Annotated in this window: 52 protein-coding genes and 2 pseudogenes (1 of these 54 only partly in view); 20 read left to right on the forward strand and 34 right to left on the reverse strand. The window is 68.9% G+C overall.

The features are described 5' to 3' along the window. Positions 1-18: 18 nt before the first annotated feature. Positions 19-696, reverse strand: a complete 678-nt coding sequence (locus AAFO60_RS19895) for a metallophosphoesterase (protein ID WP_347957986.1) — start codon at positions 694-696, stop codon at positions 19-21. A 238-nt stretch (positions 697-934) separates the two neighbouring features. On the opposite strand from AAFO60_RS19895, the gene AAFO60_RS19900 reads away from it, so the two are divergent. Further along, complete coding sequence (locus tag AAFO60_RS19900; RefSeq protein ID WP_006896189.1) at positions 935-2158, forward strand: IS110 family transposase; 1224 nt, start codon at positions 935-937, stop codon at positions 2156-2158. A 38-nt stretch (positions 2159-2196) separates the two neighbouring features. Here the strand turns inward: AAFO60_RS19900 and AAFO60_RS19905 are convergent, their stop codons facing one another. After that, positions 2197-5238, reverse strand: a complete 3042-nt coding sequence (locus AAFO60_RS19905; RefSeq protein WP_006896188.1) for an RND family transporter — start codon at positions 5236-5238, stop codon at positions 2197-2199. 86 nt (positions 5239-5324) lie between these two features. After that, entirely contained in the window at positions 5325-5951 is a 627-nt protein-coding gene (locus AAFO60_RS19910; protein ID WP_006896187.1) for a TetR/AcrR family transcriptional regulator, read from the reverse strand. A gap of 114 nt (positions 5952-6065) precedes the next feature. Here AAFO60_RS19910 and AAFO60_RS19915 point away from each other — a divergent pair, with 114 nt between their 5' ends. Next, positions 6066-6542: a PaaI family thioesterase gene (locus AAFO60_RS19915; protein WP_006896186.1), complete on the forward strand. Its 477-nt coding sequence runs from the start codon at positions 6066-6068 to the stop codon at positions 6540-6542. Here the strand turns inward: AAFO60_RS19915 and AAFO60_RS19920 are convergent. After that, positions 6539-6709 (reverse strand): annotated as a pseudogene (locus AAFO60_RS19920) (IS481 family transposase); the annotation flags it as partial. The gene AAFO60_RS19915 and the pseudogene AAFO60_RS19920 overlap by 4 nt on opposite strands. A gap of 27 nt (positions 6710-6736) precedes the next feature. After that, positions 6737-7986: pseudogene (locus AAFO60_RS19925) on the reverse strand (IS3 family transposase). Here AAFO60_RS19925 and AAFO60_RS19930 point away from each other — a divergent pair. Continuing rightward, a complete protein-coding gene (locus AAFO60_RS19930) occupies positions 7928-8902 on the forward strand; it encodes a hypothetical protein (protein ID WP_347958038.1) in 975 nt (324 codons plus the stop codon). The pseudogene AAFO60_RS19925 and the gene AAFO60_RS19930 overlap by 59 nt on opposite strands. Positions 8903-9361: 459 nt before the next feature. On the opposite strand, the gene AAFO60_RS19935 is transcribed toward AAFO60_RS19930, so the two are convergent. Further along, on the reverse strand, positions 9362-10045 hold the full coding sequence (locus AAFO60_RS19935; protein WP_347957987.1) for a VC0807 family protein: 684 nt from the start codon (positions 10043-10045) through the stop codon (positions 9362-9364). Next, the gene (locus tag AAFO60_RS19940; protein WP_347957988.1) at positions 10042-10674 is read right to left on the reverse strand and encodes a TetR/AcrR family transcriptional regulator; all 633 of its coding nucleotides are present in this window, start codon (positions 10672-10674) and stop codon (positions 10042-10044) included. Before AAFO60_RS19940 ends, AAFO60_RS19935 begins: the two co-directional genes overlap by 4 nt. A 309-nt stretch (positions 10675-10983) precedes the next feature. On the opposite strand from AAFO60_RS19940, the gene AAFO60_RS19945 reads away from it, so the two are divergent. Further along, positions 10984-11430 carry a hemerythrin domain-containing protein gene (locus AAFO60_RS19945; RefSeq protein WP_347957989.1) on the forward strand — a complete coding sequence of 149 codons (447 nt, stop codon included), beginning with the start codon at positions 10984-10986 and terminating at the stop codon, positions 11428-11430. Between the two features lie 39 nt (positions 11431-11469). Then, positions 11470-12993 (forward strand): protein adenylyltransferase SelO, encoded by a 1524-nt coding sequence (locus AAFO60_RS19950; protein ID WP_347957990.1) that lies wholly within the window; start codon positions 11470-11472, stop codon positions 12991-12993. Here the strand turns inward: AAFO60_RS19950 and AAFO60_RS19955 are convergent, their stop codons facing one another. From AAFO60_RS19955 to AAFO60_RS19965, 3 genes are read right to left on the reverse strand one after another with little or no spacing between them, the layout of a single operon-like run. Then, on the reverse strand, positions 12994-13185 hold the full coding sequence (locus AAFO60_RS19955) for a zinc-binding dehydrogenase (RefSeq protein WP_347958031.1): 192 nt from the start codon (positions 13183-13185) through the stop codon (positions 12994-12996). It abuts the gene before it with no gap. Beyond that, complete coding sequence (locus AAFO60_RS19960) at positions 13186-13989, reverse strand: NADPH:quinone reductase (protein WP_347957991.1); 804 nt, start codon at positions 13987-13989, stop codon at positions 13186-13188. A gap of 6 nt (positions 13990-13995) precedes the next feature. Beyond that, a complete protein-coding gene (locus tag AAFO60_RS19965; protein ID WP_347957992.1) occupies positions 13996-14460 on the reverse strand; it encodes a pyridoxamine 5'-phosphate oxidase family protein in 465 nt (154 codons plus the stop codon). Positions 14461-14685: 225 nt separating this feature from the next. Between AAFO60_RS19965 and AAFO60_RS19970 the strand changes: the two genes are divergently transcribed. After that, on the forward strand, positions 14686-17487 hold the full coding sequence (locus AAFO60_RS19970; protein ID WP_347957993.1) for an aconitate hydratase: 2802 nt from the start codon (positions 14686-14688) through the stop codon (positions 17485-17487). Between the two features lie 58 nt (positions 17488-17545). Here the strand turns inward: AAFO60_RS19970 and AAFO60_RS19975 are convergent, their stop codons facing one another. The 7 genes from AAFO60_RS19975 to AAFO60_RS20005 form a co-directional block, all read right to left on the reverse strand. Further along, positions 17546-18409, reverse strand: coding sequence for a universal stress protein (locus tag AAFO60_RS19975; protein ID WP_347957994.1), 864 nt, complete (start codon positions 18407-18409; stop codon positions 17546-17548). A gap of 16 nt (positions 18410-18425) precedes the next feature. Beyond that, positions 18426-19235, reverse strand: a complete 810-nt coding sequence (locus AAFO60_RS19980; protein ID WP_347957995.1) for a slipin family protein — start codon at positions 19233-19235, stop codon at positions 18426-18428. 98 nt (positions 19236-19333) lie between these two features. Beyond that, positions 19334-20338 carry a zinc-binding alcohol dehydrogenase family protein gene (locus AAFO60_RS19985; RefSeq protein ID WP_347957996.1) on the reverse strand — a complete coding sequence of 335 codons (1005 nt, stop codon included), beginning with the start codon at positions 20336-20338 and terminating at the stop codon, positions 19334-19336. 7 nt (positions 20339-20345) lie between these two features. Further along, positions 20346-21281, reverse strand: a complete 936-nt coding sequence (locus tag AAFO60_RS19990) for a universal stress protein (RefSeq protein WP_347957997.1) — start codon at positions 21279-21281, stop codon at positions 20346-20348. A 126-nt stretch (positions 21282-21407) separates the two neighbouring features. Further along, positions 21408-23120 (reverse strand): flavin monoamine oxidase family protein, encoded by a 1713-nt coding sequence (locus tag AAFO60_RS19995; RefSeq protein ID WP_347957998.1) that lies wholly within the window; start codon positions 23118-23120, stop codon positions 21408-21410. Beyond that, positions 23117-23980, reverse strand: a complete 864-nt coding sequence (locus AAFO60_RS20000) for a nitrilase-related carbon-nitrogen hydrolase (RefSeq protein WP_347957999.1) — start codon at positions 23978-23980, stop codon at positions 23117-23119. Before AAFO60_RS20000 ends, AAFO60_RS19995 begins: the two co-directional genes overlap by 4 nt. A 27-nt stretch (positions 23981-24007) precedes the next feature. Next, positions 24008-24478 carry a hypothetical protein gene (locus AAFO60_RS20005; protein WP_347958000.1) on the reverse strand — a complete coding sequence of 157 codons (471 nt, stop codon included), beginning with the start codon at positions 24476-24478 and terminating at the stop codon, positions 24008-24010. A 196-nt stretch (positions 24479-24674) separates the two neighbouring features. On the opposite strand from AAFO60_RS20005, the gene speB reads away from it, so the two are divergent. The 3 genes from speB (at position 24675) to AAFO60_RS20020 (ending at position 27624) form a co-directional block, all read left to right on the forward strand. Beyond that, the gene (gene speB / locus AAFO60_RS20010; protein WP_347958001.1) at positions 24675-25646 is read left to right on the forward strand and encodes an agmatinase; all 972 of its coding nucleotides are present in this window, start codon (positions 24675-24677) and stop codon (positions 25644-25646) included. Between the two features lie 633 nt (positions 25647-26279). After that, on the forward strand, positions 26280-26942 hold the full coding sequence (gene bluB, locus AAFO60_RS20015; protein WP_432211731.1) for a 5,6-dimethylbenzimidazole synthase: 663 nt from the start codon (positions 26280-26282) through the stop codon (positions 26940-26942). Between the two features lie 118 nt (positions 26943-27060). Next, a complete protein-coding gene (locus tag AAFO60_RS20020; RefSeq protein WP_347958002.1) occupies positions 27061-27624 on the forward strand; it encodes a peroxidase-related enzyme in 564 nt (187 codons plus the stop codon). A gap of 14 nt (positions 27625-27638) precedes the next feature. On the opposite strand, the gene AAFO60_RS20025 is transcribed toward AAFO60_RS20020, so the two are convergent. The 6 genes from AAFO60_RS20025 to AAFO60_RS20050 form a co-directional block, all read right to left on the reverse strand. After that, entirely contained in the window at positions 27639-28376 is a 738-nt protein-coding gene (locus tag AAFO60_RS20025; protein ID WP_347958003.1) for a lysophospholipid acyltransferase family protein, read from the reverse strand. Positions 28377-28428: 52 nt separating this feature from the next. Then, a complete protein-coding gene (locus AAFO60_RS20030; protein ID WP_347958033.1) occupies positions 28429-29361 on the reverse strand; it encodes a glycine betaine ABC transporter substrate-binding protein in 933 nt (310 codons plus the stop codon). Between the two features lie 68 nt (positions 29362-29429). Continuing rightward, positions 29430-30197: an ABC transporter permease gene (locus tag AAFO60_RS20035; protein WP_347958004.1), complete on the reverse strand. Its 768-nt coding sequence runs from the start codon at positions 30195-30197 to the stop codon at positions 29430-29432. Next, complete coding sequence (locus tag AAFO60_RS20040) at positions 30194-31426, reverse strand: ATP-binding cassette domain-containing protein (protein ID WP_347958005.1); 1233 nt, start codon at positions 31424-31426, stop codon at positions 30194-30196. Before AAFO60_RS20040 ends, AAFO60_RS20035 begins: the two co-directional genes overlap by 4 nt. Then, positions 31423-32070, reverse strand: coding sequence for an ABC transporter permease (locus tag AAFO60_RS20045; RefSeq protein WP_347958034.1), 648 nt, complete (start codon positions 32068-32070; stop codon positions 31423-31425). Before AAFO60_RS20045 ends, AAFO60_RS20040 begins: the two co-directional genes overlap by 4 nt. A 136-nt stretch (positions 32071-32206) precedes the next feature. Then, a complete protein-coding gene (locus tag AAFO60_RS20050) occupies positions 32207-33124 on the reverse strand; it encodes a MarR family transcriptional regulator (RefSeq protein ID WP_347958006.1) in 918 nt (305 codons plus the stop codon). Between the two features lie 126 nt (positions 33125-33250). Here AAFO60_RS20050 and AAFO60_RS20055 point away from each other — a divergent pair, with 126 nt between their 5' ends. Continuing rightward, complete coding sequence (locus AAFO60_RS20055; RefSeq protein WP_347958007.1) at positions 33251-34036, forward strand: SDR family oxidoreductase; 786 nt, start codon at positions 33251-33253, stop codon at positions 34034-34036. Positions 34037-34081: 45 nt separating this feature from the next. After that, a complete protein-coding gene (locus tag AAFO60_RS20060) occupies positions 34082-34612 on the forward strand; it encodes a nuclear transport factor 2 family protein (RefSeq protein ID WP_347958008.1) in 531 nt (176 codons plus the stop codon). Here AAFO60_RS20060 and AAFO60_RS20065 read toward each other — a convergent pair. Further along, positions 34588-36969, reverse strand: coding sequence for an excinuclease ABC subunit UvrA (locus AAFO60_RS20065; protein WP_347958009.1), 2382 nt, complete (start codon positions 36967-36969; stop codon positions 34588-34590). The genes AAFO60_RS20060 and AAFO60_RS20065 overlap by 25 nt on opposite strands. Between AAFO60_RS20065 and AAFO60_RS20070 the strand changes: the two genes are divergently transcribed. Beyond that, positions 36968-37879 carry a CPBP family intramembrane glutamic endopeptidase gene (locus tag AAFO60_RS20070; RefSeq protein WP_347958010.1) on the forward strand — a complete coding sequence of 304 codons (912 nt, stop codon included), beginning with the start codon at positions 36968-36970 and terminating at the stop codon, positions 37877-37879. The genes AAFO60_RS20065 and AAFO60_RS20070 overlap by 2 nt on opposite strands. A gap of 6 nt (positions 37880-37885) precedes the next feature. Here AAFO60_RS20070 and AAFO60_RS20075 read toward each other — a convergent pair whose 3' ends face one another. After that, complete coding sequence (locus AAFO60_RS20075) at positions 37886-38644, reverse strand: phosphatase PAP2 family protein (protein ID WP_347958011.1); 759 nt, start codon at positions 38642-38644, stop codon at positions 37886-37888. A gap of 183 nt (positions 38645-38827) precedes the next feature. Here AAFO60_RS20075 and AAFO60_RS20080 point away from each other — a divergent pair, with 183 nt between their 5' ends. The 4 genes from AAFO60_RS20080 (at position 38828) to AAFO60_RS20095 (ending at position 41694) form a co-directional block, all read left to right on the forward strand. Next, the gene (locus AAFO60_RS20080; RefSeq protein ID WP_347958012.1) at positions 38828-39871 is read left to right on the forward strand and encodes a phosphotriesterase family protein; all 1044 of its coding nucleotides are present in this window, start codon (positions 38828-38830) and stop codon (positions 39869-39871) included. Between the two features lie 9 nt (positions 39872-39880). Further along, on the forward strand, positions 39881-40330 hold the full coding sequence (locus AAFO60_RS20085; RefSeq protein WP_347958013.1) for a Fur family transcriptional regulator: 450 nt from the start codon (positions 39881-39883) through the stop codon (positions 40328-40330). 62 nt (positions 40331-40392) lie between these two features. Beyond that, on the forward strand, positions 40393-41427 hold the full coding sequence (locus AAFO60_RS20090; RefSeq protein WP_347958014.1) for an LLM class F420-dependent oxidoreductase: 1035 nt from the start codon (positions 40393-40395) through the stop codon (positions 41425-41427). 123 nt (positions 41428-41550) lie between these two features. After that, on the forward strand, positions 41551-41694 hold the full coding sequence (locus AAFO60_RS20095) for a hypothetical protein (RefSeq protein ID WP_347958015.1): 144 nt from the start codon (positions 41551-41553) through the stop codon (positions 41692-41694). Positions 41695-41821: 127 nt separating this feature from the next. Here the strand turns inward: AAFO60_RS20095 and AAFO60_RS20100 are convergent, their stop codons facing one another. From AAFO60_RS20100 to AAFO60_RS20110, 3 genes are read right to left on the reverse strand one after another with little or no spacing between them, the layout of a single operon-like run. Then, positions 41822-42103 (reverse strand): hypothetical protein, encoded by a 282-nt coding sequence (locus tag AAFO60_RS20100; RefSeq protein WP_347958016.1) that lies wholly within the window; start codon positions 42101-42103, stop codon positions 41822-41824. Between the two features lies 1 nt (position 42104). Next, complete coding sequence (locus tag AAFO60_RS20105) at positions 42105-42905, reverse strand: adenylate/guanylate cyclase domain-containing protein (RefSeq protein ID WP_347958017.1); 801 nt, start codon at positions 42903-42905, stop codon at positions 42105-42107. Between the two features lie 51 nt (positions 42906-42956). After that, positions 42957-43238, reverse strand: coding sequence for a hypothetical protein (locus tag AAFO60_RS20110; RefSeq protein ID WP_347958035.1), 282 nt, complete (start codon positions 43236-43238; stop codon positions 42957-42959). 181 nt (positions 43239-43419) lie between these two features. Here AAFO60_RS20110 and AAFO60_RS20115 point away from each other — a divergent pair, with 181 nt between their 5' ends. Next, a complete protein-coding gene (locus AAFO60_RS20115) occupies positions 43420-43764 on the forward strand; it encodes an RNA polymerase-binding protein RbpA (protein ID WP_347958018.1) in 345 nt (114 codons plus the stop codon). Positions 43765-43856: 92 nt separating this feature from the next. Here AAFO60_RS20115 and AAFO60_RS20120 read toward each other — a convergent pair whose 3' ends face one another. The 5 genes from AAFO60_RS20120 to cobN form a co-directional block, all read right to left on the reverse strand. After that, a complete protein-coding gene (locus AAFO60_RS20120) occupies positions 43857-44654 on the reverse strand; it encodes a polyprenol monophosphomannose synthase (RefSeq protein WP_347958019.1) in 798 nt (265 codons plus the stop codon). Further along, complete coding sequence (lnt, locus tag AAFO60_RS20125; RefSeq protein ID WP_347958036.1) at positions 44635-46212, reverse strand: apolipoprotein N-acyltransferase; 1578 nt, start codon at positions 46210-46212, stop codon at positions 44635-44637. The genes AAFO60_RS20120 and lnt overlap by 20 nt, the downstream gene beginning before the upstream one ends. A gap of 86 nt (positions 46213-46298) precedes the next feature. After that, positions 46299-47912 carry an amidohydrolase gene (locus tag AAFO60_RS20130; protein ID WP_347958020.1) on the reverse strand — a complete coding sequence of 538 codons (1614 nt, stop codon included), beginning with the start codon at positions 47910-47912 and terminating at the stop codon, positions 46299-46301. Positions 47913-47983: 71 nt separating this feature from the next. Beyond that, a complete protein-coding gene (locus AAFO60_RS20135) occupies positions 47984-48544 on the reverse strand; it encodes an FxsA family protein (protein ID WP_347958021.1) in 561 nt (186 codons plus the stop codon). A gap of 640 nt (positions 48545-49184) precedes the next feature. Continuing rightward, positions 49185-52820, reverse strand: coding sequence for a cobaltochelatase subunit CobN (cobN, locus tag AAFO60_RS20140; protein WP_347958022.1), 3636 nt, complete (start codon positions 52818-52820; stop codon positions 49185-49187). Between the two features lie 198 nt (positions 52821-53018). On the opposite strand from cobN, the gene cobG reads away from it, so the two are divergent. Genes cobG through AAFO60_RS20155 form a run of 3 tightly spaced genes read left to right on the forward strand, consistent with a single transcriptional unit; the run spans position 53019 to position 56350 of the window. Next, a complete protein-coding gene (cobG, locus tag AAFO60_RS20145; RefSeq protein WP_347958023.1) occupies positions 53019-54197 on the forward strand; it encodes a precorrin-3B synthase in 1179 nt (392 codons plus the stop codon). 12 nt (positions 54198-54209) lie between these two features. After that, complete coding sequence (locus tag AAFO60_RS20150; protein ID WP_347958024.1) at positions 54210-54833, forward strand: precorrin-8X methylmutase; 624 nt, start codon at positions 54210-54212, stop codon at positions 54831-54833. Between the two features lie 29 nt (positions 54834-54862). Next, positions 54863-56350 (forward strand): precorrin-2 C(20)-methyltransferase, encoded by a 1488-nt coding sequence (locus AAFO60_RS20155; protein WP_424327330.1) that lies wholly within the window; start codon positions 54863-54865, stop codon positions 56348-56350. Positions 56351-56440: 90 nt separating this feature from the next. On the opposite strand, the gene AAFO60_RS20160 is transcribed toward AAFO60_RS20155, so the two are convergent. Then, positions 56441-56448: the end of a cobalt-precorrin-6A reductase gene (locus AAFO60_RS20160; RefSeq protein WP_347958026.1), read on the reverse strand. 727 nt of this gene lie beyond the right edge of the window; 8 of the gene's 735 nt are visible here — the last part of the coding sequence; the start codon falls outside the window, past its right edge — the gene reads right to left on this strand; its stop codon occupies positions 56441-56443.

A 56448-nucleotide genomic window follows, 5' to 3' on the forward strand; every position in this document is an offset into this window, starting at 1 on the left:
TCGTACAAGTCGACCGCGTTACGCCGGAACTCCTCGTCGTAGTGCTTCCTGGCCATGGACTACATCATCTCGCTTCCCCAGCATCAGGCTGGAATCAGCGTGTCCAACATCCAGGGGGAAGGCCCGATCGACGTCGTGGGCTGCTGCCTCCCGGACGTGGTTGGGTTGATGCGCCAGTAGCAGGGTGAATCGATCGTCGGGTCGACCGGCGACCGCGGCGTCAAGGTCGGGTTCGTACGGGGCGGAATTGCTGAGGTCATGCACTCCAGCGACATCGATGGTGGCTGCCCCGCGTCGGATCTCCACGCTTGAGTTGTTGATGGTGGTGATACCCAGCGAACGCCACTCGTCCATCCAGGCGCCGACGTCGTCGGAGATCTGTTCGTGGTTGCCTGAGACACCGAAGACACCCAACGGCGCTCGCAGATCAGCGAGTGGCTGCAGGTCTGATCCGACATGCTCGATGGTTTCGTCTGACAGGTCACCGACGATCGCGATGAGGTCGGGGCGCTCGGCGTTGACCATGTCGACGATCGTGCGTGTGAACGCCTCCCCGCGGGCGGGTCCCAGGTGCAAATCGCTGACGACGGCCACGCGTAGACCGTCGAACTCGGCGGGCAGCCGTTTCAACGTCACCGACTCCTGATTGACCCGCACCGACGCGGCCTCACCCACGCCGTAGAGCGTGGTGCCCACCGCCACAATCACCTTTACGTTGGAGTACGTCCGGGGCGGTCGCCTCGGACGTTCGTCCGCGGTTCGGGGCGTGGCTCGACAATCACCTGTTGTCGCTGGTGGCTTGGCGTGGAAGGTCACCCCGGACCGTGACGGGTCGTTTCGGCCGCTGATTGAGATGTGTTCGCGAACTTGTCGCTGTGTAAAGGTGTGCCGGCGAAACCCACCCTGACGAGCCAACCGCACACGGAAGGACAGTATGGACGAAAAGATCTGGGTAGGAATTGATGTCGGTCGGCATGCGCATCACGCCGCCGCGGTCGATGAGGCGGGAACGGTGCTGTGGTCTCGGCGGCTTCCCAACGATCAACCGGCGATCGAAGCGCTCATGGACCGGGTCGCCGACATGAAATTCGTGGTGTGGGCGATCGACATGACCGCACCGGAATCGGCGCTGCTGAGGGGTGTGCTGGCTGCGCGGCGCCAGCAGATCCGCTACGTGCCCGGCCGGGTCGTGCACAGCATGACCGGTGCGTTCGCGGGTGAGGGCAAGACCGATGCCCGCGATGCGGTCGTGATCGCCCAGACAGCCCGCCTACGTGGCGATCTCGCCACCGTCTCGGCGCCCGACGACGTCGCGATCGAACTCGACCTGCTGACCGGACATCGCAACGACCTCGTCGCTGAACGTACGCGAGGCATCAACCGCCTGCGCGGCCTGCTGACCCGCATCTTCCCTGCACTAGAACGGTGTTTCGACTACTCGACACTGACCGGTCTAACGTTCCTCACCCGCTTCGCCACGCCATCTGCGATCGCTGCGGTCTCTGACGACGAGATCTACGACCACCTGCGCAGTCACGGCGTCCGCCGACCCACGATCCCGAAGATGATCGACAAAGCCCGTGCCGCGGCGGCCGCGCAGACCGTCACCCTGCCTGGCGAGGCGACCACAGCCCTACTGGTGCAACACGCGGCTACCTCGTTGGTCATGCTGACCCGTCAGATCGCCGACCTGGATAAGCAGATCACCGAGGTGTTCCGCCGCCACCGTCACGCACGGATTCTCGAATCCGTGCCAGGCATCGGCACCCGAAGCGGCGCTGAGCTCGTCGCGATCACCGGCGGCGACCTCACTTCGTTCGGCTCGCCCGCCAGACTCGCCGCCTACGCCGGCCTTGCTCCGGTACCGCACGACTCCGGTAACCGCCGGGGAGCCTTGCGTAGACCCCAGCGTTACCACAGAGGACTTCGCAAGGTGTTCTACATGGCCGCACTCAACAGCTCGCAACGCGACGGCCCGTCCCGCGAGTTCTACCAGCGCAAACGACGCGAGAAGCGTTCCCACGTCCACGCTCTCATCGCTCTCGCTAGACGTCTGGTTGACGTGGTCTGGGCACTGATCCGCGACGGTAGGGTGTGGTTGCCGCGGCCGACCGTCGAGCGGGTGTCAGTCGATGAGGTGGGCGCGATGGCTGGATGACTGGCGGGGCCGGTCAGATCTCGGCACGTGCGTGCGTACTAGCGGGACACTGGATGCGTGTCGGTTCGGGTACTCGGCCACCAGCTTGCTCTGCCGACAAGTGTGGCGATGGTCGGCACAACGATGGTGCGGACGATGAAGGTGTCGAGCAGCAGGCCGATGCCGATGATGAGTCCGACCTGGGTCATGATCGAGATGGATCCGGCCATGAGTCCGAACATGCTGGCAGCGAAGATGAGGCCGGCCGAGGTGATGACTGATCCGGTGTTGGTGACGGTTCTCAGGACGCCGATGCGGATGTTGTTTTGGGATTCTTCGCGTAGGCGAGAGATAAGAAGCATGTTGTAGTCGGCGCCGACCGCGACGAGGACTATGAAGGCCAGTAGTGGTACGGGCCAGGCGATATCGGTTTTGAGGATGTGTTGAAAGATCAGGACACCGATACCCAGTGCCGCGGTGTAGTTGAGTATGACGGTGCCCAGAAGGTATAGCGGCGCGATGAGTGCTCGGAGTAGGAGTATCAGGATCAGGCCGACGATGGTGAGGGTGGCCAACGCTAGGAGTCGGAAGTCTTCGGTGAGTAGACGTTGCAGATCGGCGTTGATGGCGGGGAACCCGGCTATCGCGATGTTGGAGTCCTGCAGGGTTGTGTTCGGTCTGGCGGCGAGTGCGACATCGGTGATTGTGTCGGCCAGTTGCATGGCCTCGGTGCTGTAGGGGTCGAAGCTGGTTTGTATTGCGTAGCGCACGGTATGGCCGTCGGGCGAGACGAACTGGCGAGCGACGTCGACGAAACGGCGGTCTGCGTTGGCCTGAGGTGGGAGGTAGAAGCCGGTTGCTGAGTTTGTTCCGGCGGTCTCGCGGGCGGAGGTTTGTAGTTGTGTGGCTAGCGCGGCCATCCCGGCGAGTTGTTGAAGGTTGCTGTCGATCAGCGCGGATACACCGGCGGCGAGTTGGCGTGATCCCGCCGCGAGTTGACTGATACCTGTTTGCAGTTGGGTGAGCTTGCCGGGAAGGTCTTGGCTGCTGATGCTTCCCAGCGTGGAGCCCAGTGAGTTGACGGTGGAAGTGAGTTGGTCGGTGACTGTTGAGATCGGTGTATCCAGCTGCGCGAGTTGTGTTGACAGCGTGGCGATCTGGTCGAGGGTCCCGTTGCTCAGTAGGGCGTCGAGATTGCGGGTCTGCGCGCGCAGAGCTGCGCACTGCGGGACTTGGGTGCACCAGGGCGCATTATCGAGGATGGGCAGGATCGAGGTCACTGTTGCCAGGGCTGCAGATGTTTGGCGGGTGAGCGCGGCCAGCTGTGGGGCATTCTGAGAAGCGCGATCGAGCGCTGGTGCAGATGCGGCGAGTTGGCGGAGTATCGGCTGGTACTGCTGAATTTGCTGCCCTGCTGTGCTTGCCTGATCGAGGATGCCGGCCAGGGGGGCCAAGTTGGTGCGTACCTGGGTGTCGAGCTGAGTAAGCCCGTCGGCGAGTTGGAATGCGCCGGTACGGAGCTGTTCGAGGTCACCTCGGCGGTTCTGGCCATCGTCGACCGCACCCGCCAGCCGGTCCCCGATCTGACCGTTCTGCCAGGACAGCTCGGCTTGCTCGAGCTTGTCCCCGGTGGGACGGGTAACACCGATGACTCGAGTCACTCCGGGGATCTGGGATACACGTGAGGCCATTTGCTCAAGATCGGCCAGCCCGCTGGCAGTACGGAGATCGATCGGTGCATCTACAACGAGGAACTCAGTGATAGTGACGTCTTGAGGGAAATGACGGTCGAGCAACGCGTAGCCTTCGTTGCTGTCGGTTGTCGCGGGCTGCCCCTCACGATCGTCGAAGGTGATCTGGATGCCCATCGCGAAGACGCTAAGCACGATTAGCCCGACCAGGGTTAGTGCCAGCAGAGGCACAGGACGCCGCACGACGAGCACGGCGACGCGATTCCAGTACTTTCGGGTCAGATCTCGTCTGGGTGCGCCCCAGCCGAATCGCGCCGCCCACAGCAACACCGGTGGTAGCAGGGTGACCGTGGCGAGGAATCCGATGAGGATGGCGATCGCGCATGCCGGACCCAAGGTGGAGAACACGCTCAGCTGACCAAACACCATCGCCAAAAAGGCCAGCGCCACCGTGGCAGCTGAAGCCAGGATGACCCGTCCGATAGTTGCTGTCGCGTCCACGAGCGCAACCTCAGTGGTAGCGTCCTGGCGTAGCCGTTCGTGATAGCGACTGATGAAAAAGACTGAGTAGTCGACCCCGGCTCCGAGCAGGATGACGGTCATGAACGCGACGGTGAACTGCGATACCGGCATACCGAGTTCGCCGAGTGCGGACAAGACCCCGCGGCCCACGCCGAGGCTGACACCGATCACCAACAACGGCACCAGCGCGGTGAACAGCGATCGGTAAACGATCAACAGAATGATCGCGATAAGCGCCACCGTCGCCACAGTGATCACGACTAAATCGCTTTCAGCACTGACGATCTGGTCACTGAAAGTGGCCGTCGGCCCGGTGACATGGACAGTGGTGTCCGTACCGTCAAACACGCGCTGCGCGGTTTGGCGCACGGTCTCCACAGCATGCGTGGCCGTTGGCCCTCCCAAAGTTCCGGTGACCCCGACAGGCAAGTACCAGGCTTGCCCGTCCTCACTCAAGGCCTGGCCGGCCGTCGTCGGATCGGAGAGCAAATCCCGCACTGACTGCACATCGTCGAAATTTTCGCGCAACTGCAGAACGAGCATGTCGTAGCGTTCCCGCGCCACGTCGGTGAACCCGTTCGGGTTCTCCATGGTCACGAAAACAGTGGTCTTGGCGCCCTTCTCACCGAACGCACCACCCATCTGATCGAGTGCTTGAAACGATGGAACCCCAGCAGGGATCGGATCAACAGACTGCTGCCGCACCACCGTCTCCAGCTGGGGAAACAGTATCGCCAAGACGATACCCACAGCCACCCACGCCCCGATGACGAGGAATCTGTGCGCCAAGGTGAACCGTGCCAACCGCCCCAATGTCGTGCTGTACTCGCTGCGTTCCGCCAACCGGCGCGCCGCCAAGCGCCCACCACTTGGACGTTGGACCACCATACGCAGCACCTCACCCTCGACCCAGCCCGTCTACGAAACCGACGGTATCGTTACGGTACTAGCAGTACCATAGATGGGGGAGGAGGTCAGGAGGTTTGGTGTCGCCGGTGGGCCATGAGGAAATCGTCGACAAGCTGTTCGAGATCGCCAACGGTCATCGACCGAATGCCCGTGAGCTTGGCAAAGACAAGGGGGCCCGCCAGTTGAGTGACTGCCATGGTCAAATCGAGGTCGCCGAGCTCCGCCGTGGCCACGTCACTCGTCAAAACTCGATCGAATGGTTCTCGATACTGCTCGACGACTCGACGACGCAGTGGCGCGAGCGCGTTCTGATCCCCGTCGGATTGCCCGGATTGCCGGGGCTGCTCGGGAAGCATTGCCAACCATGCCAGCGTCGTCAACTGCAGCGGTGCCTGCTCAATAAGCTCAGCCTGCCGCTGCATCAGCTTCAGCAGGTCATCACGGATCGACGTCGTCGTCTCGGGGGTCTCGGCCTGAGGCAACAATCGCTCGAAGGCAGCCGCCACCAGATCTGTGGAGCTCTCGAAGTGACGATACAAGGTGGTGCGAGCAACACGAGACAGTCGAGTGACCGCCTCCACGGTAACGGCTTCGACCCCGCCACTGTTCAGCAAGGTCACCGCAGCATCCAACAAACGCTGACGCGACCGAACCCGCCTCGGGTCAACATCGTCGGAATCGATGGTTTCCACCTGGCCACTCCCTATATAGCCAAAATCACGAACCCCTGACTGCACAACAATACCGTCGGTAACAGAGCGAAACTGCCAGTGGCGGTACCGATTGAAGGCTCAGAAAGGTCACTTATGAGGGGCGACAAACCACTACCAGCACACGCACCATGGTGCATGGGATGCGGCGAAGACAACCCCAATGGCCTGCACCTCGAGGTACACCTGCACGGCGACCACGTCTACGCCGACCTGCAATTCGACGAGCGCCACTCAGGAGCCCCGGGACTCGCCCACGGCGGAGCCATCTCAGCGGCATGCGATGACATCATGGGTTTCACCCTGTGGATCGCCGAGACACCCGCAGTCACCCGAACCCTCACCGTGGAGTATCGACGCCCGGTCCCACTGCACACCCCCGTGCACATCACCGCCTCCCTCGTCGACGAAACCGACCGCGCGCTCTTCATCGAAGCCAACGGTACTGTCGGCGACACAACCTATTTCGCCGCAGAAGCGGTCTTCGTAAAGGTCGACTTGAGTCATTTTCTTCGTCACGGAGACTGGGGCGCCACAGCAGACCTCATCACCAGATTCTTTCAGGCCGACTAGCTGTACTGACCCGACAGGTTGGGTACGCGGTCGGCGGGTGAGTTGCCTCGGAGTGCGGTGTGGCCGCGTTCGTGATTGTAGATGCGAAGGAACTCGGGGAAGGCCGCGACGCGTTCGGTTTCACTGAGGTAGGGACGGGCGTAGGCCCATTCCTCCTGCAGGGTCTGTCAAGACCCGGGTTTGTTGGAGACCGATCATTTGTTCTGTAGTGCAGGTTCTGTCTCAGCAGCAGCGGCGTGCTGCTGCCAGTAGTGGTCTTCGACCTCGGCCGGCGGCCGGTGATCGAGTTCGCCGTGCAGGCGCGTGGTGTTGTACCAGTGGACCCACTCGGCAGTCGCGATCTCGACGGCGTTCGTCGACGCCCACGGGCCCTTCCGGTAGATCAACTCGTGCTTGTACAGTGAGTTCAAGGCTTCGGCCATCGCGTTGTCATACGAGTCGCCGCGCGAGCCGACCGAGGCGACGGCGCCGGCCTCGGCAAGGGCCTGGGTGTAGCGGATCGCCCGGTACTGGACGCCCCGGTCGGAATGGTGAATCAAGCCGGTGATGTCCTGGCCGGCCCGGCGACGCAGCCACAGGCCCATCGCCAATGCGTCGATCGCCAGGTCGGCGAACATGCGGGTCGAGGTCTGCCAGCCGACGATCATCCGCGAGAACACGTCCAACACGAACGCGACGTAGACCCAACCGACCTCGGTTCGAACGTAGGTGATGTCGGCAACCCATAGCTGATTCGGCGCAGTCGCGCAGAACGCGCGGTCGACTAGATCAGCAGGGCGTTCGGTCTCGGGTGCCGGTTTCGTGGTACGCGGGAACTTACCTCGCACGACGCCACGTATCCCCAGGTCACGGCACAGTCGTTCGACTGTGCACTTGGCGACGGTGATCCCTCGGCGGGCGAGGGCGGCGCGGATCTTGCGGCGGCCGTAGATGCCGCCGGAGTCTTCGTAGACGTCCATGATCTGCTCTTTCAGATACTCGTCGCGGACCGCTCGAGCCGACGGGGCGCGGCCGCGGGCGGCGTAGTAGGTCGATGGCGCGATCGCGCATCCTGCCTCGGTGAGGGCGGCGGTGATCGCCTCGACTGGCCATCGATGACGGTGCTGGTCGATGAAGTCGACGATCAGCGGTGTGGCCGGTCGAGCTCGGCGGCGAAGAAAGCTGACGCGGTCTTCAATATCTCGTTCGCCCGCCGCAACTCGGAGACTTCCTTCTCCAACTGGCGGATCCGTTCGATATCCGAGACCGTCTCCACACCCGGTGCCGCGGCCTGTCCTTCCTCGACGCGGCGAACCCAGTTGCGCAGGGTTTCAGGGTTGATGTCGAGTTGTTTGGCGATCCGCGCCAACGCTCCTGGCGCGGTCTCGGGGTCCTTACGGGCGTCGATGGCCATGCGCGTGGCACGGTCCCGCAATTCCTTCGAGTACTTCGATGGGCGAGGCATGAAACAAGTGTCCCTTCCGGTCAAACCTGTCTCCATCAAACCCGGGACGATTCAGTCCTCGAGTGGTGAGATCTACGACGTCACCGTCGTCGATGATCGAGACGCCGTGGTGGCCGGCATCGAATCTCGCGACTACATGGGCGGGATCGTCCTCGGTGCGCAGCCCGAGGTGCTCACCGCATCGGCCAATGGTGCGGTCAATGAGGTTGTCGCGCAACTGGCGACCCCATTGGAGTCGGCGCTCGCTCAACAGTCTGGGGTCCCACCGGGCGGTGAACCCACAGTGACCCTCACCGACGTTGCACCGTTCTCCGACGAAGACCCCAATGGCGCGCTGCTGAACTCGGCGTTCTTCCCGATGCTCTTCGGCGGCATCATCGGCGGCGTCCTCATCTCGACTGTCATCGTCGGAGCGAGGCGACGCATCCTCGCAGTGACGACGTACGCCATCGTCGGCGGAATCGTCCTCGCCAGCATCCTGCAACTCTGGTTCGGGTCGATCCAGGGCAACTACTTACTCAACGTCGGCGCCTTCGCCGTGGCCATCGCCGCTATCGCCGCACCGATGATCGGCTGCGTTGCGCTGATCGGCCGCGCTGGTACTGCAATCGGCCCGGTCGTGATGATGCTGTTCGCCAACCCCATCTCGGGAAGCGCGTTGCCGTCACAGTTCCTCCCCGGAGCATGGGGCGAAATCGGACAGTGGTTCCCACCCGGTGCATCGGCGACGCTGGTCCGTGAACTGTCGTACTTCCCCCAGGCCGACACGACGTCATCGTGGCTGGTACTCGCCGGGTGGATCGTCGGTGGCGTGATCCTCACCGCCGTGGGACACCGCCGATCGGTCAGCGCCCCGCCCAAACCAACTGCCAGCGATGACGGCTACACGAAACCGGTCCCTGCCCTTTCGTCCTGAGGGCAGGTTTCGGAGCCTGCCTCAGCTGGTTTGGACTCGAGACAAAGTGATACGAGTGGTTACCAGTACTGTTAGCGCAGGTGATCAGTTGACACCTTCACCACCGCCGTCGTTGTGAACTGCCATCGCATTTGGCGAGTTGTCATCCGCGGATGCCCGGATTCCCATCAAGTTGGCGACTGTTGAAACTTTGAGTGTCGCGCTAACTGAAGGCCGTGAACGTTGACTGCGGAAATCGTCGCAGCGAGCCGTGGGGCCGACTGACGGCTCTCTCGCACGGTACGCCTCGGCGTTCTATGCGCATTTCCTCCTATGCGCATTTCCTCGCAGGACTCGAATCGTCACTGTGACGAATAGGTGCCGGTGGTGCTTTCGCCCATGGATGCGCAGGGATCGCTCGGTTGCAAGTCGATCCGCCGCCGCGTTCCTCATCTGGTCATCGTCCTGCGTGCCGCAAATTCAGGCCCCGAGCTGAACGTGACGTTTGGCCCAGGCTTTGGTGCCTTGAGTGACGGCGACGAGCATGGTGACCATGAGAGCGATGCCGAGCACTGGGACCAGGTCCAGAGGAATCGTGTAGGCGAGGACCACACGTACTGCGGAATCGATGATGAACGCCATCCCCCACCCAAAGGTCATGAGACGCATTGCTCGTCGAAAAGCCGCGTCGTCGGCCCAGCCTCGGTGCCAGGCCTGCGCCGTCTCCCGCGGAAGGAGTGGCAGCGTGATCGTGAACAGGAACGGTCGGGCGACGAACAGCGTCCCGAGGATCCAGAGTCCGGCGACGGCGGTGAGGTAGCTCTCGCGGGCCGCGAGGATGCGCGGATCCCCCGTGAGCAGGCCGATCAGGGTGCCCGCGACGAGCATGCTGAGAGTGAAGGCTCCGGTCAGTTCGACACGGCGGCGTCGAATCAGACCGAGGGCAAGGCGGATGATCGGGATGGCGCCGCCGAGAATGAGGGCCCACCACTGACCAACGCCGACGGCGCGCAGACCGTAGAACACAACCAAAGGCAACGCTATGTCGAGGATGATCTGGAGCAGAAACTGCTTGGGTTCAGGTGATTCCCTCGCGCGGTTCGATTCCGAAATGTCATCGCGTACGTGGGGCCCCTCGGCGTGAGGTGCGGGTTGCGCTGTCACGATCGGCTCCTTCCCTTGTTCTGATGGGTGGTCGCACGTTGGGCCAGGGCGATGAGTTCGCGTCTGTAGGTGGCGAAGTCAAACGCAGGGTCGGCTACTACGAGGCGTGCAGCAGAATCGATGGCGGCACGCAGGACGAGAGCCACGCTGTGGGCATCGAAGTCGCCGAACTCGCCGTCTCTCTGACCGGTGCGCAGCAGGTCTGCAAGGTGGTCGGTTACTGGATCGGCGGGCGCCGGGTCGTCCCGGTTCGGACGTAGGCCTGCCATCACCTCCATCGAGGCTCGCACTTGGCGCGGGTGGTCGGCAATGAAGCCGAGATTCGCTTCTAGGTAGCCGCGAAGTGCTTCCGCTGAGTTGTCACTCGCCTCGATGCGTCGGGCGATTCGTTCGCCTGCCGTTGTGTACAGGTCGGTGACGATCGTGGTCAGCAGCGCATTCTTGTCGGGAAAGTGATAGGTCACCACTCCTTTGCTCACGCCCGCGCGGCGCGCGATCTCACCCACCGACGCGCCGGCGAACCCGAGCTCACACAGCGCATCGACCGCACAGTCGATGATCTGCGCACGGCGCGCCGACCCTGACTGATTCGGCTGGCCTCGTCGAGTGACCGGAGGGGGTACTTTCACGGAACCAAAGTAGCACGCTCGTACTAATATCGCACGATCGTACGAAACTTGCCCTTTGATGGCCCGTCGCGGCAGAGTCCATGGCCACTGCGACCGCGACAGGTCGCTGAGGCCGAAGATCCGACACGGCGGTACAGTCCCGCGCATCCTCAAGGTCACCCTTTCCGATCCAGCGTTCGAGGAGTGCGGCCCTCGACGGCGCGGCTAGGCTTGGCAGTGCACGTGAAGCATCTACCGAGATCGAATCTCGGTGTGCCGCATTGCGCCAGAGAAAGGGCTCGCATGTGCCAGTACTGCGGATGCCGCGACATGCCGTTGTTGCGCGATTACACGGCCGAGCACGAATCTGCGGTGAATCTCGCCGACGACGCGGTGCGGGCTCTCGACGCCGGTGACACCGCTCGCGCGACGGAGCTGGCGACCGAGCTCGCACAGCAATTGCGATCGCACTGGCGCGGCGAGGAGGACGGGCTCTTCGCCCAGCTGCTCGCCGGCGGTGATGAGTTCGCGGCCTACATCGACCCGTTGATCGCCGAACATCGCCTGCTCGACGAGTTCCTGTGCACGATGGACCTGGCCACGCCGGCCGACGAACAACGTTTCCGGCACGAGGTCTTCGACCTGTACGCACACATCGCCAAGGAAGAGGATTCGCTGTTCCCGGCGTCGTTGACGACCCTCGACGGGCCGCAGTGGGACGCGGCGATGAGCGCCTGGAGAACGGCCCACCCGGGACGCGAACTGCTCGGCTCCTGACCGATCCGGCCCCGCGGCGATCTGGCTACGCTGGGACTCGTGTCCACCGCAGCGAACTCCCCCGCACCGACCTCCACGGCACCGGTCTCCACGGCCATCGGCCCTCTCGAGAGCACCTTCGCGGACGCCCTGGATCCGTTGACCGTGCCGTGGCAGGCGGCCGAGGCGCCGGACCCGACGCTGCTGGTCCTCAACGAGTCCTTGGCGCAATCGCTGGGCCTGGGCGTGGCGGCGCTGCGCGGCGACGACGGGGTCGCGATCCTCTCCGGTGCCGTGCGCCCCGCCGACGCGAATCCGGTGGCGACCGCCTACGCCGGTCACCAGTTCGGCGGATACGCCCCGCTCCTGGGCGACGGCCGTGCGCTGCTGCTCGGCGAACTGATCGACGCGGACGAGCGGCGCGTCGATCTGCAGCTGAAGGGATCGGGCCCGACGCCGTTCTCGCGCGGCGGCGACGGCTTCGCGGTGGTCGGCCCGATGCTGCGCGAGTACCTCGTCAGCGAGGCCATGCATGCGTTGGGCATCCCCACCACGCGGTCACTGTCGGTTGTGGCGACCGGCCGCGACGTCCACCGCAACGGCGCCGAACCGGGCGCTGTACTCGCTCGCGTGGCGTCCAGCCACCTGCGGGTGGGAACCTTCGAGCTCGCCGCGCGCCAGACCGATCTGCTCGCGCCGCTGGCCGACTACGCGATCGAGCGCCACTACCCCGGACTCTCCGAGTTGCCGGAGAGCGGCGACGAGAACCGATACCTGGGCTTCCTGGCGGCCGTCGTCGAACGGCAGGCGGCGCTTGTCGCGCAGTGGATGCACGTCGGCTTCGTGCACGGCGTGATGAACACCGACAACACCACCATCTCCGGGGAGACGATCGACTACGGCCCCTGCGCCTTCATCGACGTCTACGACCCGGACACGGTGTTCAGCTCCATCGACCACGGCGGCCGCTACCGATTCGGCAACCAGCCCGCAGTCCTGAAATGGAACCTCGCCCGGTTCGCCGAGACGCTCCTGCCGCTGCTGTCCCCGACGCCCGACGAGGCGATCACCGCGGCCACGACGGCGCTGGCCGCCTTCGACGAGCACTACGACCGGCACTTCGTCGCCGGGATGGCAGGCAAGCTGGGCCTGGCCGACGCCGCCGTCGACCGCACTCTCGTCGACGATCTCCTGGCACTGATGCGAGCACACCGTGCCGACTGGACCGGCACCTTCCGAGCCCTGGCCGACGAACTGCGCGGCGACCCGGCGCCGCTGGACGGCCTGCTGCCGCGCGAAGCCGGCGCGCCCTGGCTGGCGCGCTGGCGGCAGGCTCTGGCCACCGGCGGTGGAGCCGAGCCGCAGATCGCCGACGCGATGGACCGGGTGAACCCCGTCTACGTCCCCCGCAACCACCTGGTCGACGCGGCGCTGCGCGCAGCCACCGACGGCGATCTCGCTCCGCTGGAACGACTCCTGGACGCCGTCACGCACCCGTTTCGGCGACGAGCCGACTCGAGTGATCTCGAGGCGCCGGCGCCCGAGTCGTTCAGCAGCGGATTCCGCACCTTCTGCGGGACCTGATCAGGGCGTGAGGATGAGGCGGCCGGCCACCCCGCCGGCCCCGAGGCGTCGGTGCGCGTCGGCCGCCTGCGACAGGGGCATGGTGTCGGCGATCCGCGCGGTCAGGGTCCCGTCGGCCAGCCGCTGATTGAGCGCGACGGCGGCGTCGGCGAGATCGGTGACGGCGGCATTGCTGATCGCGAAGCCGACCAGCTACACGTCGCGGGTGTACGCGGCGCTCACCGGCAGCGGGACGCGGGTCTGCGGTCCGGCCGCCGTCAACAGCAACCGACCCCCGTCCGCCAGCACCTCGAGTGCGGCATCGAAGTCGTGATGGCCGGAGGTGTCCCAATGCAGGTCGACCCCGCCGGGCGCGGCGGCGCGGAGCTGCTCGGTCGCCGCCGGATCGCGATAGTCGACGACGAACGCGGCGCCGGCGGCCCGGACCCGGTCGAGGTCTGCGCCGCCCGCGGAGGCGATGACGCGCGCACCGGCGGCGACGGCCAGGCTCACCGCGGCCCGACCGACGTTGCCCGCGCCGCCGCCGATGAACACCGTCTGCCCCATCCGTACGCCGCCGTGGCGGAACAGCCCCAGCCACGCCGTCGCGGCCATGTGCGCGACACCGACCGCCTGCACCGGATCCACCCCGTCGGGAAGGTGATAGAGGCGCTCGGCCGGGACCGCCGCGTACTGGGCGAACGAGCCCTGCCGCCCGCCGTGCCCCAGACTGTTCGACCACACGCGGTCACCGACCGAGAACCCGGCGGCGCCGGGCCCGGCGGCGACGACCGTCCCGACCAGGTCGCGCCCGATGACGAACGGGAAGGGCGTCGACGTCCGGTAGCCGCCCGAGCGGACGAACGTGTCGACCGGATTCACCGTGACCACCTCGACGGCGACCAACACGTCGGTCGGGCCGGTCTGCGGGACCGGCAGCCGGCCGAAACGGATCTCGTCGGCCGAGCCCAGCCGGTCGACGTAGGCTGCGTCCATCGTCTCCGGGATCTCAGCCATCGCAGGTCACGACCCCGTCTGAACGCCGTAGGTGCGCGCCCACGACTCGCGCAGAGCCGCCTCGTCGGCGTGACCGAAGGTGTAGGCGGCCGAGTCGACGGGCAGCACGCGGTCGACGGTGACCAGGATCGCCTCGATCGCGGGATAGCCGGGCCCCTGCGTGGCGATCAGCCAGTCGTGAATCCACTCGAAGACCGCGCTGCCGGGCTCGTGGAACTCGGCGGTGCCCTTGAAGCGGTAGCCGCGGCGGGCGAGGAAGTCGACGATGTTGATCTCCAGGCGAGGATCGCGACGGAGGTTGGCGACCGTGCCGGGCGAGGCCTGATTCAAGAACACCAGGTGGTCGTCGTCGTAGACGCGCAACGTCCCCTTGGGCGACAGGTTCGGCGACCCGTCGTCGCACACGGTGGCCACGAAGCCCAGCTTCGCGCGCTCGACGACCGCCCGCATGTCCGCGTCGATGACTCCCATGGCAACGCACCTCCCGGTCCGACGGATGCTCTGTCGGCGAGTGTATGCCTGCGGCGTGCCCGGACCGCGCCGTCGCAGGTGCGCGGCCGGGCGCCGACGAGCGTTTGTGCCGGTACCGCACCCGATTCGCGTGATCCCGCGTAGCGTCGAAGGCAGTCGTGATTATGACGCGGCACTCTCAGCCAGTTCGGTGCCGCGCCTCCAACACCGGAAGGCGGAGATCGCATGACTTCGAACAGCTTCAGCACCCGAGACCGGCTCGACGTCGGCGGCCGGTCGTACGAGATCCACCGGATCGACCGGATCGAAGGGTCGGCGCGACTGCCCTACAGCCTCAAAGTGCTGCTGGAGAACCTGCTGCGCAACGAGGACGGCACGATCGTGACGCGCGCACAGATCGAAGCACTCCGGGACTGGGAGCCGACCGCCGAGCACAATCCGGAGATCCAGTACTCCCCCGCCCGCGTGCTGATGCAGGACTTCACCGGCGTCCCGTGCGTGGTCGACCTGGTCGCGATGCGCGATGCGATGACCGATCTGGGCGGCGACCCGTCGAAGATCAACCCGCAGATCCCCGCCGAACTCGTCATCGACCACTCGGTGATCGCCGAGACCTTCGGCAGCGCCTCGGCGTTCGGCATCAACGCCGAGCTCGAGTTCGAGCGCAACAAGGAGCGCTACCAGCTGCTGCGCTGGGGGCAGCAGGCCTTCGACGACTTCCTGGTGGTTCCGCCCGACACCGGCATCTGTCACCAGGTCAACCTGGAGTATCTCTCGCGCGTGGTCTTCACCCGCGACCGCGACGGCGTCACGCAGGCCTACCCGGACACGCTCGTGGGCACCGACTCGCACACGCCGATGGTCAACGGGCTCGGCGTGCTCGGCTGGGGCGTCGGCGGCATCGAGGCCGAGGCCGCCATGCTCGGTCAACCGGTGAGCATGCTGGTCCCCCAGGTCGTCGGCGTCCGGCTCAGCGGTGAACTGCGCGAAGGCACGACCGCCACCGATCTGGTCCTCACCGTGGCCGAACTACTGCGCGGGATCGGCGTGGTCGGCAAGTTCGTAGAGTTCTTCGGCCCGGGTGTGGCCAACGTTCCGCTCGCGACGCGCGCGACGATCGGCAACATGAGTCCCGAATACGGTTCCACCGCAACGATGTTCCCGATCGACGAGGTCACGCTCGACTATCTGCGCCTGACCGGTCGCGACGACGACCGAGTGCGGTTGGTCGAGGAGTACGCCAAGACGCAGGGCATGTGGCACGACCCCGACCGCGTCCCGGACTTCTCGCGCATCGTCGATCTCGACCTGTCGTCGGTCGAACCGTCCATCGCCGGCCCGACCCGCCCGCAGGACCGCATCCCGCTCGGCGACGCGCCGCGGACGGTGCTCGGGCTGTTCGGCGGGACGGCCGCGCGGTCGGCCGACGGCGTCGACGACGCCTCGGCGGCGTCGTTCCCCGCGAGCGACCCCATCGCACCCGGAACCCTCGCCGGGCACGACCGGCCGCCGCGACACACCTCCGCCGAGGAGCTGACGGCGAACGAGAAGCTCGGCTGGCCCAGCGATCCGGCGGAAGTCGTCATCAACGGCAGGCAGGCGATCGTCGACCACGGCGACGTGGTGATCGCCGCGATCACCTCGTGCACCAACACCTCGAACCCGGCGGTCATGCTGGGCGCGGCGCTGCTGGCGAAGAAGGCGGTCGAGCACGGCCTGCGGACCCGGCCGTGGGTCAAGACCACCCTGGCGCCCGGTTCGCGCGTGGTGACCGACTACTTCGAGCGCTCCGGCCTGACGCCGTACCTCGACCAACTCGGCTTCAACCTCGTCGGCTACGGCTGCACCACGTGCATCGGCAACTCCGGGCCGCTCATCCCCGAGGTGAGCAAGGCCGTCGGCGACAACGATCTGAACGTCTCGGCGGTCCTGTCGGGCAACCGCAACTTCGAGGGGCGCATCCATCCGGAGGTGCAGATGAACTTCCTCGCCTCCCCGCCCCTGGTCATCGCGTACGCGCTGGCGGGGAGTCTGCACACCGACCTGCTCACCGAACCGCTCAACACCAACGACGACGGACAGCCGGTGTATCTGCGCGACATCTGGCCGACCGCCGCCGAGATCCAGCAGGCCGTCGACGAGAACGTCGAAGCCCACATGTTCACCGACGGCTACTCCGACGTCTACGCGGGCGACGAGAACTGGCGCGGCATGAACGTGCCCGAGGGCGACGTCTACGACTGGGAAGGCACCTCGACGTACATCCAGCGTCCGCCGTACTTCGAGGGGATGACCCACGAACCCGCACCCGTCCCCGACATCGTCGGTGCCCGGGTGCTGGCCAAGCTCGGCGACTCGGTGACCACCGACCACATCTCCCCCGCCGGCGCCATCAAGCTCGACAGCCCGGCCGGCCGCTACCTCACCGAGAAGGGCATCGAACGCAAGGACTTCAACTCGTACGGATCACGCCGCGGCAACCACGACGTGATGATCCGCGGCACCTTCGCCAACGTCCGGCTCCGCAACCAGTTGGTGCCCGGCGTCGAAGGCGGGTTCACCCGGCATTGGCCCGGCGGCGAGCAGACGAGCATCTACGACGCGGCCATGACCTACCAGCGCGACGGTGTTCCGCTGGTGGTGATCGCGGGCAAGGACTACGGATCGGGCTCGTCGCGCGACTGGGCGGCCAAGGGCACCCGGCTGCTCGGCGTGCACGCGGTGATCGCGGAGTCGTTCGAGCGGATCCACCGGTCCAACCTGATCGGGATGGGCGTGCTGCCGCTTCAGTTCCACGACGGCGACTCCGCCGAGTCGTTGCAGCTCACCGGTGAGGAGACCTACTCGATCACCGGCATCGCCGCCGGCGACGGCGTGGCCGACGAGGTGACGGTGACCGTGGAGTCCGACGGGCATTCGCGTCAGTTCCAGGCGAAGGTTCGCATCGACACGCCGGCCGAGGCCGCGTACTACCTCAACGACGGCATCCTGCAGTACGTGCTGCGCAAGCTGCTCGCCGGGAACTGATCCGCGGAGCGACTCATCCCCGGGGCGGCTCGCGCGGGTGCGACCGCGCGAGCCGCCGTCAGCCGTGCACGATCATCACCGGGCACCGGGCGACCTGTGCCACCGCCTGCCCGGTGGAGCCGAGCAGCAGTCCCCGGAATCCGCCGCGGCCCCGGCTGCCGAGGACGACGAGGCGGGCGTCCCGGGCGGCGTCGACCAGCAGCCGCGACGGAGTCTGCGCGGCCACCTGAGAAGTGAAGGTCAGGTCGGGATAGTCGGCGCGCAGCCCGGCGCACTGCTCGCTGATCAACTCTTCGGCCTGGGTCCGGAGCAGTTCCTCGTAGGTGCCGGAGTCGTCCAGGACGCGCTCGGGGACGGTGCCGTACGCGTGCACCGCGCGCACCGACGCGCCCAGCGCGTCGGCCATCGCGAAGCCGAGACGGGCGGCCTCCCGCGCGAGCGGCGAGGTGTCGATGCCCACGACGACCTCGCCCTCGTTCGGCATCGGCCCGGAGACCAGGACGACCGGGCATTCGGCGTGCGCGGCCACGTCGGTGCTCACCGATCCCAACAGCAGCCCCTTGACGCCGCCGAGCCCGCGGCGACCCAGCACCATCAGGTGCGCGCGGGCCGAGATGCCGCGCAGCGCGAGCGCCGGATAGCCCTCCAGCACTTCGCCGGTCACCCGGACGGCCGGGGCGGTGTCGGCGGCGATCCGAACGCCCCGGTCGACGGCCCGCTCGGCGGCCGTCCGCATCGCGAGCAGCAGCCGCGCCTGCGCATCGATCGAGGTGGTCGGACGCCCCGAGACCGCCAGCCCGACGACGCTCACCACCAGCAGGGCACGGTTGCTGCCAGCGGCGACGTGCGCGGCCCAGCGCAGGGCCTGCATGCTCTCGTCGGAACCGTCGACGGCCGCGATGATCGGTCGATTGGAGTCCATTTCCGGTCACTGCCTTTCATCGCACCGGACGGTGCGGTTCGAATGAGTCGCCGCCTGTCGCCTCGCGCTCCAGGAACCGTGTCAGGTTGTCCAGCGAGGCCATGATCGGGGCCGGGAAGACGACGGTCGTGTTCTTCTCGACGCCGATCTCGACCAATGTCTGCAGGCTGCGCAGCTGGAGGGCGATCGGCTGATCGGTCATGGTCGCGGCCGCGTCGGCCAGCTGGTGGGCGGCCACCGCCTCGCCTTCGGCGGCGATGATCTTGGCGCGCTTCTCCCGCTCCGCCTCGGCCTGCCGGGCCATCGCCCGCTGCATGCCGCCCGGCAGCTGGATGTCCTTGAGTTCGACGAGCCGGATCTCCACGCCCCACTCCTGCACCGTCATCTCCAGGATGCGCCGGATGTCGTCATTGATGGCGTCGGTGCGGGTGAGCGCATCGTCGAGGGAGTGCTGCCCCACCACCTTGCGCAGCGTGGTCTGCGCGATCTGGTTGACGGCCGCGTACACGTCCTCGATGGCGATCACCGCCTTGACCGGATCGACGACCCGGTAGTACGCGACCGCCGAGATGTCGACGCTGACGTTGTCCTGGGTGATGATCCCCTGGGACTGGATCGGCATGGTCACCACGCGCGTGGAGACCTTGATCATCCGGTCGACCACCGGAATGATCAGCCGGATGCCCGGGTCTCGGGTACCGATGTAGCGTCCGAAGCGCAGGATCACGCCCCGCTCGTATTCGGCGACGATCCGGATCGCGGCCGCGGCGACGAGCGCCAAGACGATGATCACGACGCAGGCCACGATGATGAGAACGGTGGTCATCGCAGGTCTCCTCTCTGCCCCCGATCCTCTGGTTCCCCGGTCCCTGCTTCCCCTTCCCGGGCCGATTCCCGATGCCCTGACCTCAGTGCTACTCCGATTCACGGAATGAGGACAGCGGCCCCGGGGAACCGGCCGTGAGCGAGGTCGCTGAGCGCCCGCGGGGCCTGGTCGAGCCGGTACCGCGTCGTCTGGACCGTCAGCCGGTGGGCGCCCGCGAAGTCGAGGAACTCCCGGGCGTCCGCGCGGGTGTTCGATTCCACGCTGCGCAGGGTCTTCTCGTGAAACAGGTGCCGCTGGTAGTTCAACGGCGGCGTGTCGGTCATGTGGATCCCGGCCAGCGCGACGGTCCCGCCGGGGCGCAGCGCGGCGAGTGCGACCGGTACGAGGTCCCCGACGGGCGCGAAGACGATCGCCGAGTCGAGCGGCTCGGGCGGCGGATCGTCGGCACCCTGTGCAGAGGCGGCGCCCAAGGCGAGCGCGAGGTCGCGCGCGGCGCCGTCGCGGGTCATGACGTGCAGGCGTGCCCCCTGAGCCAGGGCGACCTGCGCCGTCAGATGCGCGCTGCCGCCGAAACCGTAGATGCCGAGGGTGCCGCCGACGGGCAGGTCGGCGCGCCGCAGGGCGCGGTAGCCGATGATTCCCGCGCACAGCAGCGGCGCGAGCTGTTCGGACGAGTATCCGGCCGGCAGCGCCAGCACGTAGTCCGCCGACGCCAGGACTCGATCGGCGTAGCCGCCGTCGGCGTCCCATCCGGTGTACTTCGATGCGGGACAGAGGTTCTCGTGTCCGGCCCGACAGTAGCGGCAGAGGCCGCAGGTGTGGGCGAGCCACGGGATGCCGACCGTGTCCCCCACCCGGTGCTCGGTCTCGGTATCGGGACCGAGTGCGAGGATCCGGCCGACGACCTCGTGCCCGGGCACCACCCGGCGGCGATGGACCGGCAGGTCGCCCTCGGTGACGTGCAGATCGGTGCGGCACACCCCGCACGCCAGCGTCTGCAGCAGCACCTGCCCGGGGCCGGGATCGGGCACCGGCTCGCGCACCATCTCGAGCGGGCCGTCGTCGATCGGCGACGGGGTGCCGACGCGCCACGCCGTCCTCATCGGGCTCTCACCGCCGGGCCGGGGTCGACCGGGCCGGGTCGACGGCGTTGAGCCGACAGTCGGGGCGGGCGACGAGCACCGAGCACGGCGCGCGACGAATCAGCGTTCGGGTGACCGAGTCGAACAGGACTCCCGATCGCTCACCGTGGCCGCGGGAGCCGACGACGATCAACTGCGCGTGCTCGGCGATGTCGACCAGCTCGTCGACCGGACGTCCCTGCCTCACGATGCGGGTCACGGGCACGTCCGGGTACTGCTCCTGCCACCCGGCGAGCCGCTCGGCCAGGGTCGCGCGCTCCTCGGTGACGCGCGCATTGCGCGCCTGCATCTCGGCCATCGAACTCTCGAGCAGCGAGGTCGGCGTCGAGCGGGTGTCCCACGTGTGGACCGAGACCAGGCAGGTGTGCCGCCGTGAGGCCTCGTCGAAGGCCCACGCGAGGGCGCTCTCGCCGTCGTCGTCGCCCCCGACGCCGACGACGACCGGACCGGTCTGCACGGCCCCGTAGTACTCGGGGACCCGGATCACGGCGACGGGGCTGTGACCGCGGGAGATCATCGCCATCGCCACGGAACCGAAGACCGCGGCGCGCACCCGACCGCGGCCGGTGGCGCCGACCGCGGTGAGCAGTGCTCCGCGACTGAACTCGATCAACGATCGCGTCGGATCGCCGGCGACGACGGTCACCGAACTGCGGACCGACGGGAAGTGCTTCTCGATCCGGTACTCCGCGGCGGCGACGATGTCGTGGCCGTGCATCTCGACTTGATCGTCGACGCTCAGCGGCGATTCGTAGTCGATCTGCCGGGGCGTGACCACGTGTGCGATCAGCACCCGTGCTCGACGATGGTGCGCATCCTGCGCTGCCCAGCGGACGGCGCGCAGTGCCGACTGCGAGCCGTCGACGCCGACCAGGATGTACCCGTTGGCGAGATCAGCGGTCATGGCGTCTCCGGCTTCTGCGAACGAGGCTGCCTGCCTGTCTGAACGGTAGGTGAACGGCGACCGGTGTGCGAGCGGCTAAAGCCACCAGGCCGGGGGACTTTCGGCCGCGAGTGGCCGGCCCGGCTGTCATGTCGAGTCCGGCAGTCGGAGGGGCGCGAGGTCGGCGAACCGGTCCCCCGGCCCCGGATTCTGCGGATGGCACCGGCCGCCGAACTGGTGCATGACGCCCCACACCGCGTTGAGTGCGGTCTGCACCGCGCCTTCGGCCCACCCGGCCGTCCAGGAGATGTCGTCGCCCGCCAGGAACAGGCCGCGGTGCGCGGCGGCGAATCGGTCCTGCATGAAGTGGGTGAACAGCCGCTCCTGATAGCGGTAGTGCCCGGGCAGGTTGGCGCGGAAGGCGCCCATGAAGTTGCGCTCGACCTCCCACGAGACGGTCAGCGGGCTGGCGATGACGTGACTGCGGACGTCCACGTCGGGATAGATGGCGGCCAGTGAGTCGAGCATCAGGTCCATCCGTTCGGCCGCGGTCAGCGGCACCAGTTTCAACGAGTCGTCGGTCCACGTGTACGACAGGCAGATGACCGCGGGGCCCTCGTCTCCCGCCTGCGGATCGACGGGCGCACCGGCGAGCGGGCCGTCGAACAGGTACACCCCGCGCGGCATCCGGTCGGTGAGCGTCATGCTCATCGCCGGTCGGCCGGTCGTCGGGTCCCGGTCGCGCCAGAAGGGGCGGTCGACGAGGACGAAGACCTTGCTCGACCCCATGTAGTGCGTGCGCTCGACCGCGCTCCAGTGGTCGGCGTCGAGCAGTGACTCGTCGGTGCGAATCGTGTTGAGCAGCAGCCAGACCGGTGCCGTGTGCACCACCGCCGGGTAGGTCGCGATGGTGCCGTCGGCGGCGGTGACGGTGAGCCCGCGCGGGTGCGTGCGACGGAGTTCGACCACTGCCGGACGCGGCCGGCGGTTCTCGTGCAGCGAGGCCACCGACGTCCCCGCGGGCCAATGGTCGGACGCCGGGAGCTCGCGATCCCACAGCCGCAGCGGGAGCTGCTGCGAGCCGCCGACGATCCCCCGGTGCTCCTCGTCGGCCCCGGTGGCGACCACGCGCAGGATCTCCAGGATCGAGTTGCCGAAGTCCGTGTCCCAGCCGCCGGTGCCGAAGCCGACCTGACCGAACAACTCGCGGTCGGCGAACGACCGCATGTGCGCCGAGTCGACGAGGAACCGGTAGAAGGAGGTGTCGTCGTAGCGGCGCACCAGCCGATGCCAGCGGGCGGCGATCCCGCTCGGGTCCCGAGCCCGGATCGCCGCCTGCAGCGCCGACAGTCCGGCCCCGTCCTCGAGGGCGTCGGACCAGCCGCGGGCGACGCGGCCGAAGGCGGCGGGCAGGTCGGCGAGGGTCCGTCCGTGCACGGTGACGCCCTTGAGGTCGATGACGGTGTCCGGGGTGGCCTCGGCGAGCGGGTTGGGGAAGGCCGCGGTCGTCAGACCCACCTCGTCCAGGTAGCCGAACAGGGTCGTCGACGACGGCGGAAAGCGCATGGCGCCCAACTCGGCGACGGGACCGGGGTGTCCGGCGAACGACGCCGACCGCATCCGGCCGCCGATCTGTTCGGCCTCGTAGACCACCGGTCGCAGTCCCATCCGCGCCAACTCGTAGGCGACGACCGTGCCGGCCAGCCCGGCGCCGATCACCGCCACCGCCGTGCCGTGATGAATGGCCGGGACGCAGCCGAGGCCGGCGGGGTGGGCCCGGAAGGTGTCGTACGGGAACGGGAAGTCCGGCCCGATCATCGTCAGCGGCGGCCCCTGACCGGCGGCGGCCGGAGCACTCATCGCGGGCTCTCGAGGTCGGCGCCGAGCGCGCGGTACAACTCCGGCCGGCGGTCGCGCAGATACCGGTTGCGGCGTCGTGACCGGGCCAGCAGGGCGGGGTCCAGGTCGGTGACCAGCAGGTCGGCTCCTGCGGCGCCGGCCCGAACCAACTCGGTGCCGTCCGGTGCCACCGCACAGCTGCGTCCGCAGTACGTGACCCAGGTGCGCGGTCTGCCGCCCGGTTCGCGTCCGACCCGGTTGACGTAGGTGATGAACAGCTGGCTTTCGATCGCCCGCGCCGGCACCAGCGTCGTCGCGACGTGATCGTCGGGGGCGGCCAATGCCGTCGGGACCAGCAGCCAGTCGGTACCCGCGAGGGCGTGCGCGCGGACCGCCTCGGGGAACTCGACGTCGTAGCAGATGAGGATCCCGCAGGTCAGCTCCCCGAGGGAGAACTGGGTGACGAGTCGGTCGCCGGGGGTGAAGCGGGTGTCGTCGGGTGCATCGGGGTCGTCGGCGGGCGGGCGGTACAGGTGGGTCTTGCGGTAGTGGGCGCGTACCGCGCCGTCGGCATCGACGACGGCGACCGCGTTGTAGGTCGGACCGTCCGTCGATGCGCCGGATCGCTCGGCGTACCCGTAGGCGATGGTGATGCCCGCGTCTCGCGCAGCCGCCGACATCGCGCGGGCGATCGGTCCCGGCGTGGCGCGGTCCGGTCCGAGTTCGGGGCCGGTCCCGTCGCGGTATCCCGTGCAGGTGAGTTCGGCGCACACCAGGATCCGAGCCCCCGCCGCGGCGGCCGCGTGCGCGCCGGCGGCCACCTCGGTCAGCGCGCCGTCGACGTCGTCGGCGGCGGGTCCCTGCAGCAACGCCACCCGCATGATCGCCTCCGGTCCGGGTCGGCTCGGCTACTCGTCGGTGTCGGCGGCGTCGGTGCCGCGCGAGCAGCATCCGCGGTCGGTCGCCGCATCGATCAGGAGCGCGGTGCCGATGCCGAGCATCCAGGAGTCCTTCGCGATCGCGGTGCCCTGCTGGGTCGGTCGCGGCGACCCGGGCTCGTGCATGCCGGGAGTCCGCGCGTACATCGTCAGCAGACCGCTGCTGAAGGCGACCAGCCCGGCCCCCACGACGGCGGTCGGGACCAGCGGGGTCAGCAGCGCGGCGCCCAGCGCGATCTCGGTGCCGGCCAACAGCTTCCCGAAGGTGCCCGGACTGAACTTGGTCACCGACGGCAGCGCGTTGGCCGCCATGCCCTGCATTCCGGCGGCGGAGTCGGCGTCGAGCGAGAGCTTGCCGATCCCGGAGTTGAGGATGAAGGCGCCGGTCACGGCGCGCAGCGGCAGTCGGCGGAGGTGGGCGGTTCGGGGCTTCAGATTCACGATTTGCTCCTCGCTTCAGTGCGGTGGCGGGTCGGTGCGGCCCCTCATCCATCACACCAGAATCGAAGTGGCGGCGGAAGGATTCGGCGCGGGGACCACGCGTCCGGCACCGACTTCGGGCGAACCCGACCCGGCCCGATCGTTGCGAAGCGCAATCGGGCCGGGCGGAGCACAATCGGGTCAGGAGGTCTTCACGATGCCCGCACCCGATCAGCCCGTCGGCCCGGTCGATGCGACGCGCATTCCGCGTTTCGCCGGCCCGTCCACGTTCGCCCGACTTCCGCGCATCGACGAGGTCGACGAGGACGCCCTGCGGGGCGGCATCGCGGTTCTCGGGGCGCCCTTCGACGCCGGAACCTCCTATCGGCCCGGGGCGCGTTTCGGGCCCGGGCATCTGCGCGCCTCTTCGAAACTGTTGCGTCCCTTCCATCCTCGGCTGGGCGTTTCACCGTTCGCGGTGCAGCAGGTGGTCGACGCGGGCGATCTGTCGCTGAATCCGTTCGACATTCCAGAGGCTCTCGCCGCCGTCGAATCCGGCGTCGCGGACCTGCGGGCGGCGGGCCTTCGAGTCATCACGCTCGGCGGCGACCACACGATCGCCCTGCCGATCCTGCGTGCGGTAGCCCGGGACGTCGGTCCGGTGGCCGTGGTGCACTTCGACGCTCACCTGGACACGTGGGACACCTACTTCGGTGCTCCGTACACGCACGGCACGCCCTTCCGGCGTGCCTCCGAGGAGGGGCTGATCGACCTCCACCGCAGTCTGCACGTGGGCATCCGCGGCCCGCTCTACTCGGCGGCCGACCTCGGCGACGACAGCGTCCTCGGGTTCGCGGTGATCGCCGCCGACGACTACGAGACTCGCGGCATCGCAGGCGTCGTCGACAGCATGCGTCGCCGGCTCGGTGACGGGCCGATCTACGTGTCGGTCGACGTGGACGTCCTCGACCCCGCCCACGCCCCCGGCACCGGGACGCCCGAGGCCGGCGGTCTGACGTCTCGGGAACTGCTCGGCACGCTGCGCGCCCTGGCGGGCGCCGAGCTGGTCGGCGCCGACCTGGTGGAGGTCGCACCGGCCTACGACCACGCCGAGATCACCGGCATCGCCGGGGCGCACATCGTCTACGAACTGCTGGCGGTCATGGCCCCCGGTCCCCCGCCGCAGTGACCGCGGTCTTCTCCGGGGACGCCGATCTCGATGCGCGGCCTCCGCTTCGCTCCGGTCGCTTACTCGATCACCCTGGGGGCGGGCCCTTCCCAGGCGTCGTGGCCACAGGGTTGCCTCTCGCCCTACAGAGGCGTTTTCCATAGGGTTGTCGAGTAAGCCCAGGAGCGAAGCGACTGAGCGCATCGAGACGACAGCGGCGCGGGCCTTCCCAGGGGTTGCCAACAGGGTTGTCGAGTAGGTGAGGAGCGCTAGCGACGAGCCGTATCGAGGCGACGTACGCCGATCTCGATGCGCGGCCTCCGCTTCGCTCCGGTCGCTTACTCGATCACCCTGGGGATGGGGCCTTCCCAGGGGTTGTCGCCAACAGGGTTGTCTCTCACGGGGCTGCCGCTCTACAGGGGCGTCTTCCATAGGGTTGTCGAGTAAGCCCAGGAGCGAAGCGACTGAGCGCATCGAGACGACGACGGCGGCGGGGCGGGATCTCGATGCGCGGCCTCCGCTACGCTCCGGTCGCTTACTCGATCACCCTGGAGGCGGGCCCTCGCCGCGTTCGGCGTCTGACGCCGCTCCCGGCACGGCGGGCGCGGTGTCTGCGGTGCCATAGGATGGTGCGGCCACAGCGAGGAGAGGATCATGGTGTCGATGCAGGCCGCAGGCGAGAGCAACGGATACTTCGACGACGAGTTCGTCGGAAAGTTCGACGAGTTGCTGCGTTGGCGGCGCGACGTTCGTCACTTCAAGACCGACGAACTCGCACCCGGTCTGGTCGACGACATCATCGCTTCGGCGGAACTGTCGCCGTCGGTCGGCAACAGTCAGCCGTGGCGTTGGGTGCAGGTTCAGTCGCCGGAGCCGCGTGCGGTCGTCAAGGAGACCTTCGCCCGCTGCAACGCCGACGCGCTCGAAGGATATCGAGGCGAACGCGCCCAGCGGTATCTGTCGCTGAAGCTCGCCGGTCTCGACCAGGCGCCGGTCCACCTCGCGGTGTTCTGCGAGGACGAGACCGCCCAGGGACACGGTCTGGGTCGCCAGACGATGCCGGAGACCCTCGCCTACTCGGTGGTCACGGCCATCGGCAGCCTGTGGCTGGCCGCGCGGGCGCGTGGCGTCGGTGTCGGCTGGATATCCATCGTCGAACCGGAGGCGGTGCACCGGGCGCTCGACGTGCCCGCGGAGTGGCGATTCGTCGCCTACCTGTGCATCGGCTACCCGGAGCAGGTGGAGATGACCCCGGAGTTGGAGCGCGAGGGCTGGCAGGCGCGCACCGACCCCCGGGCCCGGTTGTTCGTTCGCTGAGCCGCGGCGCTGTGCGCCCTGGGCGAAAAGGTCCTGGCGCGGCGCCGCGACCGTCATACGATCGCGACGACGGCGCGAGCTGCGCCGACCAATCCCCCGATGGAAGGATCGCGATCGTATGACCGACCAGATCACCGCCCTGGACCTGCCCGCAGGCGAACTGAGCGAGGACACCCGTAAGTACTTCGACGTCTGCCGCGACAAGCTCGGAATGGTTCCGAACGTGCTGCAGGCGTACACCTTCGACGAGGCGAAGCTGCGGGCGTTCACCACCATGTACAACGATCTGATGCTCGCCGACTCGGGTCTGTCGAAGCTGGAACGCGAGATGATCGCGGTGGTCGTCTCGTCGATCAACAAGTGCTACTACTGCCTGACCGCCCACGGCGCCGCCGTGCGCGAACTGTCGGGCGACCCCGAACTGGGTGAGCTGCTGGTGATGAACTTCCGCGCCGCCGATCTGTCCGACCGTCAGCGGGCGATGCTGCTGTTCGCCGAGAAGATCACCGAGCAGCCGTCGAAGATGGAGGAGAGCGACCGGCAGGGACTGCGCGACGTCGGCTTCTGCGACCGCGACATCTTCGACGTCGCCTCGACCGCGGCGTTCTTCAACATGACCAACCGGGTGGCCAGCGGCATCGACATGCGCCCCAATCCGGAGTACACGTCCCAGCACCGCTGAGGTGCCGGTGCGGCTCAGCGCGTCGCGGCGGTGACTGCCTCCTGCAGTTCGGCGGTCACCAGCCGGGTGAGCTGCGCGGGGGTCGGCGCCGCCCCGTCGACGCCTTCGGCGGCCACCTCGATCGGCGCCGAGAACAGCACCGTGGGGCGCCCGCCGCCGTCGGGATAGACGATCCCGGCGCACACCAGCCACGGGTCGGCCCCCGCGCGAACCGCGCCCGACGCGATGTGGCCGACCCCGCTGCTGACCTTCTGCAGCCGCAGCGGATCCCCCTCATTGCAGGTGCCCTCGGGGAAGATGGCGATCGAGTCGCCGTCGGACATCCGCCCCACGCACACCTCCATCATCTGCTTGCCCGCGGCCGCAGCGGCCCGCAGGCCGTGGTCCTTCTGCCGGAACACCGGGATGCCCCCGAGATCGTCGATCTTGCGGCGCTGGGCCGGCTCGGCGAACAGTTCGTCCTTCGCCAGCACACGCAGGCGCCCGATGCGCGGCCGCAGCGGCGAACAGAATCCGGCCGCGGCGAGGACGAACGGGTCCGTGCGCCGGACGTGATTGGCGGCGATCAGCAGCGGCACGTCGCGGCGTCCGACGATCTGCGCCATGGCCCGCCGGGCACCGACGGCGTAGGCGACGCGGGGACGGTACCGCGCGGCCAGGATCGCGTACATCGCCTTCGCCTTCAGCGGCGGCTGGCGGTGCGTCCGGTAGAAGTCGTAGACCTGTGTCGCGTGCTCGAAATCGACGTCCATGAAGCTACGGTACCGTAACTTACGGTGTCGTAACTTGAGGGACGGGTCGACGTCAGACCGTGACGAAGCCCTTGGCGACCAACCAGTCGCGGGCGACGTCGGCCGGTTCGCGGCCGTCGACGTCGACCTGACGGTTCATTTCGGTCATCTCCGCGGAGGTGAGCGCGGCCATCACCGGGGCGGTGACCTTCGCGATCGACGGGAACTCCTTGCTGACGTCCTCGCGCATGGTGACCGCCGCGTTGTAGTGCGGGAAGAACTGCTTGTCGTCGTCCAGGAGCTGCAGGTCGAGGGCCTTGATCCGACCGTCGGTGGTGAACACCTCGCCGAAGACGCAGTTGCCGTTGGCGACGGCCTGATAGATGATCCCCGTCTGCAGGATCTGGGTCTGCGCCTGCGCGGGATCGAAACCGTACTTGGCCGCCATGCCGGGAAAGCCGTCCTGTCGGCTGCGGAACTCGGTCTCCAGACAGGTGGTGGCCGCGGCGGGATCGCGCTTGACCAGTGCCGCGTAGTCCGACAGCGTGCGGACCCCCGTCTTCGCGGCGTTCGCGCGGTTGACCGCGAGCGCGTACGTGTTGTCCAGCGGCGCCGGATTGACCCAGACGATGCCGTTGCGCGCCAGATCCTCGTCGCGCACGGCATCGAACTGCTTGGTGGCGTCCGGGATCGGGAGTTCGTTGCCGAGATAGTTGATCCAGCCGGTGCCGGTGTACTCGATCGTGACGTCCACCTGGCCGGCGGCCATGGCGTCGCGGGCGCTGTTGGATCCCTGAATGTTGGTCAGGTCTCGGACGTCGGCGCCTGCCGCGGACAGCGAGAAGCCGAGGATGTATCCCAGGATCACCTGCTCGGTGAAGTCCTTGGAGCCGACGGTGATCGTCTGCCCGTCGAGATCGGGCTGGACGGTGATCGAGCCCGGCTTCACCGGCAGCGGCAGGGCCCCGCCCGACTGCAGGCCGCACGCGGCGACCCCGAAGGTCATCGCGAGCACGGCCGCCAGTGCGACGACGAGGCGCCCGGATCGGCGCCGACCGTCTCCCCGCATGGTGATCATCGAAGTCCCTTCGGGCCGAGGTAACGCTCGGCGAGTGCGCCGAGCCAGTCCACCACCAGGGCCAGGGCGACGGCGAGCACGGCGCCCACGACGAGGGTCACGTTGTCGCGGAGCTTGTAGCCGGTGTCGACCAGGATCCCGAGACCGCCCGCGTCGACGAGGAAGCACAGCGTCGCGGTGCCGACCGCCAGGACGAGCGAGGTGCGCAGGCCCGCCAGGATGAACGGAACCGCCAGCGGCAGCTCGACTTTCGCGAGCACTCGCAGTTCCGACATGCCCTGTCCCTTCGCGGCGTCGGTGATCGCGGGGTCGACCTCCTGCAGGCCCAGCATGCTGTTGCGCAGCACGGGAAGGAGTGAGTAGAAGGCGATCGGAAGCACCCCGATCCAGAAGCCGGTGGTCGCCGTCCAGAGGAAGAACAGCACCAGTAGACCGATCGCGGGCGCGGCCTGCCCGATGTTGGCGACGCCGATGAAGGCCGGCGCCAGCCACCGCAGGCGGGGGCGCGTGACGAGGACCGCGACCGGCACCGCCACCAGCAGGACGATCGCGGTGATCGCGGCGGTCAGCGCCAGGTGCTGTAGGACGAGCTCGCTGATGTACGACGGATTGATCGTCGCCTTCTGCGTGGCGGTCAGGTCGTGGGAGAACGCCCACGCCAGCACGCCGACGGCGAGGGCGAGCGCGATGACCGGCTGGATCCACAGCTGCAGGTTCGTCGTCGAGCCGACGGAGGCCTCTTGCGGCGCGGTTGCTGAGGTCATCGCTCTGAACTCGCAGGGGTGTCTTTCGCCTCGGCCCAGGTGGCTGCCTCGTCCGCGTGCGGGTCGACGATCGCCGGGTTGCCCTCGTGGTGTTCGCGAAGCGCCCGGATCGAGTCGATCAGCGTCTCGATGGTCACCACGCCGACGTACCGGCCGCGCGGGCCGGTCACCACCGCCGACGCCATCCGCTCGGCGAGGATCGCCTCGAGGGCGTCCTGCAGGGTGGAACTGGTCGACACCAGCTCCCCGACCGGCAGTCCGACGTTCCTGATCGTCGTCGCGCCGAGCAGATGCCTGCGGTCGGTCCAGCGGATCGGTCGGTCGCGGGCGTCGAGGATGATGCCCCAGTCGTCGATCTTCGCCGCGAACTCCGACGCCGAGTCCCCCTCGTGGGCGGTGGGGCGCTGCTCGATGTCCACGTCGCGGACCCGCAGCAGGTTCAGCTGCTGCAGGGAGGCGCCCGAGCCGACGAATCCCTCCACCGTCTCGTTGGCGGGATTCGCGAGGATCGCCTCGGGCGAGTCGTACTGCAGCACCTTCGACCGCTCGCCCAGGACGGCGATCTTGTCGCCGAGTTTCACCGCCTCGTTGAAGTCGTGCGTGACGAAGACGATCGTCTTGTGCAGTTCGGCCTGCAGCTGCATCAACTCGTCCTGGAGCAGACCCCGGGTGATCGGGTCGACGGCGCCGAAGGGCTCGTCCATCAGCAGTACCGGCGGGTCGGCGGCGAGGGCTCGGGCGACGCCGACGCGTTGCTGCTGTCCGCCCGATAGTTGACGCGGATATCGACCGCCGAACTGCGCCGGATCCAGACCCACCAGATCGAGCAGTTCCTCGACTCGGTCGTTGATCCGCCGCCGATCCCATTTCAACAGTTTCGGGACCACCGCGATGTTCTGCGCCACGGTCATGTGGGGAAACAGGCCGCCCTGCTGAATCGCGTATCCGATGTTCTGACGAAGCTTGTTGGCATCGATCGAGAGGGCGTCGCGGCCGTCGATCGTGATTCGTCCGCTGGAGGGTTCGATCAGCCGGTTGATCATGCGCATCGTGGTGGTCTTCCCGCTTCCGGAGGGGCCGACGAGGACCACGATCTCACCGGCGGGAATGGTCAGTGAGACATCGTCGACAGCGGGAATTCGCTGTCCTGGATAGATTTTCGAGACGTGTTCGAGAACGATCTCGACGCCGGATACCGCGTTGTCCACGGCTTTGTCATCAGTGGTCATCGGATCCCTTTCGATGTCGTCATTCGGCCGATCACGACGTAGATTCCGTCGAGGATCAGCGCGAGGATGACGATCAGAACGGTGCCTGTCAGGGCCTGTGGAATCGCCGTCGGACTGCCGACGCGAGAGAGGCCGGAGAAGATGAGATTGCCCAGGCCGGGGCCTTTGGCGTATGCCGCGATCGCGAGGATTCCCATCGCCATCTGGGTGGCCACGCGCATGCCGGTGAGGATCGACGGCCAGGCCAACGCGAGTTCGACCTGCGTCAACACGCGAATCCTGGTCATCCCGATCCCCTTGGCGGCATCGGTGACGGCGGGATCGACGGCGGCGAGTCCGACGATGGTGTTCCGAACGATCGGGAGCAGCGAATACATGGTCAGCGCGATGACCGTCGGTGGCACACCGAGCCCCACAATGGGGATGAGCAGCCCGAGCAGGGCGAATGACGGAATGGTCAGGATGGTGCTGGACAATGCGGTGGCGATCGCCGAACCGGCCGGACTCCGGTAAACCGCGATGCCGACTCCGACGCCGATGACTGTCGCCAGTAGAAGGCATTGAATCACTGCGCTCACGTGCAGGTAGGAATCGACCACGAGCTGTGACTTGCGGCTTGAAATGAAATCCCATATGGCGTTCAGAACAATTCCCCCTCGGGTCGCCAGTTCACCGTATCGCAATTCGATCGGCGATTTGCGCGAGGATGAAACCGATCGATGAATCCGCTGGTCGCGGCGGCGAGTCGCAGACCGGTTCGATCGGGAGAGTCGGCCGGGTTCAGGAAGCGGGCCGCGTGATCACCGCCGAGATCCGCGAGGCGGCCTCGACGAGCGCGACCGTGAGTTCGCGGCGCACCTGGAGGGGCACCGACGAGCGCAGCACGCCGAGCTGGAGCTCGAACTCCGCGCGGCCGTCACGGAACACCGGAGCGGCGAGATAGCTGATCGGCTGGTCCTCGTCGGCGTCGAGTTCGTCGTCGGTGAGCGCCCGGGACGAGAGCTGAGCCAGTCGGCGGGTGGCGGTTCGGCGCAGCGACGGGTCGATCAACAGCGGACCCACCGCGCCGAGCAACTCGGCGAGGACCTCCACCAGCATCACATCCGACGAGTCGGGCCGATACGCGGCCACGCCTCGAGCGCGCACGGATGCCAGCAGTCGCCGGCGGGCGGTGTTCGGCGCGGTACGCTCCCCCGTCCTCGCATCCCGGTCGGCCCTCTCATCCCGCTCGGCCCAGGCGTCTCGGTCGTCATCGCGCCAGGCCATGGCCGCCGCGCCCACCGGATACGCGATCGACAGCGACTGCCCGACGCCGAGTCCGGGCACCGGTCGGACGGTGCTGTGCCGCTTCGCGACCACCGTCATCCGATCGACGGTGAAGCGGGCCAGGGTGACGCCGCACTCGGTCGCGTCCACCAGTTCGGCGAGGATCGCCTCGACTTCGGGGCCTGCCGGGCCGGTGTCGGGAGGGGGCGTGGCCGAGGCCGCGAAGGCGTGGGCGGCCGGTCCGAGCCGATAGCGCAGGTCGGCGTCGCGCTGTGCCCAGTCGGCCGCGTCGAGCTCGGCGAGGATCGCCGTCATGGTGGCGCGCGAGACCGACAGTCGGTCGGCGATCTGCGCGATCGTGCGCGGCTCGTCGGCGTTCGCGAGAAGCTCGAGGGTGTCGATGACCCGTCTCGTGGGCGGCGATCCGGACATGAGTGTCTGCTCTCTGGGACATGGGGGTTGTGCCGCCACCGGGCGGCCGCTACTTTGTGACGGATATTCAATCACATCGACTCGAATAATCGATTCGAAGCGGAAGTCTCAGGAAAGGCGGCGCAGATGGTCGACAACAGGGCACTCGACGGGAGGGTCGCCATCGTCACCGGCGCCGGCCGCGGCATCGGCGCGGGCATCGCCCTCGGTTTCGCCGAGGCCGGAGCCGACGTGGTGCTGGCGGCGCGCAACGAGGAACAGTTGACCGAGGTCGCCGCGCAGATCCGCGACCTCGGTCGGCGCGCGACCGTCGTCCCGATCAACCTGTTCAAAGAGGATCCGGCGGCGCTGGTCGAGGCGGCCGTCGCCGACTACGGACGCCTGGACGTGGTGGTGAACAACGTCGGCGGCGCGATGCCGAAGCCCTTCCTGGAGACCAGCGTCAAAGACCTGGCCGGAGCGTTCGCCTTCAACGTCGGCTCGGCTCACGCGCTCAACCTCGCCGCCGTGCCGAAGATGCTCGAGAACGACGGACGCGGCTCGATCATCAACATCACCTCGTCGATCACCCAGCACCCCGGCCGCGGCTTCCTCGCCTACGGAACGGTCAAGGCGGCACTCGCCCACTACACCCGGATGGCCGCCCAGGACCTCTCGCCCCGGATCCGGGTCAACGGCATCGCACCCGGCACCATCCGCACGCCGTCGCTGGAGTACGTCGCCGCCGACGACGGGATGCGCGCGCAGATCGAGAGCAAGACCCCGATGCGCAGGCTCGGCGCGCCCGACGACATCGCCGCCGCCGCGGTCTTCCTCGCGGGCGACGCCTCGTCGTACCTGACCGGCAAGATCCTCGAGGTCGACGGCGGCCTCGTCGCGGCCAACGTCGTCGTGCCGATCCCCGACCTGTGACCGCACCCGACCGAGACCGACATCCCGACCGATAGGACCGCATTCATGAGCACCCCCACCGCCGGCCGACTGGCCGACCCCTACGCCGACGACCTCCGTCAGATCGAGACGGTGAAGTATCGGTACATGCGCGCCGTCGACACCAAGGACTGGGAGGCGCTGGCGCAGACCCTGACCGAGGACGTCCACGCCGCCTACGGTTCCAAGGTCGGCGGCAAGGCCCTCGACTTCGACGACCGGGATTCGCTGGTCGCCTACCTGCGCAAGGTGATGACGCCGACGATGTCGACCGAGCACCGGGTCGATCATCCGATCATCGAGATCGACGGCGACACTGCGACCGGCAGCTGGTATCTGCAGGACCGGCTGCTGATCCCCGAGTACGACGTGCTGATCATCGGTGCCGCGTTCTACACCGACACCTACCGGCGCACGGCGGACGGCTGGAAGATCAGCTCCACCGGCTACGCGCGCACCTTCGAGGCCACCGGCACGCTCTCGGCGGCCGGCTTCCGCGTGAAGCAGGGGCCGGCGATGGTCGGCGGGCCCGATCAGTCGGGCGACGCCGCGACATAGTCGGCCAGATGCTGCCCGGTCAGCGTCGACCGGTCCGCGACCAGTGCGGCGGGCGTGCCCTCGAAGACGATGCGCCCGCCGTCCTGGCCCGCACCCGGACCGATGTCGATGATCCAGTCGGCGTGCGCCATCATCGCCTGATGGTGCTCGATGACGATGACCGACCGGCTGGCGTCGACGAGCCGGTCGAGCAGGCCGAGCAGCTGCTCGACGTCGGCCAGGTGCAGTCCCGTGGTCGGCTCGTCCAGCACGTAGATCGACGCCTTGTCCGCCATCGCGGTCGCCAGTTTGATCCGCTGGCGTTCACCGCCCGACAGCGTCGTCAGCGGCTGCCCCAGCGTCAGATAACCCAGGCCGACGTCGGCGAGGCGCTGCAGGATCTTGTGCGCGGCGGGCACCCGCGACTCGCCGGCGCCGAAGAACTCGGCGGCCGCATCCACCGACATCGCGAGCACCTCGCTGATGTCGCGGCCGCCCAGCCGGTACTCCAGCACCGCGGTGTCGAACCGTTTGCCCCCGCAGGTCTCGCAGGGGCTGGCGACCCCGGCCATCGTCGCCAGGTCGGTGTAGATGACCCCGGCGCCCTTGCACTCCGGGCACGCGCCTTCGGAGTTGGCGCTGAACAACGCGGGTTTGACGCCGTTGGCCTTGGCGAAGGCCTTGCGGATCGGGTCGAGCAGCCCGGTGTACGTCGCCGGATTGCTGCGGCGTGAACCGCGGATGGCGGTCTGATCGATCGAGACGACGTCGGCGCCGCTCGGCATCGAACCGTGGATCAGCGAGCTCTTGCCCGAACCGGCGACGCCCGTGACGACGGCGAGCACCCCCAGCGGAATGTCGACGTCGACGTCGCACAGGTTGTTGGCACTGGCCCCGCGGATCTCCAACCGCCCGGTCGCGGTGCGGACGGTGTCCTTCAACCGGGCGCGGTCGTGCAGGTGGCGGCCGGTGAGCGTGTCCGACGACGCCAAGCCCGCGACCGAGCCCTCGAAGCAGATCTGTCCGCCGTGGGCGCCGGCTCGGGGCCCCAGGTCGACCACGTGGTCGGCGATGGCGATCGTCTCGGGCTTGTGCTCCACCACGAGCACGGTGTTCCCCTTGTCGCGCAGGCGTAGCAGCAGCGCGTTCATCCGCGCGATGTCGTGCGGATGCAAGCCGACCGTGGGCTCGTCGAAGACATAGGTGATGTCGGTCAACGCCGATCCGAGATGCCGGATCATCTTGGCGCGCTGGGCCTCGCCGCCCGACAGGGTGCCGGTCGGACGCTCCAGCGACAGGTAGCCGAGGCCGATCTCGACGAACGAGTCGAGCAGCGCGTGCAGCTTCGCCAGCAGCGGCGCCACGGTCGGCTCGTCGAGGCCGTCGACCCACTGGGCCAGATCGGTGATCTGCATGCGGCACGCGTCGGCGATGCTGACCTGCCCGATCCGACAGTTCCGCGCCGGCTCGGCCAGGCGGGTGCCGTCGCAGTCCGGGCAGGCGGTGGCGGTGACCGCCCGCTCGATGAAGGCGCGGATGTGCGGCTGCACCGAGTCGAGGTCCTTCGACAGCATCGACTTGGTGATCCGCGGAATGACTCCCTCGTAGGTCAGGTTGATGCCCTCGACCTTGATCTTCGTGGCCTCGCGGTACAGCAGGTCGTGCAGCTCGCGGTCGGTGAACCGGCCGACGGGCTTGTCCATGTCGAAGTAACCGCTGCCGCCGAAGATCCGCCCGTACCAGCCGTCCATGCTGTACCCGGGGATCTTGAGGGCACCGCCCGACAGCGACTTGTCGGCGTCGTAGATCTCGGTCAGATCGATGTCGGAGACCGCACCCATGCCCTCGCAGCGCGGGCACATGCCGCCGACCCGCTCGAAGGTCTGCTTGACTGCCTTGACCTCGGTGCCGCGCTGGACCTTCACCGCCCCGCTCGCGGAGATCGTCGGCACGTTGAACGAGAACGCATTGGGCCCGCCGATCTGCGGGGAACCGATCTTGCTGAACAGGATCCGCAGCATCGCGTTGGCGTCGGTGACGGTGCCGACGGTCGATCGGGGGTTGCCGCCGATCCGTTCCTGGTCGACGATGATGGCCGTCGTGATGCCGTCGAGGACGTCGACGTCGGGCCGGGCGAGCGAAGGCATGAATCCCTGCACGAAGGCGCTGTATGTTTCGTTGATGAGGCGTTGGGACTCGGCGGCGACGGTTCCGAACACAAGTGAGCTCTTACCGGAGCCGGACACCCCGGTGAACACGGTGAGGCGGCGCTTGGGCAGGTCGACGCTGACGTCCTTGAGGTTGTTGACCCGGGCGCCCTGGACGCGGATCAGGTCGTGGCTGTCGGCGGGGGCGGTGTCACGCGATGACGAGGACATGGCGACCATTGTCACTCACGGGGCCGACGACGTCCGCGGAGTCGGCGAGCGGGCACCGTCCGCGCGGACGGCACAATGGACCCTGAAACACCTCGTGGCGACGATGATTCGCCGGGTGCGCGAGAGCGGAGGCAGGGTGGACGGGGGCACGGTGGACAGGGGCGGGGTGGGCGCGGACGGGATCGATGAGCGGCGGGGTACGCACGACGGCTACCCGATCCGCAACTCGCTGTTGATCTGCGGTGTGGTCGGCGTCCTGCTCGTCATCAACCTGCTCGCCCACTTCGGGGGTCACTGGGTCGGGATGCTCGCGGTGCCGCTGGGCGCGGTGGGGTTGGCCGTGGCCGCCAACCGCAGCGGGCTGGCGTGGTCGGAGATGGGCGTCAGCGTCTCCGAGCTCAAGTACGGCTTCCGCTGGTCGGCGATCGTCCTGGTCGCCGTCGTGGTGGTGGTCGCCGTCGCCGTGGCGATCCCGACCACCCGCACGCTTTTCCTCAACGACCGCTACTCGTCGGCCCGCGATGCGCTGCTGGCCGCGGTGGTGTGGATCCCGTTGCAGACGGTCCTGCCGGAGGAACTGCTCTTCCGCGGTGTGCTGCAGGGGTCGCTGCGGCGCTCGCTGAGCAGGCGCGCCACCCTGCTGGTCGGTGCCGGCCTGTTCGGCCTCTGGCACATCATGTCCTCGCTCGGGCTGTCGGCGGGCAATGCGGGCGTGACGGGGGCGATCGGAGCGGGGATGGGAGCGGCGGTAGCCGGCGTGGTCGGTGCCGTGGTCGCCACGACGGCGGCCGGTTGGATCCTCGGCTGGCTCCGTTTCCGCACGGCCAACCTGCTGGCGCCCATCGTCCTGCACTGGACGCTCAACGCCTCCGGCGCCCTGGGGGCGGCACTGGCCTGGCACCTGCTGTAGCGAGGTTCAGTCGCCCGCGCCGCGCGGCAGCCACGGCAGCCTCGGGAGCACGGCGGCGACGAGCGTCGGCACGATCAATGCGGCGGCGAGGCCGATCAGCATGGCCGCGACGACGTCGGTGAGCCAGTGCATGCCGAGGTACAGGCGTGAGAGCGCGGCCGCCGAGGCCACCGACAGCGCCACCAGGACCAGCGCCGCGCGTGCGGCGGCGGCGACGCGCGGAATGACGAGCACGGCCAGGCCGAAGGCGAGGGCGGCGGCTCCGGTCGTGTGCCCGGACGGGAACGAACCCGCGGCCTCGTGGGCCTCCAACTGCCACGCCATCGGCGGCCGGGTGCGATGGACGAGGATCTTGAGCACCTCGGTGACCGCGGCGGCACCCACGACCGTGGCCAACAGGCTCGCACCGCGGTCGATTCGGTAGTCGCGGCGCCACAGGAGGGCCGCGGCCAGGGCCGCCAGCACGACGGTGCCGACCGGACTCAGGACGGTGGAGACGAACTCGGCGACCGCGGTGGTGACGCCGGAGCGGTGCCCCAGCAGGAACGACCAGGTGGAGTGATCGACCGACAGCGGTCCGTGCGCGGCGTACACCGTCGCGGCCAGGACCGCCGTCACCGCGAGAAGTGCGACCCCGATGCCCACCCGGACGGTGGAGGCGGTGGGCCGCAGCAGCGGTGACGAGGGGTGGGCCGGCGAGGCTCCGGCGGTCGCGGGCGGTCCTGCCGGCGGTACTGCGGAGTGGCGGGGTGAGGTTCCGGGCATGCCTCGAAACTATGGGCGAGGCGCTTAGCGGACGCTGTGAGCCGACCGTCCCGACGCGGTCCGGACGGCCGGGCGTCTTCACCGGTTACGGCGTCGCGCGCACCGTCCGACGACTACCTTGGGTCAGTGATCATCGGTGCCGGCGGGCGTCGGTGACTCCAGCGGGTGACGGCGAGAGGCGACATGGAGGCTATCAACACTGCGACGGGTCCGATCGACGCGGATCGTCTCGGAACGGTGCTCTCGCACGAACACATCTTCGTCCTCAACGAGGACTACCGCATCAACTTCCTCGCCGACTGGGACGAGTCGGCCGAGATCGACCACGCGGTCGGCAAGCTCGGCGCGGTGAAGGCGGCGGGGATCGACACGATTCTGGACGTGTCGGTGGCCGGACTCGGACGCAATGTGGAGCGGGTCGTCCGGGTGGCACGCCAGGTCTCGCTCAACATCGTGGTGGCCACCGGCCTGTACACCTTCCACGACCTGCCCTTCCAGTTCCACTACACCGGTCCGGCGCTCGGCTTCGACGGACCCGATCCGCTCGATGAGCGGTTCATCCGGGATCTGACCGAAGGCATCGGCACCACCGGCGTCAAGGCGGGCTTCCTGTTCTGCGCGATCGAGGCGGAGGGGCTCAGCGCCGGCGTGGAGCGCGTGATGCGCGCGGTCGGTCGGGCCGCGGTCGCCACCGGTGCGCCAGTGGTCGTTCACACCAATCCGCACACGCAGTCCGGTCTCGTCGCGCAGCGGGTGCTGGCCGAGGAGGGCGTCGACCTGACTCGGGTGCAGGTCGCGCACTGCGGCGACACCACCGACCTGGACTATCTGATGCGAATCGCCGACGCGGGGTCGATCGTCGGCCTCGACCGGTTCGGCCTCGACGTGCTCCTCCCCTACGGCGACCGCCTCCACACCCTGCTGCGGCTCATCGAACGCGGATACGCGGACCGGATCGCGCTGTCGCACGACGCCTTCTGCTTCAGCGACTGGTTCGACCGCGAGAAGCGCCGGGAGGTGGCTCCCGACTGGAACTACCTGCAGGTGACCGGCCGGGTGCTGCCCGACCTGCGGGCGGCCGGAGTCGACGAGGCGACGATCGCCGCGATGATGCGGCACACGCCCCGCCGCTTCCTCACCCCGGTGAGCGCGGCCGAGCCGGCGGACGAGCAGACGGCGCCGCAGTCGATCGCCAAACTATCTGGAGTTAGTACAGACAAAGGGTAGGATCAGATCATGACCGCCGACTACACCGAGATGATTCGCCGCGCCGGGATGCGAGTGACTCGGCCGCGACTCGCGGTGCTGGCGGCCCTGGACGCACGGCCGCACGCCGAGACCGACGCGGTGTTGGCGGCGGTGCGCGAGACGCTGCCGGGCGTCTCCCGCCAGGCCGTCTACGACGTTCTGCACGCGCTGTCCGGCGCCGGGCTCATCCGGCGGATCCAGCCCTCGGGACACGTGGCCCTGTACGAGACGAGGGTCGCCGACAACCACCACCACCTCGTCTGCCGGGTGTGCGGCGCGGTTCGCGACGTCGACTGCGCCGTCGGCGCAGCGCCGTGCCTCACCGCCGCCGAGGACCACGGGTATCGGATCGACGAGGCGGAGGTCATCTACTGGGGCCTCTGCCCCGACTGCGCCGCCGATCCCGGCGCCGACTCCGACGTCGACCGCAGTCGCTGAGGGGCGTGCCCGGCTGCCGCAACCGCCGAGAACGAGCGCTCGGTCACAGGTAGCCTCGATCTATGAAACTTGGTCTGCAACTCGGATACTGGGGCGCACAGCCGCCCGCCGGTCATCGCGAACTGGTCGCCGCCGCCGAACGTTCGGGGTTCGACTCGGTGTACACCGCGGAGGCCTGGGGCTCGGACGCCTACACGCCGCTGTCGTGGTACGGCTCGTCGACCGAGCGGCTGAAGCTCGGCACCTCCGTGCTGCAGCTGTCCGCACGCACCCCCACCGCCTGCGCGATGGCGGCCCTGACCCTCGATCATCTCTCCGGCGGCCGTCACGTCGTGGGGCTCGGCGTCTCGGGCCCGCAGGTGGTGGAGGGCTGGTACGGTCAGCGTTTCGCGAAGCCGCTCGCCCGCACCCGCGAGTACATCGACATCATGCGTCAGGTCTGGGCGCGAGAGGCTCCGGTCACCAGCGCCGGTCCGCACTACCCGCTGCCGTACGACGGCGCCGACGCGACCGGCCTGGGCAAGGCGCTCAAGCCGATCGTCCATCCGCTGCGGCGCGACATCCCGATCCTCCTCGGCGCCGAGGGCCCCAAGAACATCGCGCTCGCCGCCGAGATCGCCGACGGCTGGCTGCCCCTGTTCTTCACGCCGCGGATGGCCGATCAATACAACGGCTGGCTCGACGAGGGCTTCGCTCGGCCCGGCGCCCGCCACACGCGGGAGACCTTCGAGATCGCGGCGGTCGCGCAGATCGTCCTGACCGACGACACCGAGGCCGCCTACGCGGCGATCAAGCCCTTCCTCGCCCTCTACATGGGCGGCATGGGCAGTGAGGACACCAACTTCCACGCCGAGGTCTATCGCCGGATGGGCTACGGCGAGTTGGTCGACGAGGTGACCGAACTGTTCCGGTCCGGACGCAAGGACGAGGCGGCCCGGGTGATCCCGGACGCCGTGGTCGACGACTCGGCCATCGTCGGCGACGAGGCGCACGTCCGCCGCAAGATCACCGAGTGGGAGAACGCCGGCGTGACGACCATGCTCGTCTCGCCCGGCTCGGTCGCCGAGGTGGAGAGACTCGCGTCACTCGTGTCCTGACCGAAGGTGAACTCAGGCTGGACAAGGTGAACGGAAAGTTAACTTGAATCTAATGGAGCTTGACTTCACCTTGCCGAAAGGTTACAAATATATGGACCGCAACGAACTGAGGAGGGTTCCACTATGCGTAACCGCACCAGCCCGACCTTTGTGTCCGCCGTCCGTGACTACGCGCGCCGGATCGCCGCACGAATGAACCAGAGCGCCAACGAGCGCCTGAGCCTGCAACTCGGCAACTCGCCGATCGCAGTGCTCGGAGCCGCCTGAGTACCGCTCCGTTAGGCAGACAGCGAGGGACCCCGTCGGAGATCCGACGGGGTCCCTCGCTGTTTCAGCGGTGTCGGTGCTTCAGGGGCCAGTGCTTCAGGGGCCAGTGCTTCAGCGAGCCGGTGTTTCAGCGAGCCGGTGGCCGGGGGACGCCGCTGGTCAGATGCCATGCACCACAGGAGCATTCGTACGACCGCAGAGTCGTTCGGCCGTTCGAATCGCGGGCGATCGCCAAGATCGCGCCGGCGACGGCGGCCGATGTCGGGTAGGCGATCTTCTCCGGCGTCGGACACCGCAACCCGGCGACGGGGACGACTCGCGGTCGTCGGCGCGGTTTCGCGGCGGCCGCCCGCGTCCCCGCCTCGATGCGCCGGTAGTACTCCTCGAGTTCGTCGTCGTCGAAGGGCATCTCACACCGGCGTGGTGTAGCGCGGCAGCACGCGGAACACCTGCAGCTCCCGCGGCACGCCCTTGGCCTTGAAGCGCCGTCGACGGATCACGTAGTCCGCGAGATCGACCTGGGCCAGAGCGGCTTCGCTCGCGTACACCTCGCCGCCGCCGGCTCCGTCGCAGACCCGCGCCGCGATGTTCACGTCGACGCCGAGATAGTCTGAACCGACCGCGCGGGGCATTCCCGTGTGCAGGCCGGCGCGCAGGGCCGGCCGGAACTCGCCGATCACGATGGCGCTCACCGCCCCGACCGCCTCGTGCGCCGCGGCGATCGCCTCCCCCGCGTCCAAGAAGACCGCCATCGTGCCGTCGCCGAGCGTCTTGACGACCTTTCCGCCGTGCGCCGCGATCACCTGCTCGCACGCCTCGTTCACCGCGGCCAGGAGTTCGAGCACCTGGTCGTCGCCTGCGCGCAGCGCCCACGAGGAGAAGCCGACGAGATCGGTGAACAGGATGGTCGCGGGCACCGGTCCCGCGGGTTCGGCGCGACGATGCTCGATGAGCGACTGCCACACCGCGACCGACGCCAACCCCAACTCGCGTACGGCGCTGGGCCGGTCGGGCCGAACCTCGGTGAACAGTCGCGCGACCCGGTCGGAGGTCCGGTCGGCGGCGGGGAATCGGTCGCCCACCGGGGCCAGTCGCCGTGCCAACTGCGCGGCTCGCATCGCCGCGGAACTCTCGTCGGTGCGGGCCAGGAGCTCACCGGCGCGCTGCAGGGGGCCGCCGGGTCCGTCCTCATCGCGGCGTTCGTCGTTCACCTCACCGATCGTAGGGCACTGGCGGTGTCGGCGTTCGGCGCCGCAGTCCGGTCAGCGCAGCCGTTCGGCCTCGTGCGCCAGTCGCAGCACTTCGGCGGCGAGATCGGCCAGGCAGTCGTGGTCGGCCTTCTCCTGCAACGCCGTGGTCAGGTCCTCGGCCGCGCAGCGCAGCGCGAACATCCGATCGCCCAGGCCCTCGGCTTCCGCCGGGGTGAGGATCACCGCGTCGGCGGGAATAGAGGTGCCCTCCACGAGCGTTCTCTGTTCGTAGGCGCGTTGGCGGCACGATCGCTTGCAGTACTTGCGCCTGCGTCCCCGTTCCGAATCGACCATCTGGCGTCCGCACCAGGCACAGGCATACGGCCGCCTGCGCGACCGTGGTTCGGCGCCCGACGGCGCATCAGGTTCGGTGACCGGGGATTCAGACACCCCACGACGGTACCGCGCGGGGCGAGCGGCGGCCCGAACCGCGTAGAATGGTACCGATCACCCGACCCTTTGAGAGGAAGACTTCATGGCAGATCGAGTCCTGCGTGGCAGCCGGCTCGGAGCGGTGAGCTACGAGACCGACCGCGACCACGACCTCGCACCGCGTCGGCTCGTCCAGTACCGCACGGACAACGGCGAGATCTTCGACATCCCGTTCGCCGATGACGCCGAGATCCCCGGCACCTGGCCGTGCAAGAACGGCATGGAGGGCAAGCTCCTCGAGGGCGCGGCGCCCGAAGAGAAGAAGGGCAAGCCGCCGCGCACGCACTGGGACATGCTGCTCGAACGTCGTTCGGAAGAGGAGTTGGAGGTGCTCCTCGCCGAGCGCCTGGACCTGCTCAAGCAGCGTCGTCGCGGCGGCGGTTCCTGACCGACGCTCCGATGCAGACGGCGGCGGCCCCGGGATCTCGTATCCCGGGGCCGCCGCCGTCTGTGCAGCCTCAGTCCTGCGCGCCCGCCTGCTCAGCGCCCGCGGAGCCGGTCGAGGCGTCCCTGGACTCCCCACCGCGCGACGTTGAGGAAGGATTCGGCGATCACTCCCCCGTCCATCTTCGACTCCCCGATCTCGCGTTCGGTGAAGGTGATGGGCACCTCCCGGATGGTGAAACCGTTGCGCAGCGTGCGCCACGCGAGGTCGATCTGGAAGCAGTAGCCCGCCGATTCGACCTGGTCGAGGCCGATCTTCTGCAGTACCTCTCGCCGGAACGCGCGGTATCCGGCGGTGATGTCCTTGACCTTGGCGCCGAGCGCCAGTCGCGCATAGGTGTTGGCGCCCTTCGACAGGAACTCGCGGCGCTTGGGCCAGTTCACCAGCCGCCCGCCGGGGACGTACCGCGAGCCGATCACCAGGTCGGCCCCGTCGTTGACGGCCTCGAGCAGCCGATGCAGCTGCTCGGGGGCGTGGCTGCCGTCCGCGTCCATCTCGACGATGACCGCGTAGTCGCGCTCGAGCCCCCAGGCGAAACCGGCGAGGTAGGCCTTGCCGAGACCGTCCTTGACGGTCCGGTGCATCACGTGGATGCGCCCCGCGGCGTCGTCGGCGGCCAACCCGTCGGCCACCTCACCGGTGCCGTCCGGGCTCGAGTCGTCGACGATGAGCACGTGGATGCCGGGCTGCGCCGACAGCAGTCGTCCGACGATGATCGGCAGGTTCTCGCGCTCGTTGAACGTCGGGATCACCACGAGAGCGTTCTCGCCGCCACCTCCGACGATGCCGCCTCCGACGTCGCCGGTGCGCGATTCAGAGTCCCTGCTTGCCATCGTGCTCCTTCGTCGTGGCCGGTTCCCTCCGACCGGCTAACACATCGAGGCTAATGCGTCCCCGCAGCGCGTACAAAAATCCGATCACGGTGGCCAGGACGATCAGGCGCTGGGGCCACGGCCCGAGGCGCACCGCCGGGGTCTGCCCCGAGCGCAGCTGCAGGGCGGTCTGCAGGATGTCCGGGGTGAAGATCTGGCTCTCGTCGATGAGCGAGCCGTCCGGCGCCACGAGGGCGCTGACCCCGCTGGTCGCGGCGACGACGACGCTGCGACCGGTCTCCACCGCCCGCACCTGGGACATCGCCAGCTGCTGGTAGGTCATGTCGGTCTTGCCGAAGGTGGCGTTGTTGGTGGGCACGAACAGGAACTGGGCGTCCTCGCGGACCGACTGCTGCGCGGCCTCGTCGAAGGCGACCTCCCAGCAGGTCGCCACGCCCATCGTCACCGGACCGTTCCGGGTGTCGGCGGTCAGCACGGCGGGCCCGGTGCCGGGACGGAAATCACCGGCGCGGTCGGCGTACGAGGAGAAGAGGCGGAAGAAGCTGCGCCACGGGAGGTACTCGCCGAACGGTTGAATGATGTGCTTGTCGTACCGTCCGGACGGTTCGGGATCGGCGAAGCCGTCGTGCTCACCCCACAGGAGAACGGTGTTGGTCGCGCCGCCGCCCTCGATCGGCAGCCACGTGCCGAAGGCGATCGGGGCGCCGACGGCGCTCACCGCGGCCCGGATGCTCGCCGCTGAATCGGGGTAGACGGTCGGCGGGGCGTCGGCGGCGTTCTCGGGCCACAGCACCAGGTCGGGTGCGGGCCGGGTGCGGTCGTTCACCTGCTCGGCCAGCCGCAGCGTCTCGCGGACGTGATTGTCCAGGACCGCTCGCCGCTGGGCGTTGAAGTCCAGGCCAAGACGGGGCACGTTGCCCTGGATCGCGGCGACCTCCACGCGGCCGGTCTCGGTGGTGAACGGGCTGCCGAGGATCGAGACGAGCGCGCCCCCGACCAGCGGCAGCACGACCGCCGTCGCTGCGAGCGCGACGGTCACGGTTCGCAGGGGCGCGGTTCGCGGGGTCACGGTTCGACGGCCGACGACCCGGACGATCAGGGAGGCGGCCGCGGCACCGCTGAGCGCGATGACGAACGACACGCCGGGCACCCCGATCACCGACGTCAGCGGCAGGTACCAGCCCTGGACCTGGCTGAACGCGGTGCGACCCCACGGGAATCCGCCGAACGGGAAGGCGGACCGGAGGGCCTCGACGCTCACCCAGCTCAACGCGAACCACAGCGGCCGCCACCGCAGGCGCATGGTCACCGCGGCGACCGCGCCGAACAGGGCGAGGTAGGCCGCCATCACGGCGGCCAACGCGAGCCACGGCAGCGGTCCCACGTACTCCCCGATCCACGGGAGCAGCGGCACGAAGAACGCCAGCCCGAAGACGAACCCGGTGCCGGCACAGCTGCGGACCGACGGCCGACCGACGGTCAGCGTCGCATACAGCAGACCGAGCGAGACCGGCGCCAACCACCACACGTGCTGATGCGGTGGGAACGCCGCATACATGAGCCCGCCGGCGACCGCGGCCACCAGCACCCGATGCCACCACCGGACGGCGGTGGTCGGCGGATCGGTCCGTTCCGCGGTCAGCGTCACGGGCGCTCGAAGATCGTCTGCCCGTCGGCGACCGTGCGGACGCATTCGGGGAGGCGGGCGCCCGGGCGCAGGTCCGGCAGCGCGGGGACGCGCGACCGCGGATCGGTCGACCAGCGCTGCACGTCCTTCGACGACGCGGCGACCACCATCTCGTCGACCTCCCAGACCGCGTAGTGCGCGGGGGCGCCGGGCACCAGGGTGCCGGTGAGGCCGTCGTTGACGCCGGCGGCCCGCCAGCCGCCGCGCGTGGCGGCCGCGAACGCCGCCCGCGGGGAGATCGAGCTGGTGGCGGTCCGGTGGTTCGCGGCGGCCCGCACCGTGGCCCACGGGTCGATGGCGCACACCGGTGAATCGCTCGAGAAGGCCAGGGAGACACCGGCCTTGGCGAGCATGGCGAAGTCGTTGAGCCCGCCTCCCCGCTCGCCGAGGCGGGCCGCGTACAGGTCGTCCGGGCCACCCCAGGCGTCGTCGAACAGCGGCTGCATGCTGGCGACGGTGCCGCACCGGGCGAAGATCTCCGCCTGCTCGGGGGTGACCATCTCGGCGTGTTCGAGTCGGTGGACGCAGCGCGCGAGTGCGGGGGTGCCGAGCTCGTCGGCCAGGATCGTCATCGCCCGCGCGACGGCATCGGCGGCGGCGTCGCCGATCATGTGGAAGCCCGCCTGCACCCGGGCCGTCGTGGTGGCTCGCAGATGGTCGAGGATGACCTGCTCGCTGAGGTAGGTCACGCCGGTCGCGTCCGGCGCGTCGGCGTACGGCTCGCGCAGCCACGCGGTGTGCGAACCCAAGGCGCCGTCGACGAACAGGTCGCCGCCGATGGCGTGCGCACCGGTGCGGTCCAGGATGGCCCGGACCTCGTCGACCGAGGCGGCGGCCTCACCCCAGTAGCGGCGCACGCCGACCCCGTGGTCGAGGTCTGCGATCGAGCGGAAGTCGTCCAGGCCGCTGATCTCGGGGCCGCCGTTCTCGTGCACGGAGACCACGCCGCGCGACGCCGCATGGTCGAGCGCACGGAGCTGTGCGCGCCGCCGCGCCGCCGGACTGATCAGCCCGCGGGCGGTGGTCCGCACCCGGTGGTGGGCGTCGGCGATCAGCGGCTCCTCCGCCGAGAAGCCCTGCGCGGAGGCCAGGCCGGGCACCATGTCGCGCAAGGCGCTCGACGCCGCGGCCGAGTGCTCGTCGATGCGCGCCAGGTACACCGGGCGGTTCCCGGCGATCCGGTCGATGTCGGAGGTCGTCGGCGGCAACCCCTCGGGGCTGTCGGCGGGCCAGGCGGACGAGTCCCACCCCAGGCCCCAGACGAAGTCGTCGTCGTGTTCGGCCAGATGGTCGGCCAACTGGCGCAGGCACTCCGAGCGGGTGCGCGCCGAGGTCAGGTTGAGCCCGCCGAGCGCGATACCGGTGTCGGTCAGATGGACGTGGGCGTCGACGAACGCCGGACTCACGAACCGGCCGCCCAGGTCAACGATCTCGGCGTCGGGATGAAGGGCGCGGCCCACATCGTCGGACCCCACCCATACGATCGTTCCGTCGGTCACCGCCATCGCCGTGGCGTCGGGCGCCGCCGGTGAAGAGTAGACCATGCCTCCGAGGAGCAGCTGCGTCGTCACGTCGGCCATTCTCCCAGACCTGCGGGCTGCGGCGCCGCCCGCCACCGGGTGATGTGTCCCTCAGCCCGCGGTCAGTGATCGCGGTGCGGTGGCAGTTCCGGGATGTCGAGGCGCACCGTCCCGTCGGGGTTGCGGACGGTGGTGTCGACGACGGTCGTGGTGGAGTCGACGACGGTCCCGTCCACGGTGCCGTCGACATACCCGGGGTCGCCGAATCCGAAGCCGCGTCCACCGGCCGGGCCCCCGCCCAGGTCGATGACGGTCATCCGCTGCGACATCAGCGTCGCGCGCCGCGCGGCGGTCGCCGCGACCACGGGCCGCAGCGCCTTGCGGGCCGGGCGGGTCAGCATCAGCAGACCGACCACGGTCGAGACGACGCCCGGCAGGATCGTCAGCAGTGCGGCGACGCCGAACAGCGCCGTGTCGGTCAGCGGTTCACCGGGGGCGATCTCCTGCCGCATGGCCTTGCGCATGTCGGTCCCGAGGCTGCGCGCCCGTTTCGCCAGCACGACGTAGCCGACCCCGGCCGCCAGGATCGTGATGAGGAAGGCCCAGGCGAAGCCGAGGAAGTGCACCATCGCCCAGAAGGCCGCGATCTCGGCGACCACGTATCCGACGAAGATGTAGCGCATGGGAGGTCCTCTCGAGGCATCGGTCAGGGCGTCTACCGTTCCAACGAACGACCGTCCGTTTTTGCTCCCGGGGTAGATGGGCGGGAGCCACAGGCTGAGCCACCACCGGGTGACGAGCTCGACCCAGGCTGATCGAGTAGCCCGCGAACGAAGTGAGCGAGTGTATCGAGATCCTCGTACGGGGTCTCGATACGGCCTCGGCTAGCGCCTCGGCCTACTCGACCACCCTGGGGAAGCTCACGCGACGCAGGCAGAGAGACGAGCCCGACCACAGGCAGAGCCACCACCTTCAGACGAGCCCGACCCATAGGCTGATCGAGTAGCCCGCGAACGAAGTGAGCGAGCGTATCGAGATCTCGGTGCGGGGTCTCGATACGGCCTCGGCTAGCGCCTCGGCCTACTCGACCACCCTGGGGAAGGCTCACGCGCCGCAGGCAGAGAGGCTGCCTGGGAAGGCTCACGCGCCGCAGACAGAGGCTGCCCGGGGAAGGCTCACGCGCCGCAAGCAGAGAGGCTGCCCGGGGAGGCTCGTGCGCCGCAGGCAGAGAAGCCACCTGAGAGACGAGCGCCGCAGGCGGAGGTGCTGCCTGAGGGCGCGCGACGCCGGCTGAGAGAGCGAGCGTGTCGAGATCTCGAGAGGCTACTCGGTCTCCGACCGCGCCTCGATGTCGCCTTCGGCCTCCAGGTAGACGCGCTTGAGCTCGTCGAGCAGTTCGGCCGGGGGCTCGTGCCACATCTTGCGCTCCACGGCCTCCAGGAGTCGTTCGGTGATGCCGTGCAGGGCCCACGGGTTGGCGTTGTCGAGGAACTCGCGGTTGGTGTCGTCGAGCACGTACTGCTCGGTGAGCTGCTCGTACATCCAGTCGGCGACGACGTCGGTGGTGGCGTCGTAGCCGAACAGGTAGTCGACCGTCGCGGCCATCTCGAAAGCGCCCTTGTAGCCGTGCTTGCGCATCGCGGCCAGCCAGCGCGGGTTCACCACGCGTGCCCGGAACACCCGCGAGGTCTCCTCGTGGAGGGTCCGGGTGCGGACCGAGTCCGGCCGGGTCGAGTCGCCGATGTACGCCTCGGGCGAGGAACCGGTGAGCGCCCGGACGGTCGCGACCATGCCGCCGTGGTACTGGAAGTAGTCGTCGGAGTCGGCGATGTCGTGTTCGCGGGTGTCGGTGTTCTTCGCCGCGACCGCGATCCGCCGGTAGGCGGCGCGCATGTCGTCGACCGCGGCGACCCCGTCGAGGCCGCGCCCGTAGGCGTAGCCGCCCCACTCGGTGTACACCGCGGCCAGATCCTCGTCGGTGCGCCACTGCTTGGAGTCGATCAACTGCAGCAGGCCGGCGCCGTACGTGCCCGGCCGGGAGCCGAAGACGCGGGTGGTGGCGCGGCGGGCGTCACCGTGCTCGGCGAGCGCCGCGCGGGCGTGGGCGGCGACGAAGTTCTGCTCGTCGGGCTCGTCGGCGTTCGCGGCCAACTGCACCGCGTCGTCCATCATCGCCACCACGTGCGAGAAGGCGTCGCGGAAGAAGCCCGAGATGCGGACGGTCACGTCGATGCGCGGCCGGCGGAGGTCCTCGAGGGGAATCAGCTCCAGGTCGACGACGCGGCGCGAGCCCTCGTCCCACACCGGGGTGACGCCCAGCAGCGCGAAGACCTCGCCGATGTCGTCGCCGGAGGTGCGCATGGCGCTGGTCCCCCACACCGACAGGCCGACCGAGCGCGGGTACTCGCCGTGATCGGCCAGGTACCGCTCGATCAGCGAGTCGGCCATCGCCCGACCGGTCTCGGCGGCCAGCTGCGACGGGACGGCCTTGGGATCGACCGAGTAGAAATTGCGGCCGGTCGGCAGGACGTTGATCAGCCCGCGCAGCGGCGAACCGCTCGGGCCGGCGGGGATGAAGCCGCCGGCGAGGGCGTGCAGCACGCGGTCGATCTCGCAGGTGGTGGCGCGCAGCCGCGGAATCACCTCGGTGCCGGCGAAGGTCAGGATCTTCGCGACGTCGGCGGGATGACCGGCGGCCGCAGCGGCGACGGCCTCGGCGCTCCAGTCCCCCGCGGCGCAGGCGCTGACCAGCTCGCGCGCCAGGGTCTCGACCCGGTCGACGTCGGCGCGTGCCGACTCGTTCTCGGCCAGACCGAGGGCCTCGCGCAGCCCGGGCAGCGTCTGCGCGCCGCCCCACAGCTGGCGGGCACGCAGCATCGCCAGGACCAGGTCGACCTCCATCTCGCCGTCGGGCGCCTGGCCGAGCACGTGGAGGCCGTCGCGGATGGCTGCGTCCTTGATCTCGCACAGCCAGCCGTCGACGTCGAGCAGCATGTCGTCGAAGATCTCTTCGTCGGGGCGCTGCGCCAGGCCCAGATCCTGGTCCATCTTGGCGGCGGTCAGCAGCGTCCAGATCTGCTGGCGGATGGCCGGGAGCTTGGCCGGGTCGAGCGCGGAGATGTTGGCGTGCTCGTCGAGCAGCTGCTCCAGACGGTTGATGTCGCCGTAGCTCTCGGCACGCGCCATCGGCGGAATCAGGTGGTCGATGAGCACCGCGTGCGCGCGACGCTTGGCCTGCGTGCCCTCGCCCGGGTCGTTGACCAGGAACGGGTAGATCAGCGGCAGGTCGCCGAGCGCGGCGTCGGTGCCGCACTCGGCCGACATCGCGACCATCTTGCCCGGCAGCCATTCGAGGTTGCCGTGCTTGCCGATGTGCACGACGGCGTCCGCGCCGAACCCCCAGCCGTCGCGGTCGGTGCGCGAGGCGAGCCAGCGGTAGCTGGCCAGGTAGTGGTGGGTCGGCGGGAGGTCGGGATCGTGGTAGATCGCGACCGGGTTCTCGCCGAAGCCGCGGGGCGGCTGCACGAGCAGGACGACGTTGCCGAAGGTCATGGCGGCGATCACCAGATCGCCGTCCGGATTGTGGGTGCGGTCGACGAACAGTTCGCCGGGCGGCGGGCCCCAGTGCTCGACGACGTCGGCGCGCAGGCCTTCGGGCAGGGTGTTGAACCAGGCGGTGTAATCGGCGGCGCTGACGCGGATCGGGTTCGCCGCCAGGGACTCCTCGGTGAGCCAGTCGGCGTCCTGTCCCCCGGCGTCGATCAGCGCGTGCATCAGGGTGTCGGGGTCGTCGGCATCGGGATCGGCGCCCAGGCCCGGCACGGCGTCCTCGCCGTCGACCGGGCCGACGTCGTACCCGGCCTTGCGCAGGGCGCGCAGCAGGTGCACGAGGCTGCGCGGGGTGTCCAGGCCGACGGCGTTGCCGATGCGGGCGTGCTTGGTCGGGTACGCCGACAGCAGCAGCGCCACCTTCTTGTCGGCCGCCTCGATGTAGCGCAGGCGGGCGTGCGCCACTGCGATGCCCGCCACCCGTGCGCAGCGTTCGGCGTCGGCGGCGTAGTACGGCAGGCCGTCGTCGTCGAACTCCTTGAACGAGAACGGGACGGTGATGATGCGGCCGTCGAACTCGGGGACGGCGACCTGGCTGGCGACGTCGAGCGGGGTCATGCCGTCGTCGTTCGCCGCCCAGTCGGCACGCGAGCTGGTGGAGCACAGGCCCTGCAGGATCGGGATGTCGAGGGCGGCGAGGCGCTCGACGTTCCACGACTCGTCGTCGCCGCCGGCCGAGGCCAGCGCCGGGGTGGAGCCGCCGGCGGCCAGCACGGTCACCACGAGCGCGTCATAGGTGCCGAAATGCTCGATCAGCTCGTCGGGAGCGGTGCGCAGGGAGGCGCAGAAGATGCCGGTGGCGTGGCTGCCCGCGGCTTCGATCGCCTCGCACAGGGCGGCGACGTAGTCGTTGTTGCCCGCCAGATGCTGGGCGCGGTAGTAGAGGACGCCGATCCGCGGCGCGTCCTCGGGCAGATCGGCGGCGGTGCGCTCGAGCCGGCCCCAGCCGGGCGTCTCGACGGGGGCGTCGAAGCCGAGACCGGTCAGCAGCACGGTGTCGGAGAGGAAGTTGTGCACCGACAGCAGGTTCTCGCGGCCACCGGCGACGAAGTAGCCGTGCGCCTGCGCGGCGACGCCCGCGGGCACCGTCGACAACGCCATCAGGTCGGGGTCGGGGTTGTGCTCGCCCGAGAGCACCACCACCGGCGCCGGTCCGGCCAGGACCGCGGCCAGCCCGTCCTCCCACGCCTGCTTGCCGCCGAGCAGTCGGACCACCACCAGGTCGGTGCCGTCGAGCAGTGCGGGCAGATCGTCGACCAGTGTGCGTGCCGGGTTGGCGACCCGGTAGTCGCCGCCGCAGGTGGCGGCGGTGCGCAGGTCGGTGTCGGACGTGGAGAGCAGGGTGATCACAGCGGTACTCCTGGCCGGGGATGCGCGCCCGGCGTCGTCGTGCGGTCACGTCGGTCCGGCGGACCGACGCCTCACCTGCCGGGACGGGTCTGACTCGAGACGGGAATCGGCGTCTCACACAGTGGCGCGACCGTGCCGGAGTCGAACCGGCTTCCGTGCGGACAGGCTCGGACTCACTGTAGGCCATACGCTGGAGGGGTGAACAAACCCGCCGACCGCTGTCCCGGAGTCTTCCGCACCCACCCCGCCGCGGACGGGCATCTGGCGCGGATCCGACTGTCGGGCGGGCGTATCGAACCGGCCGCCCTGGAGGCCTTGGCGTCGGCCGCGGACGAGCTGGGCGACGGGCACGTGGAGATCACCGTCCGAGCCAATCTGCAGGTCCGCGGGATCGGCGCCGACGACGTCGCCGCCTTCGCCGACCGCATCGTCGACGCCGGGCTGGTCGCGGGCCGGGCGCACGACCGGGTCCGCAACATCGTCGTCTCGCCGCTGAGCGGCCGGATCGGCGGACGGGCCGACCTGTGGCCCGCGGTCGCCGACCTGGAGGATCGCCTGGCCCGACATGACTGGACCGGCGAGCTGTCGGGCCGATTCTGGTTCGGCTTCGACGACGGTCGCGGCGACGTCGCCGCGCGCGACGTCGACGTCCTGGCGGTCGCGGTCGGCCCGCAGGAGGCCGAACTGGTGATCGCGGGCCGACCGACCGGCCGCGTGGTGTCGCTGGCGGAGCTGCCCGCGGCGATGCTCACGGTCGCGGAGGCCTTCCACCGGCGCCGCGACGACCAGTGGCGCATCCGCGAACTGTCCGAACCAGAGCGGGCCGCGGTCCGGGAGACCGTCGCCGGACGCGGCCGGGCCGGGACCGCACCCCGGCCCGACGTCCTGAGCGAACCGGCCGGCCCGACCGTCGGCTGGTTCACCCAGAGCGACGGGCGCGTCCTGCTCGGCGCGGTCACCGAGTTCGGACGCCTCACCGCCCGGCAGGCGCAGTTCGCAGCCGCGGTCGGCAGCCCGGTCCTGTTCACCCCGCAACGCGAGATCCTGCTCCCCGATCTGTCCGAGGGCGTCGCCGAGACCGTGGTCCGGGTGCTGGCTCCCCTCGGCTTCTCGTTCGACGCGAACAGTCCGTGGACCCGGTTCAGCGCCTGCACCGGCGCGCCCGGCTGCGCCAAGTCCCATGCGGACGTGCGCGAGGACCTGCTGGTGCACCTCGGCAGCCTCGACGCGTCGGCGCCCGGCGAACGCGAGCACTGGGTCGGCTGCGACCGCGGCTGCGGGGCCCCGTCGGGCGCTCACGTGCGGAAGGTCGCCGTGCCCGGCGGCGACTACCGGACCGATCGATCCGGTGACCCGGCGCCCGGCACCGGTGCGTAATCTGAGGCCATCATGAGCGAGTACGTCCGCGACGGTGCGGAGATCTACCGTCAGTCCTTTGCAATGATCCGCGATGAAGCCGACCTGTCGGGTCTGCCCGCCGACCTGGAGTCGGTGGTGGTGCGGATGATCCACGCCAGTGGACAGACCGACCTGGTCGACGACGTCGTCGCCACGCCCGGAGTGGTCGCGTCGGCCCGCGCCGCGCTGGCCGCGGGCGGGCCGATCCTCTGCGACACCAACATGGTCGCCTCCGGGATCACCCGACTGCGCCTGCCCGCCGACAACGACGTCCGCTGCCACCTGCGCGAGCCCGGCATCGCCGAACTCGCGGAGCGGATCGGCAACACCCGCACCGCCGCCGCCCTGCACTACTGGCGCGAGGATCTGCCGCGCGCGGTCGTCGCGATCGGCAACGCCCCGACCGCGCTGTTCGCGCTGCTCGACCTGATCGACGAGGGCTGGCCGCGTCCGGCGGCCATCGTCGGTGCGCCCGTCGGTTTCGTCGGGGCCGCCGAATCGTGCGAAGCGCTCTCGCAGCGCACCGACCTGGAGTTCATCACGGTGACCGGTCGGCGGGGCGGATCGGCGATCACCGCCGCCGCGATCAACGCACTCGCGAGCACCGCGGAGTGAACGCGAGCATGAGCGAGACGGGAACGGGCATGAACGGCAAGCTGTGGGGCGTCGGACTGGGTCCGGGTGATTCCGAACTGGTGACGGTCAAGGCCGCCCGCATCATCGGCGAAGCCGATGTGATCGCCTATCACTGTGCGCGGCACGGGAACTCGATCGCGCGCTCGGTCGCTGAGCCCTACCTGCGCGCGGGGCAGATCGAAGAGCGGCTGATGTATCCGCTGACGGTCGAGACGACCGACCATCCCGGCGGGTACGCGGGGGCGATGGCCGACTTCTACACCGAGAGCGCCGAACTGCTGGCCGCGCACCTGGCGGCCGGGCGGACCGTCGCGCTGCTGGCCGAGGGCGATCCGCTGTTCTTCAGCTCGTACATGCACATGCACAAGCGCCTCGTCGACCGGTTCGAGGCCGAGATCATCCCCGGCGTCACCTCGGTCAGCGCCGCGTCGGCGGCGTTGGGGATCCCGCTGGTCGAGGGCGAGGAGACGCTGACCGTGCTGCCGGGCACCGCCGAGGCGGGCGAGTTGATCGCCGGCTTCCGGTCCGGCGAGGCACTGGCGGTGATGAAGCTGGGGCGCACCTTCGTCAAGGTGCGCGACGCGCTCGCCGCGGCCGGCCGACTCGACGAGGCCTGGTACGTCGAGCGCGCGTCCACCGGACGGCAGCGAATCGAGAAGGTCGCCGACGTCGATCCGGCGTCGGTGCCGTACTTCTCGCTCATCGTCGTGCCCGGTCGCCGCAACAATCCGCTCACCGCGGGCGGTGAGCGGCCGCTCGGCGAGGTGGTGGTCGTCGGACTGGGCCCCGGCCCGGTGGATCAGACGACCCCGCAGGTGGCCGCCGAACTGGCCGCCGCCACCGACTTCGTCGGATACAAGACCTACGTGGACCGCGTCGTCGCACGGCCGGGTCAGCGGGTGCACGCCAGCGACAACCGGGTCGAGTCCGAGCGCGCCGAGTTCGCCCTCGACCTCGCCTCCCGCGGCGCTCGGGTGGCCGTCATCTCCTCCGGCGACCCCGGCGTCTTCGCGATGGCCAGCGCCGTCGTCGAGGTGGCCGCCGAACCGCGGTGGGCACGGGTCCCGGTGCGCGTGGTGCCGGGCGTGAGCGCCGCGCACGCGGTCGCCGCGGCGGTCGGCGCCCCGATCGGCCACGATTTCGCGGTGATCTCGCTGTCGGATCTGCTCAAGCCGGGGTCGGTGATCGAGGACCGGCTGCGGCACGCGATCGCCGCCGACCTGGTGGTCGCGATCTACAACCCGGCCTCCCCCAAGCGCGTCGAGCAGATCAACCGGCTCAAGGAACTGCTCGTCGAGCTGGTGCCCGCCGACCGCGTCGTCGTGCAGGGCCGCGACGTCGGCGGCCCGGGCCAGCGGCTCACCGTCACGACCGCCGCCGATTTCGATCCAGGCACCGTCGACATGCGCACCCTGCTGATCGTCGGCTCGTCGATGACGCGGCGCGTCGAGCGCCCCGCCGGCGACCTGGTGTACACCCCGCGCCGCTACGAGTAGGCGATATCGCACCGCTTTCGTTCTGCGCACCCGGTCGCGACGAGGTGCGCAGAACACACGTGGTGCGATATCAGTGCAAGTGGTGCGATATCAGCCGG

This window comes from Gordonia aichiensis, assembly GCF_039946255.1.
Taxonomy (GTDB): domain Bacteria; phylum Actinomycetota; class Actinomycetes; order Mycobacteriales; family Mycobacteriaceae; genus Gordonia; species Gordonia aichiensis_A.

What these genes read in the sequence shown, in the direction of transcription:
- AAFO60_RS20095 (WP_347958015.1), top strand. Translation starts at nt 41,551, where the DNA reads ATGCGTAACCGCACCAGCCCGACCTTTGTGTCCGCCGTCCGTGACTAC.
- AAFO60_RS20050 (WP_347958006.1), bottom strand. Translation starts at nt 33,124, where the DNA reads ATGTCCGGATCGCCGCCCACGAGACGGGTCATCGACACCCTCGAGCTT.
- AAFO60_RS20090 (WP_347958014.1), top strand. Translation starts at nt 40,393, where the DNA reads ATGAAACTTGGTCTGCAACTCGGATACTGGGGCGCACAGCCGCCCGCC.
- AAFO60_RS19945 (WP_347957989.1), top strand. Translation starts at nt 10,984, where the DNA reads ATGCCGTTGTTGCGCGATTACACGGCCGAGCACGAATCTGCGGTGAAT.
- AAFO60_RS19990 (WP_347957997.1), bottom strand. Translation starts at nt 21,281, where the DNA reads ATGACCGCTGATCTCGCCAACGGGTACATCCTGGTCGGCGTCGACGGC.
- AAFO60_RS19900 (WP_006896189.1), top strand. Translation starts at nt 935, where the DNA reads ATGGACGAAAAGATCTGGGTAGGAATTGATGTCGGTCGGCATGCGCAT.
- lnt (WP_347958036.1), bottom strand. Translation starts at nt 46,212, where the DNA reads ATGTATGCGGCGTTCCCACCGCATCAGCACGTGTGGTGGTTGGCGCCG.
- AAFO60_RS19930 (WP_347958038.1), top strand. Translation starts at nt 7,928, where the DNA reads ATGGCCATGCGCGTGGCACGGTCCCGCAATTCCTTCGAGTACTTCGAT.
- AAFO60_RS20035 (WP_347958004.1), bottom strand. Translation starts at nt 30,197, where the DNA reads ATGACCTCAGCAACCGCGCCGCAAGAGGCCTCCGTCGGCTCGACGACG.
- AAFO60_RS20150 (WP_347958024.1), top strand. Translation starts at nt 54,210, where the DNA reads ATGAGCGAGTACGTCCGCGACGGTGCGGAGATCTACCGTCAGTCCTTT.
- AAFO60_RS19970 (WP_347957993.1), top strand. Translation starts at nt 14,686, where the DNA reads ATGACTTCGAACAGCTTCAGCACCCGAGACCGGCTCGACGTCGGCGGC.
- AAFO60_RS20085 (WP_347958013.1), top strand. Translation starts at nt 39,881, where the DNA reads ATGACCGCCGACTACACCGAGATGATTCGCCGCGCCGGGATGCGAGTG.
- AAFO60_RS20065 (WP_347958009.1), bottom strand. Translation starts at nt 36,969, where the DNA reads ATGTCCTCGTCATCGCGTGACACCGCCCCCGCCGACAGCCACGACCTG.
- bluB (WP_432211731.1), top strand. Translation starts at nt 26,280, where the DNA reads ATGGTGTCGATGCAGGCCGCAGGCGAGAGCAACGGATACTTCGACGAC.
- AAFO60_RS19995 (WP_347957998.1), bottom strand. Translation starts at nt 23,120, where the DNA reads ATGAGTGCTCCGGCCGCCGCCGGTCAGGGGCCGCCGCTGACGATGATC.
- AAFO60_RS20040 (WP_347958005.1), bottom strand. Translation starts at nt 31,426, where the DNA reads ATGACCACTGATGACAAAGCCGTGGACAACGCGGTATCCGGCGTCGAG.
- AAFO60_RS20070 (WP_347958010.1), top strand. Translation starts at nt 36,968, where the DNA reads ATGGCGACCATTGTCACTCACGGGGCCGACGACGTCCGCGGAGTCGGC.
- AAFO60_RS20030 (WP_347958033.1), bottom strand. Translation starts at nt 29,361, where the DNA reads ATGACCTTCGGGGTCGCCGCGTGCGGCCTGCAGTCGGGCGGGGCCCTG.
- AAFO60_RS20020 (WP_347958002.1), top strand. Translation starts at nt 27,061, where the DNA reads ATGACCGACCAGATCACCGCCCTGGACCTGCCCGCAGGCGAACTGAGC.
- AAFO60_RS20025 (WP_347958003.1), bottom strand. Translation starts at nt 28,376, where the DNA reads ATGGACGTCGATTTCGAGCACGCGACACAGGTCTACGACTTCTACCGG.
- AAFO60_RS19960 (WP_347957991.1), bottom strand. Translation starts at nt 13,989, where the DNA reads ATGGCTGAGATCCCGGAGACGATGGACGCAGCCTACGTCGACCGGCTG.
- AAFO60_RS20060 (WP_347958008.1), top strand. Translation starts at nt 34,082, where the DNA reads ATGAGCACCCCCACCGCCGGCCGACTGGCCGACCCCTACGCCGACGAC.
- AAFO60_RS20075 (WP_347958011.1), bottom strand. Translation starts at nt 38,644, where the DNA reads ATGCCCGGAACCTCACCCCGCCACTCCGCAGTACCGCCGGCAGGACCG.
- AAFO60_RS19965 (WP_347957992.1), bottom strand. Translation starts at nt 14,460, where the DNA reads ATGGGAGTCATCGACGCGGACATGCGGGCGGTCGTCGAGCGCGCGAAG.
- AAFO60_RS20080 (WP_347958012.1), top strand. Translation starts at nt 38,828, where the DNA reads ATGGAGGCTATCAACACTGCGACGGGTCCGATCGACGCGGATCGTCTC.
- AAFO60_RS19980 (WP_347957995.1), bottom strand. Translation starts at nt 19,235, where the DNA reads ATGACCACCGTTCTCATCATCGTGGCCTGCGTCGTGATCATCGTCTTG.
- AAFO60_RS20055 (WP_347958007.1), top strand. Translation starts at nt 33,251, where the DNA reads ATGGTCGACAACAGGGCACTCGACGGGAGGGTCGCCATCGTCACCGGC.
- AAFO60_RS19975 (WP_347957994.1), bottom strand. Translation starts at nt 18,409, where the DNA reads ATGGACTCCAATCGACCGATCATCGCGGCCGTCGACGGTTCCGACGAG.
- AAFO60_RS20120 (WP_347958019.1), bottom strand. Translation starts at nt 44,654, where the DNA reads ATGGCAAGCAGGGACTCTGAATCGCGCACCGGCGACGTCGGAGGCGGC.
- AAFO60_RS20155 (WP_424327330.1), top strand. Translation starts at nt 54,863, where the DNA reads ATGAACGGCAAGCTGTGGGGCGTCGGACTGGGTCCGGGTGATTCCGAA.
- AAFO60_RS20100 (WP_347958016.1), bottom strand. Translation starts at nt 42,103, where the DNA reads ATGCCCTTCGACGACGACGAACTCGAGGAGTACTACCGGCGCATCGAG.
- AAFO60_RS20135 (WP_347958021.1), bottom strand. Translation starts at nt 48,544, where the DNA reads ATGCGCTACATCTTCGTCGGATACGTGGTCGCCGAGATCGCGGCCTTC.
- speB (WP_347958001.1), top strand. Translation starts at nt 24,675, where the DNA reads ATGCCCGCACCCGATCAGCCCGTCGGCCCGGTCGATGCGACGCGCATT.
- AAFO60_RS19915 (WP_006896186.1), top strand. Translation starts at nt 6,066, where the DNA reads ATGAGGGGCGACAAACCACTACCAGCACACGCACCATGGTGCATGGGA.
- AAFO60_RS20000 (WP_347957999.1), bottom strand. Translation starts at nt 23,980, where the DNA reads ATGCGGGTGGCGTTGCTGCAGGGACCCGCCGCCGACGACGTCGACGGC.
- AAFO60_RS19905 (WP_006896188.1), bottom strand. Translation starts at nt 5,238, where the DNA reads ATGGTGGTCCAACGTCCAAGTGGTGGGCGCTTGGCGGCGCGCCGGTTG.
- AAFO60_RS19985 (WP_347957996.1), bottom strand. Translation starts at nt 20,338, where the DNA reads ATGAGGACGGCGTGGCGCGTCGGCACCCCGTCGCCGATCGACGACGGC.
- AAFO60_RS20110 (WP_347958035.1), bottom strand. Translation starts at nt 43,238, where the DNA reads ATGGTCGATTCGGAACGGGGACGCAGGCGCAAGTACTGCAAGCGATCG.
- AAFO60_RS20115 (WP_347958018.1), top strand. Translation starts at nt 43,420, where the DNA reads ATGGCAGATCGAGTCCTGCGTGGCAGCCGGCTCGGAGCGGTGAGCTAC.